This is a genomic window from Mesonia phycicola (assembly GCF_900141885.1).
GTDB lineage: Bacteria > Bacteroidota > Bacteroidia > Flavobacteriales > Flavobacteriaceae > Mesonia > Mesonia phycicola.
Genome location: NZ_FQYY01000006.1, coordinates 1 through 57,671 on the forward strand (window position 1 = coordinate 1; position 57,671 = coordinate 57,671).

General features: G+C 31.2%; 48 protein-coding genes (1 of these 48 running past the window's edge). 28 read left to right on the forward strand and 20 right to left on the reverse strand.

Annotated elements, in window-relative coordinates; translation table 11 throughout:
• Both BUC03_RS09650 and exaC read right to left on the reverse strand, forming a co-directional pair.
• Window positions 1-189, reverse strand: a 189-nt coding sequence (locus BUC03_RS09650; protein ID WP_143159175.1) for a DUF779 domain-containing protein, incomplete at its 3' end; no start/stop codon positions are given.
• A 1-nt stretch (window position 190) separates the two neighbouring features.
• Window positions 191-1,711, reverse strand: coding sequence for an acetaldehyde dehydrogenase ExaC (gene exaC / locus BUC03_RS09655; RefSeq protein ID WP_073151045.1), 1,521 nt, complete (start codon window positions 1,709-1,711; stop codon window positions 191-193).
• Window positions 1,712-1,913: 202 nt separating this feature from the next.
• Between exaC and BUC03_RS09660 the strand changes: the two genes are divergently transcribed.
• Window positions 1,914-2,828, forward strand: a complete 915-nt coding sequence (locus BUC03_RS09660) for an AraC family transcriptional regulator (protein WP_073151047.1) — start codon at window positions 1,914-1,916, stop codon at window positions 2,826-2,828.
• 5 nt (window positions 2,829-2,833) lie between these two features.
• Here BUC03_RS09660 and BUC03_RS09665 read toward each other — a convergent pair whose 3' ends face one another.
• Window positions 2,834-5,467 (reverse strand): valine--tRNA ligase, encoded by a 2,634-nt coding sequence (locus BUC03_RS09665; RefSeq protein WP_073151050.1) that lies wholly within the window; start codon window positions 5,465-5,467, stop codon window positions 2,834-2,836.
• A gap of 135 nt (window positions 5,468-5,602) precedes the next feature.
• Here BUC03_RS09665 and BUC03_RS09670 point away from each other — a divergent pair, with 135 nt between their 5' ends.
• From BUC03_RS09670 to murB, 3 genes are all read left to right on the forward strand, one after another.
• On the forward strand, window positions 5,603-5,995 hold the full coding sequence (locus BUC03_RS09670; RefSeq protein WP_073151053.1) for a DUF1573 domain-containing protein: 393 nt from the start codon (window positions 5,603-5,605) through the stop codon (window positions 5,993-5,995).
• A gap of 122 nt (window positions 5,996-6,117) precedes the next feature.
• Entirely contained in the window at window positions 6,118-7,308 is a 1,191-nt protein-coding gene (locus BUC03_RS09675; protein WP_073151055.1) for a pyridoxal phosphate-dependent aminotransferase, read from the forward strand.
• Window positions 7,305-8,321 (forward strand): UDP-N-acetylmuramate dehydrogenase, encoded by a 1,017-nt coding sequence (gene murB, locus BUC03_RS09680; protein WP_073151057.1) that lies wholly within the window; start codon window positions 7,305-7,307, stop codon window positions 8,319-8,321. Before BUC03_RS09675 ends, murB begins: the two co-directional genes overlap by 4 nt.
• Window positions 8,322-8,392: 71 nt before the next feature.
• Here murB and BUC03_RS09685 read toward each other — a convergent pair whose 3' ends face one another.
• A complete protein-coding gene (locus BUC03_RS09685) occupies window positions 8,393-9,013 on the reverse strand; it encodes a fasciclin domain-containing protein (protein ID WP_073151060.1) in 621 nt (206 codons plus the stop codon).
• A gap of 150 nt (window positions 9,014-9,163) precedes the next feature.
• On the opposite strand from BUC03_RS09685, the gene BUC03_RS09690 reads away from it, so the two are divergent.
• The 6 genes from BUC03_RS09690 (at window position 9,164) to BUC03_RS09715 (ending at window position 15,274) form a co-directional block, all read left to right on the forward strand.
• Entirely contained in the window at window positions 9,164-9,364 is a 201-nt protein-coding gene (locus BUC03_RS09690; protein WP_073151063.1) for a membrane or secreted protein, read from the forward strand.
• Window positions 9,365-9,372: 8 nt separating this feature from the next.
• Window positions 9,373-10,479, forward strand: coding sequence for a glycosyltransferase (locus BUC03_RS09695; RefSeq protein ID WP_073151066.1), 1,107 nt, complete (start codon window positions 9,373-9,375; stop codon window positions 10,477-10,479).
• Window positions 10,476-11,027, forward strand: a complete 552-nt coding sequence (locus BUC03_RS09700) for an RNA polymerase sigma factor (RefSeq protein ID WP_073151069.1) — start codon at window positions 10,476-10,478, stop codon at window positions 11,025-11,027. The genes BUC03_RS09695 and BUC03_RS09700 overlap by 4 nt, the downstream gene beginning before the upstream one ends.
• An 81-nt stretch (window positions 11,028-11,108) precedes the next feature.
• The gene (gene lipA, locus BUC03_RS09705; RefSeq protein WP_073151071.1) at window positions 11,109-11,981 is read left to right on the forward strand and encodes a lipoyl synthase; all 873 of its coding nucleotides are present in this window, start codon (window positions 11,109-11,111) and stop codon (window positions 11,979-11,981) included.
• A gap of 5 nt (window positions 11,982-11,986) precedes the next feature.
• Complete coding sequence (gene gap / locus BUC03_RS09710) at window positions 11,987-12,991, forward strand: type I glyceraldehyde-3-phosphate dehydrogenase (protein ID WP_073151074.1); 1,005 nt, start codon at window positions 11,987-11,989, stop codon at window positions 12,989-12,991.
• A gap of 57 nt (window positions 12,992-13,048) precedes the next feature.
• Entirely contained in the window at window positions 13,049-15,274 is a 2,226-nt protein-coding gene (locus BUC03_RS09715; RefSeq protein WP_084112887.1) for a hybrid sensor histidine kinase/response regulator, read from the forward strand.
• Here BUC03_RS09715 and lpxK read toward each other — a convergent pair.
• The gene (lpxK, locus tag BUC03_RS09720; protein WP_073151080.1) at window positions 15,249-16,256 is read right to left on the reverse strand and encodes a tetraacyldisaccharide 4'-kinase; all 1,008 of its coding nucleotides are present in this window, start codon (window positions 16,254-16,256) and stop codon (window positions 15,249-15,251) included. The two genes, BUC03_RS09715 and lpxK, sit on opposite strands and share 26 nt — an antisense overlap.
• 65 nt (window positions 16,257-16,321) lie before the next feature.
• On the opposite strand from lpxK, the gene BUC03_RS09725 reads away from it, so the two are divergent.
• From BUC03_RS09725 to msrA, 3 genes are all read left to right on the forward strand, one after another.
• The gene (locus tag BUC03_RS09725; protein ID WP_073151083.1) at window positions 16,322-17,416 is read left to right on the forward strand and encodes a Nif3-like dinuclear metal center hexameric protein; all 1,095 of its coding nucleotides are present in this window, start codon (window positions 16,322-16,324) and stop codon (window positions 17,414-17,416) included.
• A 2-nt stretch (window positions 17,417-17,418) separates the two neighbouring features.
• Entirely contained in the window at window positions 17,419-18,198 is a 780-nt protein-coding gene (locus BUC03_RS09730; protein ID WP_073151086.1) for a zinc ribbon domain-containing protein, read from the forward strand.
• Window positions 18,199-18,411: 213 nt separating this feature from the next.
• Window positions 18,412-19,077: a peptide-methionine (S)-S-oxide reductase MsrA gene (msrA, locus tag BUC03_RS09735; RefSeq protein ID WP_073151090.1), complete on the forward strand. Its 666-nt coding sequence runs from the start codon at window positions 18,412-18,414 to the stop codon at window positions 19,075-19,077.
• Window positions 19,078-19,079: 2 nt separating this feature from the next.
• On the opposite strand, the gene BUC03_RS09740 is transcribed toward msrA, so the two are convergent.
• On the reverse strand, window positions 19,080-19,433 hold the full coding sequence (locus BUC03_RS09740) for a DUF4870 domain-containing protein (RefSeq protein WP_073151092.1): 354 nt from the start codon (window positions 19,431-19,433) through the stop codon (window positions 19,080-19,082).
• A gap of 96 nt (window positions 19,434-19,529) precedes the next feature.
• Here BUC03_RS09740 and mnmE point away from each other — a divergent pair, with 96 nt between their 5' ends.
• Entirely contained in the window at window positions 19,530-20,927 is a 1,398-nt protein-coding gene (mnmE, locus tag BUC03_RS09745) for a tRNA uridine-5-carboxymethylaminomethyl(34) synthesis GTPase MnmE (protein WP_073151095.1), read from the forward strand.
• 116 nt (window positions 20,928-21,043) lie between these two features.
• Here mnmE and BUC03_RS09750 read toward each other — a convergent pair whose 3' ends face one another.
• Both BUC03_RS09750 and BUC03_RS09755 read right to left on the reverse strand, forming a co-directional pair.
• Window positions 21,044-22,807 carry a RagB/SusD family nutrient uptake outer membrane protein gene (locus BUC03_RS09750; protein WP_073151098.1) on the reverse strand — a complete coding sequence of 588 codons (1,764 nt, stop codon included), beginning with the start codon at window positions 22,805-22,807 and terminating at the stop codon, window positions 21,044-21,046.
• Between the two features lie 2 nt (window positions 22,808-22,809).
• On the reverse strand, window positions 22,810-25,791 hold the full coding sequence (locus BUC03_RS09755) for a SusC/RagA family TonB-linked outer membrane protein (protein ID WP_234971617.1): 2,982 nt from the start codon (window positions 25,789-25,791) through the stop codon (window positions 22,810-22,812).
• A gap of 467 nt (window positions 25,792-26,258) precedes the next feature.
• Here BUC03_RS09755 and BUC03_RS09760 point away from each other — a divergent pair, with 467 nt between their 5' ends.
• Window positions 26,259-27,356, forward strand: a complete 1,098-nt coding sequence (locus tag BUC03_RS09760) for a phosphatidylinositol-specific phospholipase C1-like protein (protein WP_073151103.1) — start codon at window positions 26,259-26,261, stop codon at window positions 27,354-27,356.
• Window positions 27,357-27,439: 83 nt separating this feature from the next.
• On the opposite strand, the gene BUC03_RS09765 is transcribed toward BUC03_RS09760, so the two are convergent.
• The gene (locus BUC03_RS09765; protein ID WP_073151106.1) at window positions 27,440-29,299 is read right to left on the reverse strand and encodes a metallophosphoesterase family protein; all 1,860 of its coding nucleotides are present in this window, start codon (window positions 29,297-29,299) and stop codon (window positions 27,440-27,442) included.
• A 302-nt stretch (window positions 29,300-29,601) separates the two neighbouring features.
• Here BUC03_RS09765 and BUC03_RS09770 point away from each other — a divergent pair, with 302 nt between their 5' ends.
• The 5 genes from BUC03_RS09770 to BUC03_RS09790 all read left to right on the forward strand — a co-directional run bounded on the left by BUC03_RS09770 (window position 29,602) and on the right by BUC03_RS09790 (window position 34,616).
• The gene (locus BUC03_RS09770) at window positions 29,602-29,850 is read left to right on the forward strand and encodes a hypothetical protein (RefSeq protein ID WP_073151109.1); all 249 of its coding nucleotides are present in this window, start codon (window positions 29,602-29,604) and stop codon (window positions 29,848-29,850) included.
• Window positions 29,851-30,077: 227 nt separating this feature from the next.
• A complete protein-coding gene (locus tag BUC03_RS09775) occupies window positions 30,078-32,447 on the forward strand; it encodes a TonB-dependent receptor (RefSeq protein ID WP_073151111.1) in 2,370 nt (789 codons plus the stop codon).
• A 39-nt stretch (window positions 32,448-32,486) separates the two neighbouring features.
• Window positions 32,487-33,269: a DUF4625 domain-containing protein gene (locus tag BUC03_RS09780; RefSeq protein ID WP_073151114.1), complete on the forward strand. Its 783-nt coding sequence runs from the start codon at window positions 32,487-32,489 to the stop codon at window positions 33,267-33,269.
• 54 nt (window positions 33,270-33,323) lie between these two features.
• Window positions 33,324-33,803: a DUF4625 domain-containing protein gene (locus BUC03_RS09785; RefSeq protein ID WP_073151117.1), complete on the forward strand. Its 480-nt coding sequence runs from the start codon at window positions 33,324-33,326 to the stop codon at window positions 33,801-33,803.
• Between the two features lie 318 nt (window positions 33,804-34,121).
• On the forward strand, window positions 34,122-34,616 hold the full coding sequence (locus BUC03_RS09790; RefSeq protein WP_073151120.1) for a hypothetical protein: 495 nt from the start codon (window positions 34,122-34,124) through the stop codon (window positions 34,614-34,616).
• A gap of 14 nt (window positions 34,617-34,630) precedes the next feature.
• Here BUC03_RS09790 and BUC03_RS15460 read toward each other — a convergent pair whose 3' ends face one another.
• Window positions 34,631-35,470 carry a YqiA/YcfP family alpha/beta fold hydrolase gene (locus BUC03_RS15460; RefSeq protein ID WP_084112889.1) on the reverse strand — a complete coding sequence of 280 codons (840 nt, stop codon included), beginning with the start codon at window positions 35,468-35,470 and terminating at the stop codon, window positions 34,631-34,633.
• A 91-nt stretch (window positions 35,471-35,561) separates the two neighbouring features.
• Here BUC03_RS15460 and BUC03_RS09805 point away from each other — a divergent pair, with 91 nt between their 5' ends.
• Both BUC03_RS09805 and BUC03_RS09810 read left to right on the forward strand, forming a co-directional pair.
• Complete coding sequence (locus tag BUC03_RS09805) at window positions 35,562-35,756, forward strand: hypothetical protein (RefSeq protein WP_073151123.1); 195 nt, start codon at window positions 35,562-35,564, stop codon at window positions 35,754-35,756.
• A gap of 2 nt (window positions 35,757-35,758) precedes the next feature.
• Window positions 35,759-36,064: a hypothetical protein gene (locus tag BUC03_RS09810; protein WP_143159177.1), complete on the forward strand. Its 306-nt coding sequence runs from the start codon at window positions 35,759-35,761 to the stop codon at window positions 36,062-36,064.
• Between the two features lie 28 nt (window positions 36,065-36,092).
• Here the strand turns inward: BUC03_RS09810 and BUC03_RS09815 are convergent, their stop codons facing one another.
• The 8 genes from BUC03_RS09815 to BUC03_RS09850 all read right to left on the reverse strand — a co-directional run bounded on the left by BUC03_RS09815 (window position 36,093) and on the right by BUC03_RS09850 (window position 47,194).
• Window positions 36,093-37,973, reverse strand: coding sequence for a cytochrome-c peroxidase (locus BUC03_RS09815; protein ID WP_073151129.1), 1,881 nt, complete (start codon window positions 37,971-37,973; stop codon window positions 36,093-36,095).
• A 113-nt stretch (window positions 37,974-38,086) separates the two neighbouring features.
• On the reverse strand, window positions 38,087-41,503 hold the full coding sequence (locus BUC03_RS09820; protein ID WP_073151131.1) for a choice-of-anchor D domain-containing protein: 3,417 nt from the start codon (window positions 41,501-41,503) through the stop codon (window positions 38,087-38,089).
• Window positions 41,504-41,511: 8 nt separating this feature from the next.
• The gene (locus tag BUC03_RS09825) at window positions 41,512-42,363 is read right to left on the reverse strand and encodes a tetratricopeptide repeat protein (protein WP_143159178.1); all 852 of its coding nucleotides are present in this window, start codon (window positions 42,361-42,363) and stop codon (window positions 41,512-41,514) included.
• Window positions 42,364-42,792: 429 nt separating this feature from the next.
• Entirely contained in the window at window positions 42,793-42,978 is a 186-nt protein-coding gene (locus BUC03_RS09830; RefSeq protein WP_073151135.1) for a hypothetical protein, read from the reverse strand.
• Window positions 42,979-42,989: 11 nt separating this feature from the next.
• Entirely contained in the window at window positions 42,990-44,234 is a 1,245-nt protein-coding gene (gene larC, locus BUC03_RS09835; RefSeq protein ID WP_073151138.1) for a nickel pincer cofactor biosynthesis protein LarC, read from the reverse strand.
• Window positions 44,231-44,893, reverse strand: a complete 663-nt coding sequence (gene larB, locus BUC03_RS09840; protein ID WP_073151140.1) for a nickel pincer cofactor biosynthesis protein LarB — start codon at window positions 44,891-44,893, stop codon at window positions 44,231-44,233. The genes larC and larB overlap by 4 nt, the downstream gene beginning before the upstream one ends.
• The gene (gene larE, locus BUC03_RS09845) at window positions 44,886-45,683 is read right to left on the reverse strand and encodes an ATP-dependent sacrificial sulfur transferase LarE (protein WP_073151143.1); all 798 of its coding nucleotides are present in this window, start codon (window positions 45,681-45,683) and stop codon (window positions 44,886-44,888) included. The genes larB and larE overlap by 8 nt, the downstream gene beginning before the upstream one ends.
• A 50-nt stretch (window positions 45,684-45,733) precedes the next feature.
• The gene (locus BUC03_RS09850) at window positions 45,734-47,194 is read right to left on the reverse strand and encodes an aldo/keto reductase (RefSeq protein WP_073151145.1); all 1,461 of its coding nucleotides are present in this window, start codon (window positions 47,192-47,194) and stop codon (window positions 45,734-45,736) included.
• A gap of 441 nt (window positions 47,195-47,635) precedes the next feature.
• On the opposite strand from BUC03_RS09850, the gene BUC03_RS09855 reads away from it, so the two are divergent.
• The 4 genes from BUC03_RS09855 to BUC03_RS09870 are packed head-to-tail and all read left to right on the forward strand — an operon-like array spanning window position 47,636 to window position 53,770.
• Window positions 47,636-48,232 carry a TetR/AcrR family transcriptional regulator gene (locus BUC03_RS09855; RefSeq protein WP_073151148.1) on the forward strand — a complete coding sequence of 199 codons (597 nt, stop codon included), beginning with the start codon at window positions 47,636-47,638 and terminating at the stop codon, window positions 48,230-48,232.
• A gap of 21 nt (window positions 48,233-48,253) precedes the next feature.
• Complete coding sequence (locus tag BUC03_RS09860) at window positions 48,254-49,315, forward strand: efflux RND transporter periplasmic adaptor subunit (RefSeq protein WP_073151151.1); 1,062 nt, start codon at window positions 48,254-48,256, stop codon at window positions 49,313-49,315.
• 3 nt (window positions 49,316-49,318) lie between these two features.
• On the forward strand, window positions 49,319-52,444 hold the full coding sequence (locus tag BUC03_RS09865) for an efflux RND transporter permease subunit (protein WP_073151153.1): 3,126 nt from the start codon (window positions 49,319-49,321) through the stop codon (window positions 52,442-52,444).
• Window positions 52,445-52,447: 3 nt separating this feature from the next.
• Entirely contained in the window at window positions 52,448-53,770 is a 1,323-nt protein-coding gene (locus BUC03_RS09870; RefSeq protein WP_084112893.1) for a TolC family protein, read from the forward strand.
• A 57-nt stretch (window positions 53,771-53,827) separates the two neighbouring features.
• On the opposite strand, the gene BUC03_RS09875 is transcribed toward BUC03_RS09870, so the two are convergent.
• Entirely contained in the window at window positions 53,828-54,712 is an 885-nt protein-coding gene (locus BUC03_RS09875) for an AraC family transcriptional regulator (RefSeq protein ID WP_073151156.1), read from the reverse strand.
• A gap of 226 nt (window positions 54,713-54,938) precedes the next feature.
• Between BUC03_RS09875 and BUC03_RS09880 the strand changes: the two genes are divergently transcribed.
• Window positions 54,939-55,517: a T9SS type A sorting domain-containing protein gene (locus tag BUC03_RS09880; RefSeq protein ID WP_073151158.1), complete on the forward strand. Its 579-nt coding sequence runs from the start codon at window positions 54,939-54,941 to the stop codon at window positions 55,515-55,517.
• A gap of 53 nt (window positions 55,518-55,570) precedes the next feature.
• On the opposite strand, the gene BUC03_RS09885 is transcribed toward BUC03_RS09880, so the two are convergent.
• Window positions 55,571-56,161: a DUF6134 family protein gene (locus BUC03_RS09885; RefSeq protein WP_143159179.1), complete on the reverse strand. Its 591-nt coding sequence runs from the start codon at window positions 56,159-56,161 to the stop codon at window positions 55,571-55,573.
• A gap of 125 nt (window positions 56,162-56,286) precedes the next feature.
• Here BUC03_RS09885 and BUC03_RS09890 point away from each other — a divergent pair, with 125 nt between their 5' ends.
• On the forward strand, window positions 56,287-57,671 hold the 5' portion of the coding sequence (locus BUC03_RS09890) for a heavy metal translocating P-type ATPase (protein ID WP_073151164.1). It continues 1,024 nt past the right edge of the window; only the first 1,385 of its 2,409 coding nucleotides appear in the window; the start codon lies at window positions 56,287-56,289; its stop codon lies beyond the right edge, outside the window.

The following is a 57,671-nucleotide window of genomic DNA, read 5'->3' on the forward strand; positions in this document are numbered from 1 at the left end:
GCATCCTGCAATATTACCCAGAAGTATATCAGAATTATCTAAAATTAGTTCACCTTTAGGGAAACACATAGGGGAAGATCCATCGCAACACCCACCACTTTGATGAAATATTAGCTCTCCGTGTTTATCTTTAAGTTGCTCTATAATATCTTTAGCAGCAACACTAACACTTACTCTTTTTATAGACATCTTAAAAGAAACCTTGTTTTTTCTTATCGTAAGAAATTAACATGTTCTTGGTCTGACGGTAATGGTCTAACATCATTTTATGATTTTCTCTTCCTATACCAGATTTTTTATATCCTCCAAATGGAGCGTGTGCAGGGTAATTATGGTAACAATTTACCCATACTCTTCCTGCTTTTATTGCTCTTGATATTTGGTAAGCTTGGTGTGTATCTCTTGTCCATACCCCAGCACCTAAACCGTATAAAGTATCGTTTGCAATTTCAAGAGCTTCTTTTTCATCTTTAAAAGTAGTTACACATACTACAGGACCAAAAATTTCTTCTTGAAATACTCTCATTTTATTATTTCCTTTTAAAATTGTAGGTTTTATATAGTAACCTCCATCTAAACCTTCGTTATACGCTGCTTCTCCACCAGCTAATACTTCACATCCTTCTTCTTTACCTATATTGATATAATTTAATATTTTTTCGTATTGATCATTAGATGCTTGTGCTCCCATCATAGTATTTGGATCTAATGGATGACCTAATTTTATAGCATTAGTTCTTTCGATAATTCGATCTATAAATTTTTCGTATATACTTTCTTGTATTAAAATTCTACTTGGACAAGTACAAACTTCACCTTGGTTTAAAGCAAACATTACGGCTCCTTCAATACATTTATCAAAGAAATCATCATCAGCATCCATAATACTTTCAAAAAATACATTTGGAGACTTTCCTCCTAATTCTAGAGTAACAGGAATTATATTTTTAGAGGCATATTGCATTATTAATTGACCTGTAGTAGTTTCTCCAGTAAATGCTATTTTATCGATTCTTGAGTTAGATGCTAATGGTTTTCCTGCTTCAACTCCAAAACCATTGACTACATTTAAAACCCCTGCAGGTAATATATTTTCAATCATTTCTACTAATACTAAAATTCCTACAGGTGTTTGTTCTGCTGGTTTTAAAACAACACAGTTTCCTGCAGCAAGTGCAGGTGCTAATTTCCAAGATGCCATTAAAATTGGAAAATTCCAAGGTATAATTTGGCCAACAACGCCTAAAGGTTCTGGTACATTTAGAGAAACTGTGTTCATGTCTAACTCAGCTACAGATCCTTCTTCAGCTCTAATAACACCAGCAAAATATCTAAAGTGATCAATTGCTAATGGTATATCTGCTGCCATAGTTTCTCTTACAGCTTTTCCGTTATCCCAAGTTTCAGCTCTAGCTAAAGCTTCTAAATTATTTTCCATAACATCAGCAATTTTAAGTAAAAGATTGCTTCTGTAAGTTGCAGATGAATTATTCCATTCTGGAGCGGCTGCCCAAGCTGCATCTAGAGCTTTCTCTATATCTTCTTCTGTAGATCGTGGAATTTTAGTAAACGTTTTTCCGTCTACTGGAGAGATGTTTTCAAAATATTCACCATTTGTTGGTGATACCCATTTACCTCCTATAAAATTTTCGTATTGATTTTTGAAACTAGGTTTTTGAATTTCTTTTTTACTTGCGGTTGATGTACTCATATTTATAAATTTTAATTAGACATTAGTTTTTAAGTATGTTGTCTATCAAATTTATATTTAGTTGGTATTAATATTTTGAACAATTGTATTAATTTATTGTACAATACTCTTAAAAAATGATAATTTAATAAAATAATGTATATTTATGTATGTAATAGATATTTATTAGGGATTTGTATTGTTAAATTATTAATTGGTTGTCATGCAGTTATCACAAAATTTTTTGAATAATAGACGTTTAGAAAGTATGGTTGAAAATCAAACTACTTATACTTTGAACAATGCGGCGATGCATGTTTTTGAAACTCACCAAAAGGCTGAACAGGTTTATTTGAAATTTGATCAACCAGTATTAGCAAGTATGTTAGAGGGGAAAAAAGTAATGCATTTAAATGATGAACAAAAGTTTGATTTTTTTCCTGGTGAGTCTTTGGTGTTACCTGCTTCTGAATTAATGAGAATTGATTTTCCTGAAGCTAGAGAAAATAATCCTACTCGATGTCTTGCAATGGCAATTTCTGAAGAAAAAATAAAACAAACTTTGGCTTTTATGAATGAAAATTTACCAAAATGCGATCATAGAAATTGGAATATGATTGATTATAATTTTCATTTTACTAATGATAAAGAGATTTTTCAAATTTTACAACGATTATTATTCTTGTTTACAGAAAATCACGCTTCAAAAGATTTTTTTGTAGATAATATGCTGCAAGAACTTATTATTAGGGTTTTACAAAATAATTCTAAAAAAGCTTATTTAAATTTAGATTATAGAAAACCTATTAATAATAGACTTAGCTGTGTGGTAGATTATATTAAAAATAATATTCATACAAATTTGTCTATAGAAGTATTGAGTAGAAAAGCATATATGAGTAAATCTAATTTTTATAAAGTTTTTAAAAATGAATTAGGAGTTTCTCCTGTAGACTTTATAAATAAAGAGCGTATAAAATTAGCTACAACTCTACTTCAAGATAAAAATAGAAAGATTAAAGATGTGTTTATGGAATGTGGTTTTGAGAGTAGATCTTATTTTAATCGTGTTTTTAAAAAAGAACAAAAAATTTCGCCTGGTAAATACCAGGCGAAACAAAGTTATTTTAAAATATAAATATATTACTGCAAACTAGCTAAGCTTTGCTCTATTGCTTCAATTTTAGCCTCAGCATCTGCTTGTTTTTGTTTTTCAATTTGCACTACTTTTTCTGGAGCATTATTAACAAAACGCTCATTAGATAATTTTTTCTGTACAGATTTTAAAAATCCTTTATTATATTCTAATTCTTCTTTTAGTTTTTCAATTTCACTTTCTACATCAATAGCTCCGGCAACTGGTATAAAATATTCATTAGATTTAACTCTATAAGAGAGTGCGTTTTCTTGTTGCTCATTAACATAAGTGATGTTAGAAACATTCCCCATTTTTTTGATTACAGCGTCATAATCTTCTTTTAAATTTTCATTATTAATAACGCTTAGTTCAATGCTATCTTTAAAGGCAATGTTTTTATCTTTTCTAATAGTTCTTATTCCAGAGACGATATCTTTTACAATTTCAAAGTCTGATATAAGTTCTTTGTCATAACTAGTTTGTTCTGGCCACTTAGAAATAATTAAAGCCTCACTAGAAGTTCTTTCTGTAATATTTTGCCAAATTTCTTCAGATAAGAAAGGCATAAATGGGTGAAGTAATTTTAAGTTATCTTCTAATAACTCTATAACCTCATTAAGTGTTTTTTGGTCTACTGGTTCTCCATATGCTGGTTTAGTCATTTCTAATAACCAAGAACAGTAATCATCCCAAATAAGTTTATAGATGGTCATTAAAGCATCAGAAATTCTGTACTTATCAAAATGGTCTTCTATTTCTAATAATGTTTTTTGAATAGTGTTTTTATACCATTTAATAGCGATAGCTGCAGATTCTGGCTGTTTAGCATTTGCATCTACCTCCCAACCTTTTACTAGACGAAAAGCATTCCATATTTTATTTCCAAAACCTTTACCTTGTTGGCACAGAGACTCATCAAACATTAAATCGTTACCGGCAGCACTACTTAACAGTAAACCCACACGTACCCCATCTGCACTATAATCTTCTATCAGTTTTAAAGCATCTGGAGAGTTACCTAGTGATTTTGACATTTTTCTACGTTTTTCATCACGTACCAAACCAGTTAGATAAACGTTATTAAATGGTTTTTTACCGGTGTACTCGTAACCCGCAATTATCATTCTTGCTACCCAAAAGAATAAAATATCTGGTCCGGTAACCAAATCATTAGTAGGATAGTAGTAGTTAAACTCTTCGTTATCTGGATTGTTTATGCCATCAAATACGCTCATTGGCCAAAGCCAAGAAGAGAACCAAGTATCTAAAACATCTTCTTCTTGACGTAGATCTTCTATTTTTAATTCTTGATTGCCAGATTTTTCTTTAGCAAGTAATAAAGCTTCTTCTATAGTTTCTGCAACTACAAAATCATTTTTAGCATTACCAAAATAAAATGCAGGTATACGTTGTCCCCACCATAATTGGCGAGAAATATTCCAATCACGAATGTTATTCATCCAGTGACTGTATGTATTTTTAAATTTATCTGGAAAAAGTTTAATATCTCCGGTTTCTAAAACGGCCTCAATAGCAGGTTTGGCTAAATCTTCCATTTTTAAAAACCATTGGTCAGACATTTTAGGTTCTATCACAGCTTTGGTACGCTCAGAAGTACCTACTTTATGCATGTGAGATTCTGTTTTTATTAAAAAGCCTTTTTCTTCTAATTCTTTAGAAAACTCTTTTCTTACAACAAAACGATCTTTCCCTTTGTAATGAAGTCCGTAATCATTTAAGGTGGCATCATCATTAAAAATATCTATTACTTCTAGCTGATGATTTTCTCCTAAAATTTTATCATTTTCGTCATGTGCAGGGGTCACTTTTAAGCAACCTGTCCCAAACTCAAGGTCTACGTATTCGTCTTCAATAATAGGAATTACTCTATTTACTATAGGTACAATTGCTTTTTTTCCTTTTAAATGAGTAAAGCGCTCATCGTTTGGGTTTATACAAATAGCAGAGTCTCCAAAAATAGTTTCTGGTCTTGTAGTAGCAACCGTTAAAGTATCGTTGCTTCCTTCTATTTGATAATTAATGTAATATAAATTTCCTTGTTTTTCTTCATAAATAACTTCTTCGTCAGACAAAGTAGTTTTGGCTTCTGGATCCCAATTTACCATGCGGTAACCCCTATAAATTAATCCTTTGTTGTATAAGTCTACAAAAGATTTAATTACAGAAGAATATAATTGATCATCTAGGGTAAATTTAGTTCTTTTCCAGTCACAAGAAGCACCTAGTTTTTGTAATTGATCTAGAATAACACCACCATAATTTTCTGTCCAATCCCAAGCGTGTTTTAAAAACTCTTCTCTAGAGATGGTGTTTTTATCAATCCCTTCTGCTTTTAATTTAGCCACAACTTTAGCTTCTGTAGCAATAGAGGCGTGATCTGTACCAGGTACCCAGCATGCATTGTAGCCTTTTAGTCTAGCTCTTCTTATCAATACATCTTGAATAGTATTATTTAGCATGTGCCCCATGTGTAAAACACCTGTTACGTTTGGAGGAGGAATTACAATTGTATAAGGCTCTTTTTCATTAACTTCAGAATGAAAATAATCATTTTTCATCCAGTAGTCATACCACTTTTTTTCTATCTCTTTTGCACTATATTTTGCAGCAATTGCCATGGTTTGGTCTGATTTTTGAAATTGAATAACAAAAGTAGTTATATAAAGGGTATTTTAAAAAATTATAATTTATTAATATCTGTATTTGTATAATGTATTTTTAACTATTACATTAGTACCTAAAATCAAGAAATAATGAAAAACATAATTGCATTTGCAATATTCCTTTTTGTAGGAATAGCTGCTCAAGCTCAAGCTAAGATTGAATTTGAAGAAGAAACCATAGATTATGGCCAGGTTGAATATAACAGTGATGGGGTTAGAACTTTTATTTTTACTAATACAGGTACAGAGCCATTAGTTATAGATAAAGTTAAATCTACTTGCGGTTGTACTGTACCAGAGAAACCTAAAGACCCAATTGCACCTGGAGAAAAGGGAGAAATAAAAGTAAAATATGCTACTAATAGACAAGGGCCAATCAGAAAAACAATTACTGTATACTCTAATGCAGATAGATCTCCATTACCTTTAAAAATTAAAGGTTTTGTGAAAAAAGAAGATACTAAAAGCGTATTAGAAAAGTAATATTTACAGAAGTTATATAAAAAGCCACTATTTATTTAGTGGCTTTTTTTGTGCGATATAACTTTTATAAAAAAGGCTTATTTTTCTATAATAATTTTGCAAATTTGCGTAAAAATTAAATTATGCCTGCAATATCATCAAAAGGGCTTTCTATGCCTGAATCACCAATTAGAAAATTGGTTCCTTATGCTGAAGCTGCAACAGAAAAAGGAAAAGATATATTTTACTTAAATATAGGTCAACCAGATATTAAAACCCCAGACTGTGCCTTAGACGCAGTAAAAAATAATGACTTAGAAATCATTTCTTATAGTCACTCTGCCGGTTTTGCATCTTACCGTGAAAAATTAGCTGGATATTACCAAAAAGGAGGAATACCAGTTAATACAGAAGATATTATAATTACCACAGGAGGATCTGAAGCTTTACTTTTTACCATGGGAAGTATTGCAGATATGGGAGACGAAGTAATTATACCAGAACCTTTTTATGCAAATTACAATGGTTTTGCTACTTCTTCTGGAGTAAATGTAGTACCTGTAACAGCTTCTTTTGAAGATGGATTTGCATTGCCACCAATAAGTGAGTTTGAAAAAAAGATTACAGATAAAACTAAAGCTATTATAATATGTAATCCAGGAAACCCAACAGGTTACCTTTACACTAAAGAAGAAATAGAGCAATTAGCTGCCTTGGTAAAAAAGCACGATTTGTTTTTAGTAGCAGATGAAGTTTATAGAGAGTTTGCTTATGAAGGTAAAAAACATCATTCTGTTTTAAATGAAGTAGGTATTGAAGAGAATGCTATCATGATAGATTCTGTATCTAAACGCTACAGTATGTGTGGAGCAAGAATTGGTTGTGTAGTATCTAAAAATAAAGAATTTATAGCTACCGCAATGAAGTTTGCACAAGCAAGATTAAGCCCTCCAACATTTGCCCAAATAGCAAGTGAAGCAGCTTTAGATACACCACAATCTTACTTTGACGATGTAATTGAAGAATATGTAGATAGAAGAGATACATTAATTAATGCATTACATAAAATAGAAGGTGTTAAAGTAGCTACTCCGCACGGAGCTTTTTATTGTATAGCAGAGTTACCAGTAGAAGATGCAGAAGATTTTGCTAAATGGCTTTTAGAAGATTTTGATTATGAAGGTGAAACTGTAATGATTGCTCCAGCATCAGGATTTTACTCTACACCAAACTCTGGTTTAAATCAAGTTAGAATTGCTTATGTGCTTAAAAAAGAAAATCTTTTAAAAGCAGTAAAAGTAATAGAAGAAGCATTGAAAGTCTATAAAAAATGAGACAAGAAAACAATTTTTCATTAAAAGAATACAACACTTTTGGCATAGATGTAAAAGCTAAAAATTTTGTAGAAATTACTAATGAAGAAGAATTAAAAGAAGTTCTGAAGCAAACCTATGCTTCAGAACTTTTTGTTTTAGGGGGAGGAAGCAACTGCTTGCTAACAAAAAATCTAGACGCTACAGTAGTTCATGTAAACATAAAGGGAATTTCTATAGTTAATGAAACTAATGACGAAGTTTTTATAAAAGCACAAGCAGGTGAAAACTGGCATGAGTTTGTGTTGTACTGTATAAGTCAAAATTTTGGAGGTATAGAAAACCTTTCTCTAATACCTGGTAATGTAGGTACTTCACCAATTCAAAATATTGGAGCCTATGGGGTAGAGCTTAAAGATACTTTTGTAGAATGTGAAGCAATTAACATACAAACTTTAGAGAAAAAAGTATTTACCAAAAAAGACTGTAAATTTGGATATAGAAATTCTATTTTTAAAAATGAAGTAAAAGGGCAGTACATAATTACTTCTGTAATTTTTAAGCTTAGCAAAAAAAATCATGAATTACATACTGGGTACGGAGCAATTTTAAACAAATTAGAGAGTAACCAAATAGTAGAGCCTACAATTAAAAACATCTCTGATGCTATCATTTCTATCAGGAAACAAAAATTGCCAGATCCTAGAGAAATAGGAAATAGTGGCAGCTTTTTTAAAAACCCTATTATAACAGTTACTAAATTTAATAATTTACAAGAAGAATACCCAGAAATACCTTCGTATAAAATTTCAGAAGAAGAAGTAAAGGTACCAGCTGGTTGGTTAATAGATCAAGCAGGGTTTAAAGGGTACAGAAGCGGAGATGCAGGAGTGCATAAAAATCAAGCACTTGTTTTAGTGAATTATGGAGAAGCTACTGGACAAGAAATTCTAGATTTAGCTACTCATATTCAGCAACAAATAGAAGAAAAATTCTCTATTCGTTTAGAGATGGAGGTAAACATTATTTCATAAAAAAAGCAGCCCGAAGGCTGCTTTTTCACTAACTTAACTTAATCTAACTAAATAATTTTTATTTCTAAAAATTACTTTCTCATTAAAACAGTATTGATAGAATGTATCACACCATTTTTTCCTTTTTTATCAACTTCTACAACAGTAGCTTGAGAACCTTTGCTGTCTGTTAATACTACTTTTTTATCACTATTAATAGAAGCTTCAATTTTACCGTCGTTAGCAGTAATTAATTCATATTTTTTATTTTCACTATTATTAATAAGGTCTTTTAGTTTTTTAGCATCTACATTACCAGGAATTATGTGGTAACTTAAAGCAGCTTCTAATTTTTCTGCGTTTACAGGCTTTTTTAAATTTTCTAGTGTTTCTTTAGGTAGTTTGCTAAACGCTTCATTAGTTGGAGCAAAAATAGTAAACGGACCTTCTCCTTTAATTTTTACCACCATACCTGCTTTTTCAATAGCATCTACAAAAGAAGACAAGTTTTCTGTATTCATTGCAACTTCAGCTAAATCTAGAGTTACTTCTTTTTCTGTCTTATCGTTTTCTTCTGTAGTAGAATTTTGTATCGCGGTAGAAGTAGAATCAACTTCTGTCTTTGTTTCGTTTGCGTTATCTGTAGTTTTATTGTCTTTACAAGCAACTAACAAAATACAAAGAACACCTATAGCAATAATTGATTTTTTCATAATTCAAATAATTTGGTTTGCTGTACGAATGTAGTTTTAATCATTTCTATAGCAGTAAATTAGTGCCTAAAGTTTAGTTAAATAGTGTAAAAAGAATATTAAAACAGATTTTAATTTTATTGTGAAGCAAGAAAGTTTTATTTTTGCAGTATGAAATTACTACTGATAACAATAGCATTATTAGCAATAGCTTTTGCAGGAATTGCAATTAAAATTTGGGCTAAGAAAGACGGTAAATTTGCAGGTACTTGTGCAAGTCAAAACCCTTACTTAAACAAAGAGGGGGAAGCTTGTAGTTTTTGTGGTAAGATGCCAGATGAAATTGGTGATTGTAATACCAAAAACGAGTAAGTAACCTAATGCTACTATTTTTATTTAACTGCTTTGTAATAGTAGCAGCTATTAATATACTGTATTACCTTTCTTTTTCTAATTTTCTGTACACAAAAGATAGATCACACCTTTTTACTAAGGTGAATTTACCAGTGTCTATTATTATATGTGCAAAAAATGAATCTGAAAATTTAAAAAAGAACCTCCCTAAGTTATTACAACAAGATTATTCTGAATTTGAAATTATTTTGATTAATGATTCTTCTAGTGATGATAGCTTAGAGGTGATGGAAGATTTTGAATTGAAAGATTCTAGAATTACTGTAGTTAACGTGCAAAGTAATGAGCGTTTTTGGGGAAATAAAAAATATGCATTAACCTTAGGAATAAAAAAAGCAAAATTTGAGCAGTTATTATTCACAGATGCAGATTGCTACCCAAACTCTTCTCGTTGGATTGCAGAAATGATGCAAGGTTTTCAAGCTGACAAATCTTTAGTTTTGGGATATGGAGGTTACGAGTTTCGTAGAAAATCTTTTTTAAATAAAATAATCAGGTTTGAGACGTTATTAACTGCTATTCAATATTTTTCTGCGGCTAAAAGAGGCAGAGCCTATATGGGAGTTGGTAGAAATTTAGCTTACACTGCAGCAGAGTTTTATAACAATAATGGCTTTGTATCTCATATGAATATTTTATCTGGAGATGACGATTTGTTTGTAAATAAAATAGCTACAAAAAAGAATACTTCTATTGTTATCAATAAAGATAGCTTTACATATAGTACTCCAAAACAGAAATGGAAAGAGTGGCTTAAGCAAAAAAGAAGGCATGTGTCTACAGCAAGTTATTATAAAAAAACACAAAAAATAAAACTAGGTTTGTTTTATTTAAGTCAATTATTATTTTGGTTGCTAAGCTTAACACTTATCTTTTTTTATGATTGGAGATGGGTACTATCAATTTTTTTAGTTAGAACACTTGTTATGTATTTTACCTATAGCAAAGCAACAAAAGTTTTTAATGAAAAAGACTTATTATGGATGCTTCCATTTCAAGATTTAGTCATTGTTTTATTGCAAATTTTTATCTTTATAAATAATTTATTTTCAAAACCTATTCACTGGAAATGATTTCTGAACAACTAGCTCAACAAATAGACAAAGCAAGAAAAGGAAATCAAATTGCCTATAAATACTTATTAGATTATTACTGGAACCAGGTTTATAGTTTTCAGCTAAATAAAACAAAAGATGAGTATGAAGCAGAAGAAATTACTATACAAACATTCTCTAAAGCTTTTGATAAATTAAATACCTACAACGAGAATTACAATTTTAAAACTTGGTTAATTACTATTTCTAAGAATATTCATATAGACTTAATTAGAAAAAAGCATATTGAAACTACCCAAGTAGATAAAAAAACAGAAAAGATTTTTGTAGATGAAACCCCCACAGCAGAAGATCAATTAATTATAGATCAGAACTTGTCTATTTTGCTAAATCTAATTAAAAAGCTAAAACCACATTACCAAGAAGTAATACAATTACGTTATTTTCAAGAGTTTAGCTATAAAGAAATTTCAGAAAAAATTAATGAGCCCATTAATAATGTAAAAGTAAGGTTGTTAAGAGCTAAAAAGCTTTTAGCAGAAATTATAAAAGATAAAGAAAACTAGATTTACAATACCTATAATCTATTATTTATCGTTTAATAAGCTATACAATATTTTGTATCTTTGAACATTATAAAAATTGTTATGGCAGTAGAAACACTTTCACCTGAAACCACTAAGAAAAAACCTAAATGGTTACGCGTAAAATTACCTACGGGTAAGAAGTATACCAATTTAAGAAAGTTAGTAGATAAGTATGATTTACATACTATCTGTACCTCTGGTAGTTGTCCTAATATGGGAGAATGCTGGAGTGAGGGTACGGCTACTTTTATGATTTTAGGTAATGTTTGTACTAGATCTTGCGGATTTTGTGGGGTAAAAACAGGAAGACCAGAAACGGTAGATTGGGATGAGCCAGAAAAAGTAGCTCGTTCTATAAAATTAATGGATATTAAGCATGCAGTTGTTACAAGTGTAGATCGTGATGACTTAAAAGATATGGGATCTATTATCTGGGCAGAAACGGTAAAAGCCATTAGAAGAATGAACCCTAACACTACTTTAGAAACTCTTATTCCAGATTTTCAAGGAATAGAAAAACATCTAGATAGAATAGTAGAAGTTTCTCCAGAAGTAGTTTCTCACAATATGGAAACTGTAAAACGTTTAACTAGAGAGGTGAGAATACAAGCTAAGTATGACCGTAGTTTAGCAGTTTTAGCTTATCTAAAAAAGCAAGGAATTAAAAGAACAAAGTCTGGTATTATGCTAGGTTTAGGAGAGACAGAAGAAGAAGTTATTCAAACTTTAAAAGATTTGAGAGCTGCTGATGTAGATGTAGTAACTATTGGTCAATATTTACAACCAAGTAAAAAACATTTACCAGTACAACAATTTATTACTCCAGATCAATTTAAAAAATACGAGGAGATAGGTTTAGACTTAGGTTTTAGACACGTAGAGAGTAGTGCGTTAGTTCGTTCTTCATATAAAGCTCAAAAACACATTCACTAAAATAGATGCCAAATAAAATAAGAGTAGCGATTAATGGTTTTGGGAGAATAGGAAGAAGTTTATTTAGAATTTTACTTCATCACCCTAAAATAGAAGTTGTTGCTATCAATGATTTAGCAGATGCAAGAACACTTGCACATTTGTTAAAGTATGACAGTATTCACGGAGTACTACAAGAAGATATTAAGGCAGATGGAGAGGCAATTTCTGTTAACAATAAACTTTACCCATTAAGTAAGCAACCTCTTATAGAGTCTATTAATTGGAGTAAATTTGATGTAGATGTAGTTGTAGAAAGCACAGGTAAGTTTAAGACTAAATCAGATTTAGCGTATCATTTAAAAGGTGGAGCTTCCAAAGTAATTTTATCTGTACCGCCAGTAGATGATGATATTAAAATGGTTGTTTTAGGGGTAAATCACGAGATCTTAAAAAGTGACGATCAAATTATCTCTAATGCATCTTGTACTACCAATAATGCAGCACCTATGCTACAAGTAGTTCATGAAGCTTTAAATGTACAACAAGCTTATATTACTACTGTACACTCTTACACCTCAGATCAGAGTTTGCATGATCAACCTCATCGAGACTTACGTAGAGCAAGAGCAGCATCACAATCTATAGTACCAACAACCACTGGTGCAGCAAAAGCACTTACAAGAATTTTTCCAGATTTATCTAATGTTATTGGTGGTTGTGGTATTAGAGTGCCTGTACCTAATGGTTCTCTAACAGACATGACATTAAATGTAGAGAAAGAAACCTCTATAGAAGAAGTAAATCAATTATTTAAAAATGCTTCTTTAAATAGATACAAGAATATTATTAGCTATAATGAAGATCCAATTGTCTCTGTAGATATATTAGGAAACCCTTTTTCTTGTATTTTTGATAGTGAAATGACTTCTGTGATAGACGGGCATTTAGTTAAATTAATTGGTTGGTATGATAATGAAAGAGGTTATAGCAATAGATTGCTAGATTTAATACTATTGCTTCATTTATAAATTATGTATGAACTAAAAGAATAATTTATCATCAAGAGCTATCTACTTTATCTAGTCTTGTTTATCTGTTTTCATAGCACTCTGAAAGCACAAAATGGTATTCAAGAAATTTCAGGTGTAGAAGTAAGTAGTTATGAAAGAATGATAGATAGTATTCATTATTCTTACGATTATTACAATTATCCTCAATTAGTAAGAAAACTTGTTTTCATTTCTAAAATAGCAGAAAATGAACACAGTAACTTACTTATAGTTCTCTCTAAATACTATCGAGCAGATATTTTTTACAAAGCTCATAGGTATAGAGAAGCAAAAAAAGTGCTAGAAGAAACTTTTAAATTAAATATACCAATTGATGCAAGAGAGTCTCTTTACCCGTATGATTATTATCTCTACCTAAATATTTTAATAGGTTTAAAAGAATATGATTTAGCAAAAAATATAATTAAAGAAAAAGCTTTGTTTGAAGAAGAGCCTAGAACTCTTGAACGAAACTTACGAGACTTAATTAAAGCTAAATTATTATTTGCAGATGGAGATTTCGAAAATTCTTTGTTACTACTAGATTCCATAGAAGAAAGAGTAGAGAATTACCCTTGCATGTACTTGTTGTCTGAGGTTTATTATCTAAAATCTTTAATTTTTAAGCAACAATCAGATTTTGAGAACGCTATACTCTACGCTACAAAAAATTTAGATCACACCATAGATAGTGGTTTTGTATTTTTAGAGCTTCAAACACTAGATTTACTGGCAAACATATATAAAGAAACCAGAAATAAAGATAAACAAATAGAGTTTCTATCTAAAGCAAATAGTTTAAAAGCCTCCATACTTAATTTTCAGCAAGAAGAATTTACAGAAGAAAAAAACTTAAAATCTACTAGTATTAACTCTGCCGTAAAGACAATTTTAGAGCTTTCTTCAACAAATTTACAGCAGCAAAAATCTCTTAAATACAATCAGTTAGCAATTATATTAAGTATACTTTTTATAGTAATACTATCATTGTTTACCGTTTCTCTTTACAAAAACAATAATTTACGAAAAAGAGCCAATCAATTGCTTTATAAAAAAAATAAAGATTTAGTAGAATCTAGAGAAAAAACTCTGGCAGCAACAAAATATAGAGAGCAATTTTTATCTACTATTACCCATGAGTTACGTACGCCTATTTATGCGGTAACAGGTTTAACATATTTACTTTTAAAAGAAGACCCTACAGAAAAACAAACCGAGTATTTAAAATCTTTAAAATACTCAGGAGAGCACTTGTTATCACTAATTAATAATGTATTAGATATTAATAAATTAGAATTAAATAAAGTAGAAAGTGTAAAATTTGATTTTTATATAAAACCACAGTTAAATAATACGCTTAGTACTTTAGAGAGAGCTGCACGAGAAAATAATGTAGAGCTACATTTAGAGATAGACCCTCAAATACCTAAGTTGCTTAACGGAGATATGATAAAAATATCTCAAGTGATTATTAACTTGGTCTCTAATGCAATAAAATTTTCTAAAAATGGAGATGTTTGGGTAAGACTCAAGCTAGTAAAAGAAAGTAGTAAGCAAGTGAAAATAAAATTTGAGGTAGAAGATAACGGTAGAGGTATACCAAAAGATATGCATCAAGCTATTTTTGAGAAATTTAATCAAGGAGCAGACAGAATAAACGCCAATTACGGTGGTACAGGTTTAGGTTTACCTATAGTTAAAAATCTACTAGAGTTTTTAAAGAGTGAAATTCACTTAGAAAGTGAATTAGGCTCTGGTTCTAAGTTTTACTTTACAGTGAACTTAAATAAAGTACTAAAAAAAGACGTGATAACTAGCGGTATAAGAATGAAAGAAGAAGACTTTGACGATCAAAACTTTCAGAAGGTATTTGATAACAAAAAAGTTTTGGTGGTAGAAGATAATAAGCTTAACCAAAAAATCACTTGTAAAATTTTAGAAAAGAAAAACCTCTTTTGTGATATAGCAAACAATGGAGAAGAAGCAGTTTCTCTGGCTCAAAAAAACAAGTACGATATCATATTAATGGATATACATATGCCAGTAATGGACGGGATAGAAGCCATAAAAATTATAAGAGAAAATAAAGATGAAACTCCAATTATAGCCTTAACAGCTGTAAATGTTTCTGAAGAAATAAATGATTTTCTATTATATGGCTTCAACGATGTAATACCTAAACCTTACAAAACAGAAATGTTTTACGAGAAAATTTACAAAGCAATTGTAAGTAACCCTAATAATTTTGAAGCCAACTCTTAATGGTGTTTTCAAAATCTAAATTGTCTTTTAAAATCTCTATCTCTATTGGTAAATAATATAATTGAGAGGCATCTATTTCATTTTTTAACCTCATAAAATCTTTTTCGGTAGTAATAACTAAGTTAGATTGTTTAATTTTTTGAAGATCTTTTTCTTTAAAATTATAATGATCAGGGAAGTTGAGGTGATTAAATTTTAAATTTAATTTTTCTAAATGCTGAAGTAGTGGAGTAGGGTTAGCAATACCAGTAACCAAAGAGAAATCTTTACTATTATCAATGTTTAATCTCTCATTTTTATGGTTAATTACTTCGTTTGCATATTTAATAGAAGAAAAGAAAACTTTTTGTTGTTTTAAAGGCTTAAGCTTCTTCTTTATTTTATTCATTTCTAGGTCAGATAAATCTTTTGGGCATTTGGTAACTACAATTATATTAGCTCTTTTAGCACCAGATTTAGGCTCTCTTAAATTTCCTGCAGGTAAAATATAATCATTACAATATAAGTTGTTGTAAGATGTTAATAGAATAGAGTGACTAGGCGTTACTTTTCTATGCTGAAAAGCATCATCTAGCAAAACTACATCAGGAGTGTTTTTTAAAGCTAATAAATTTTCAATACCTCTTTTTCTTTGCTCATCTACAGCAACCGTAATAGAAGAAAATTTAGATTTAAACTGTAATGGCTCATCACCAACATAAGCTGCGGTTTCATTACCACTTAAAATATAAAAACCTTTACTTTCTCTTTTGTACCCCCTACTAAGCGTAGCTAAATTGTGTTTGTCTTTTAAAAGTTTAATTAAATGCTCAATCATAGGAGATTTACCTGTGCCACCTACGCTTAGGTTACCAACACAAATTACAGGTATTGTAAATTTAGCAGACTTTTTTATTTCCCAGTCATATAATTTATTACGTAGCCAAACAATGAATCCGTAAATAAGGGAAAAGGGTAAGAGTAATTTTCTAAGCATTTTCATCTAAACGAAGGTATAATTTTTATATTTATATTTTATAATAAATTTTCTTTTTACCAAGATATATAATGATAGTAAATGATGTAATTTCTGCTTTAGAAGAACTAGCTCCTTTAGCTTATGCAGAGCAATTTGATAATGTAGGACTCTTAGTAGGTAATAAAAATCAAGAAGTAACAGGGGTTTTAGTAACTCTAGATACCTTAGAAGAAACTGTTGAAGAAGCAATAGAAAAAAAATGTAACTTAATTGTAAGCTTTCATCCCATTATATTTAAAGGATTAAAAAAAATTACTGGTAAAAACTATGTAGAACGTGTAGTGTTAAAAGCTATTAAACACGATATATCTATATTTGCAATTCATACCGCGTTAGATAATTCTTATAAAGGAGTAAATTATCAAATTTGTAAAGAGTTAGGGCTAATAAACCAACAAGTATTAATTCCGCAGTCTGGTACTATTAAAAAAATAGTAGCTCACGTACCAAAAAAAGATCTTGAAAAAGTAAGAAACGCAATGTTTAATGCAGGTGCAGGCAGTATTGGTAATTACGATGAATGTAGTTTTAATATAAAAGGTTACGGTACTTTTAAACCTAATGAAGATGCAAACCCTACAGTTGGAGAAAGAGGAATTTTACAAAAAGAAAAAGAAACTCAACTTCACCTTACCTTTTCTAAACACTTGCAAGCAGAAGTTTTACAAGCACTTTTTAATAGTCACCCTTATGAAGAAGTAGCTTATGAAATTACTACACTAGAAAACACAAACCAAAATATAGGTATAGGTATGGTGGGAGAGTTGGCAGAAGAAGTAGATACAAATGTATTTTTAGAGCAAGTAAAAAATAAATTTAAGTTAGAGGTAATTAGGCACTCTAGGTTACTTAAAAACAAAATAAAAAGAATAGCAGTTTTAGGTGGGAGTGGAGCATTTGCAATTCCTAACGCTATATCAGCAAAAGCAGACATTTATATTACAGCAGATTTAAAGTATCATGATTTTTATCAGGCTGAAAATAAGATAGTTTTAGCAGATATTGGACATTATGAAAGTGAACAGTACACAAAAAATCTATTACATTCTTATCTTACAAAAAAATTCCGTAATTTTGCAATCGTTTTATCACAAAAAAGTACCAATCCAATTCAATATAGTTGATTATGGCAAAGAAAAAAGAGGTTACCGTTGAAGAAAAGCTAAGAGCGTTATTTGATTTACAATTAATCGATGCTCGTATAGATGAGATTAGAAATGTAAGAGGTGAATTACCTCTAGAAGTAGAAGACTTAGAAGATGAGGTAGCCGGTCTTAATAAACGTTTAGAGAAACTAAATGTAGATCTTGAAAAACTAGATCATAATATTAAAGACAAAAAAAATCAAATTGAAGAATCTAAAGCTTTAATTAAAAAGTATACAGAGCAGCAAAAAAATGTTCGTAATAACAGAGAGTTTAATGCTATCTCTAAAGAAATTGAATTTCAAGAGTTAGAGATTGAATTGTCAGAAAAGCACATTAAAGAGTTTTTTGCACAAATAGAGCAGAAAAAACAAGTTATAGAGCAAAGTACTGAACGTATAGAGCAAAGAACTGCTCATTTAAACCACAAGAAAAGTGAATTAAATGAGATTTTAAGCGAAACTGAAAAAGAAGAGCAAAATCTTAAAGCTAAATCTGAAGCTTACAAAAAAGATATAGAAGAGAGATTGGTAAAAGCTTACACACGTATTAGAGAAAATGTGAAAAACGGATTAGCAGTAGTGCCAATTGAAAGAGGTGCATCTGGAGGTTCTTTCTTTACTATTCCGCCGCAAGTTCAAATGGAGATTGCAAGCAGAAAGAAAATTATTACTGATGAGCACAGTGGTAGAATTTTAGTAGATCAAGAATTAGCTGAAGAGCAAAGAATAAAAATGAATAAGCTTTTTGCTAAAATGTAAAAATGCTTTTAGCAATAACATTTATTGAATTCATAAAAAACCCTTCTTTAACGAGAAGGGTTTTTTTATAATTATTTTTTTGAAGTTTATAAAATCTTACCAAATAAATATTACGTAATTAAAAGAAGAGTATTATTTTAATAAAAATTGTAAATACTAACTCATCTTTTCGTCTTAAAGAAGAAGAAAATTTTTAATAAAGAAAAAGAAAAAATGAAATTTAAAATCTTGTACTTATTCATGTTAGCAACTTTTGTAGGTTGTGGACATACTAAAAAAGAAAATAACACTACCACTAACTTGTCTAGTTTAGATCCTGTAGAGGTGAAAGCGACGCAAGAAGGTTATAAAAAAGCATATTTTGCAAGCGGTTGCTTTTGGTGTGTAGAGGCAATTTATGAGAGTGTAAAAGGAGTGAAAGAATCTATCTCTGGTTATGCTGGTGGTACAGGAGAAAACCCTACTTATCAAAATTACGGAAAAACAGATCACGCTGAGGTGGTAGAAATTATTTACGACCCTAAAGTAGTAAGTTATGAAACTCTTTTAGATGTTTATTTTGCTTCTCAAAATGTGACTCAAAAAAATGGCCAAGGACCAGATTTAGGTAGAGAGTATCGTTCTGTTATTTTTTACCAAAACGAGACAGAAAAACAATGGATAGAAAGTAAGATTGCAGAAGTAAGTAAACAATATAGCCAGCCTGTAGCTGCAGAGGTTATGCCTTTTCAAAAATTTTGGATAGCAGAAGACTATCACCAAGATTACAAAAAGCATAACCCACACAATAGTTACATTAGAGGAGTATCTATACCACGATTTAATAAGTTTAAAGAAAAATTCCCTAATAATTTACTGAAAGAAAAATATCAAAAGTAAATTTATTTAATAAATTGAATGGTGAGTGGGTATTTTACTGGCTCGCCATTATTTGCTTTTATTCCATTTAAAATAGGCAAAATTAACCCTATGAGTATTAAAATTGGTAAAATAATAAAGCCAATTAATAATAGACATAAAATACCAGCAATTATATAATATATATAAAAGCTAATCTGAAAATTTATCACCTCCTTTGCTTGTTCATCCATTTGTTTAATTTCATCTTTTTTCAATTGCCAAAGTAAAATAGGAATAATAATACCACCTAAGCCAGTAATAAAATTTAATAATTGACTTAAATGCAATACCATAAGCATTTGTTTATCTTCTTTTTTTTCAGAAATAATCTCCATAATTTTTTAGTTTATCTATAAGACGTGAAGTGGTAAATTTTGTTACAATTAGCATTTAGGTATTTAAAGCAATAAATACTTTCTTACCTTTGTATTATGATATTAAATGATACTATTGTTGCGCTTGCTACAGCACCTGGGAGTGGAGCTATTGCTGTAATTAGAGTTTCTGGTCCAGAAGCTATCCAAATCACTAGTCCTGTATTTAAGGCTAAAAATAAGGTGAGTCTAGAAAATCAGAAATCTCATACCCTGCAGTTAGGCAATATAGTAGATGGAGAGAGAATTATAGATGAAAGTTTGGTATCGGTCTTTAAAGGAACTCGCTCTTACACGGGAGAAAATACCGTAGAAATTTCTTGCCACGGTAGCCCATTTATTCAGCAAGAAATTATCAATTTACTATTGTGTCAAGGTTGCAGATCTGCACAACCTGGTGAGTTTACTTTGCGTGCTTTTTTAAATGGGAAAATGGATTTAAGTCAGGCAGAGGCAGTTGCAGATTTAATAGCTAGTGATAATGCAGCAAGTCACCAATTGGCCATGCAACAAATGCGTGGTGGTTTTGCTTCAGAAATACAAAAACTGAGAGAAGAATTATTAAATTTTGCTTCTTTAATAGAATTAGAATTAGATTTTTCTGAAGAAGATGTAGAGTTTGCAGACCGTAAACAGTTTCAAGATTTAATTTTTAAAATTCAGAAAGTATTAAATAAACTTATAGATTCTTTTGCAGTAGGTAATGTGTTGAAAAACGGAATACCTGTAGCTATAGTTGGAGAGCCAAACGTGGGTAAATCTACTTTGTTGAATGCACTTTTAAATGAAGAAAGAGCTATAGTAAGTGATATAGCAGGAACTACTAGAGATACCATTGAAGATGAAATTTCTATAGGTGGCGTAGGGTTTAGGTTTATAGATACCGCTGGTATTAGAGAAACTACAGATACCATTGAAGGTTTAGGAATTAAAAAAACTTTTCAGAAGATAGAGCAGGCCCAAGTAGTAATGTATTTGTTTGACTCTTCTAAAATTAAAAATGAAAAACTTAGTTTAACGCAAGTAAAAACCGAAGTAGAAAAAATTAAAAATCGTTTTCCAGGTAAACCCTTGTTAATAGTTGCAAATAAAAGAGATATTCTTACTGAAGAAGAGCAAGATAGTTTTAAGCAGCAAATACCTGAACTTAATTTAATATCAGCAAAAGAAAATGATAAAGTAGAAGAGCTACAAGAAAAGCTTCTAGGTTTTGTTAATACAGGAGCTTTAAAAAGCAATGATGCTATTGTAACTAATTCTCGTCATTACGATGCTTTACTAAAAGCACAAGAAGAAATAAACAAGGTACAAGAAGGTTTAAATATAGGCTTAACAGGAGATTTACTGGCTATAGATATTCGTCAAGCGTTATATTATTTTGGAGAAATAACTGGGCAAATTACCACAGATGATTTATTAGGAAATATTTTTGCTAATTTCTGTATCGGAAAGTAGATAGAAGAACCGCTAAAGAAATATAAAATTTAAACTTATTAAAGTTACAGAAAACAAAAAGGGAAGATATTATATCTTCCCTTTTTTCTTACAAAATTAAAAATACTGTTTTAATTTTAGTACCCTATGTTTTGGGTTATACCTTCTGTAACATCTATAGTCTCTTGCGGAATTGCGTAAACTCTTAAATATGGTTGTGTAACAGGTTTGGCAGTGTAAGCTCTGTCAAAAGTTCCAAATCTAATCATTTGCTTTCTACGGTACATCTCCCAATACATTTCAAAACCTATTTCGTTATATAAAATTTCTTCATCTAAATAAGAGATAGCTGTACCTGGAGCATTGTTAAATAAAGCTTCACGAGTTCTACTAGTTCTTAAGATATTAATATCTGCTAAGGCTGCTGCATTATTTCCATTTCTAAAGTAAGCTTCTGCTCTCATACAATAGATACCACCTAAGCGATATAAAGGCACATCTACAGCGCTGGTTCCGTTACCATAATTTGGATCAAATTCCCATTTAAAGTTACGTACTCCACGGTTAATTTGATCTTGACTAAAAACAGCTTCTAGCTCATTATCAAAATCTAATTCAGGAGTAAAATCCATAGGAATAGTAGTTTGCTTCTCCATATATAATTGGCTGATAGCAATTCTACCATCCGATGTCATATCAAATCCGCCTTCACCATCTAAAGTAGGACCATATTGTTGCCCAACTTGTAAACCTCTATTAAAGTGAAACCATAAAGACCCTGTATCTTGTCTTACATCTTCTGCAGGAACACTACCGGTAGTACCATCATTCATAAACCAAGTACCATCAGAATACTGATAATATCTATGGAAACGAGGATCATCATGGTTACCCTCCCAAGTATAATAAAACTCAGGTTCAACATTAGAAGCGTTGGTACCTCTATTATCTGGTGTTGGTTTTTGAGATCTTCCTGTAGACATATATGCAAAATCATTATCGCTATTTCTGATGTTGTCATTTTCTTGAGCTACTGCAAATATCATTTCAGATCCTGCAGTATTATTCATAGAAAAATTATCAAAATAGTTGCTTTCTAAGCTGAAGCTACCGTTAATTAATAAAGAAGTATAGTAAATAACTTTATCCATATCATTTCCGTCATTATCTACAGCTGCTTCATTAAAATTAAAATTTGAAGAAGTATTATAACGATCTTTAAATACAGCTCTATTAAGGTACATATCTGCAAGTAAAGCGTATGCTGCTTGTTTAGTAAATCTTCCATTATAGGTTCTTTCTTCTCCTAAATTTGCTAAAGATGGAATAATAGACTCTACCTCAGTAATTAAATTGTCAATTTCTGTATCTGCTTGTAAAAAAGTTAGTACAGCATCATCAGAAAACGGATCTCTGTACGGAGCTTGGTTAAACAAATCTAAAGTGGTGTAAATATAGAAAGCTAACAATCCGCGAGATTCTGCCATGAATAAGTCATAGTTTTCATAATCTGGATTGTTCTCTAGAGATTCAATAGCAGTTAATGTTTTGGTAATTCCACTATTTAAAGAATTCCAAGTAGTAGAAACAGCGTCATTATTAGTACCCCAAGTAAATTCTGTTAAAGCTCTCCATTTTCCTCCGTCTCCCCAGTCACTACCACGTGTTGGAAGCATGCATTCGTCTGTAGGGTATTCTTGTAACCCAAATACATTACCGTGATCTGTAAACGTTCTTTCTGCTAATTGCCCATAAGCTGCAGCCATAGCGCTTTCTGGGTTAGAACTTTCTCCTCCAATAACTTCATCTATTACTTCTTCTTCTAAATCTGTACAACTAAAAATTGCAAAACTTAAAGAAATAAGTATAAGGGTTTGGTATGTTTTTATATAAAATTTCATAATTATAGTTTTAAAGTTGCTCCAATTAAATAAGATCTTGAACTTGGGTAGGTAGTATAATCTATACCAATAGATTGATTACCGCCTGAAGAACGAGGACTGTTAATCAATGGGTCGTATCCAGAATAATTAGTAATGGTGAACACATTTTGTGCACTTACATAAAGGTTTAGTCCATTTATCCAGTTAATGTTTTGTACATCAAAATTATAGCCTAACTGAATATTGTTTAGACGTATAAAATCTGACTTCTCCATATATAATGTAGAAAGCTGTGGTGTGTTTTGCGGATTTGCGCCAGACTCATAAAACTCAGATAAAACGTTTCTGTCTGATGCTAAGTTATTAATGTTTAAAGCAAGATTGGTGTTATTTACAAGGTAACCACCAGTTTGCCCTATAAAAGCAAGATTTAAATTCCATCTTTTGTAATCTAAATTGGTATTAATACCAAAAGTGAAATTAGGTAAAGCACCTTCAAAAATTTGACGGTCATCGCTATTAATTATACCATCATCGTTAGTGTCTTCAAAAATATCATTTCCATCTCCATCAAAACCTAAATGTTTTAGCATATAGAAAGAACCTGCTTCATAACCATTTTTGTAAATATTAGCAGAAACACCAGATAAACCAGGACCTGCAATGCTTCCAGAATATAATTCTGATACAGGTAAGTTTTTAATTTCATTATCTAGAGTAGCACCGTTAATATTCATATCCCAAGAGAAGTTGTCTGTCTTTACTAACTGTGAGCCTAGAGAAAACTCAAAACCTTTGTTTACAATTTCTCCTTCAATATTTTTCCAAACTGTAGAAGTTGGACTTAAAGGTTCTGAAGGAATATTTAATATAGCATCCGTAGTAGTTTTGTTGTAATAATCTAAAGATCCATACAGTTTATTGTCCCAAAGGCTAAAATCTAACCCTAAGTCAAACTGTGTTACTACTTCCCATTTTAAATCTGGATTAGCTGTTCTGTTAACTACAATACCGTTAACTAACCCGTAGTCATCATACAGGTAATATCCTCCAGAAGCTGCTTGTGAATAACTTGCTTGGGTAATTTTGTTCTGTACTTCTTGATTTCCAGTTTGTCCCCAGCTAGTTCTTAATTTTAACTGGTTAATGTATTCTTTATTTTGTAAGAAGTTTTCTTTATCTAAAGACCAACCCATTGCAAATGAAGGGAAGTAACCATATTTATTGTTATCTCCGAAACGAGTAGACCCATCAGCTCTTACAGAAGCAGTTAGTAAATACTTGTCAGAAAAATTATAATTTAATCTTCCAAAATAAGACTGTAATTCGTTTTTCTGAGCATATCCGCTAACTCCAGATTGTTCTCCAGAGTAGCCTGGATTATATTCTGGTGCAACTCCTGTGCCCATCTCATCAATATTAGAGATAGAGAAACTTGTTCCAGAAAAATCAAATTCTTGGTAAGAAAAACCACCTAAAACATCAAACTTGTGGTTATTATGTTGAAAATTGTAGGTTAAGTAATGTTCAATTAATGAGCTTTGTGATTCTAGATTATTTTGTACGTATGCACCAGTAGGAGTTCTATCGGTAACATTTGGATAAATAGTAGAGTTTCTTTCTGAATTAGAACGGTCTATAGCTAAATTGAATTTGTAGTTTAACCCGTCAATAATTCTAAAACTTGCTTCAAAATTCCCTAAAACTCTTAAAGTTTCTGTTTTGTCATCATAAATATGAAGCAAATACATAGGGTTGTAATGCGCATTCATATTAAAGTTGGTATAATCACCATCTTCATCAAATACAGTACGTGTAGGGTTTGCCATTAAAGCATGCATTACTAATTGACCATCAGACCCAGCATCGGCACCATTAGGTACACCTGTTTCGTTAATTTGACTAGCAGTTAAATTTAATTTTACTTTTAAGCGTTTATTGTCAAAAAAAGATTCTTCTGTATTTAATCTTGCTGTTGTTCTTTCAAGACCGCTGGTTTCTATAATACCTTCTTGGTCCATATATGAAAGGGAAGCATAATAGTTACCGCTATCTGTTTTTTTAGCATAAGAAAAATTATGGTTTTGCGTGATAGCATTACGGAATAATTCGTCTTGCCAATCTGTACTTCCTCCGTGGTCATACACAGGATCTGAAATAGCGTTACGATATTCATCAGCAGAAAGCACATCAATTTTACTTATTACTTGAGATACACTAGCGTAAGAGTCTAATGTAATGGTAGCATCACCAGTTTTACCTTTTTTAGTAGTAATTAAAACTACTCCATTAGATCCTCTAGATCCATAGATAGCTGCTGCCGATGCATCTTTTAAAACAGTAATAGATGCAATATCTGCTGTGTTTAAAAAGTTTAAAGGGTTTTTTGCAGAAGAATTCCCCAGACCAAAATCTGGACCTGCAGCACTAACATTTTCATTACTTAGCGGTACACCATCTACTACAAATAGAGGAGTACTACCACTACGAATAGAGCCTATTCCACGAATAGAAACATCTAGACCTGCACCAGGCTCACCGCTAGATTGTACTACACGTACACCAGCTACTTTCCCTTGTAGCAAATTATCTGGAGAGGTGTTAATCCCTTTTTTAAAATCTTCTGGAGAAAGTTGACTTACTGACCCGGTAAGATCTTTTTTGTTTTGAGTTCCGTATCCTATTAAAACTATTTCATCTAGAGAAGCACTGTCTGTTTCTAATTGAATAGATACATTGGTTTCTGTACCAATAGTAAATTCATTTTTTTTAAATCCTACGTAAGTAATTACTAAGATATCTCCTTGATTTGCTTCTATAGAAAATTCACCATTAAAATTGGTAGTAGTACCTTTATTAGTACCGGCAATGATAACAGATGCATCGGGTAGTGGCATACCTTTATCGTCTGTTACTGTTCCGCTAATAGTTTGCTGTAACGAAACATATTTAAGATTTTCAAATTTTTCTTCTTCGATACTATTATTAGTAGCGTGCCCCATTGGAGCAAAAAATAAAAACGAGAGACCGAAAATTATTTTTTTCGATTTTAAATGTTTAATTTTATAATACATGTTATTGTAAGTGGTTGGTTAGACAATGCTTATTAATAAAGCCGCAGTTGTTGGTAGCAGCTGCGGTATTTTTTTGGTTTAATTTTTACATATAGTTAAATATTTTTATAGTTAAGTATAGCTGTTTCATCTTGAAGCAAAGCAGTCTGTTTTGCGAGTGCTAAATAAATAAATCTTGAATATTTTATCTTTTTTGGTTGATTATCATTGAGTAAATAATTTAATCACAACTAACGGTATTATTTAACTTTTTTTAAAAGTTTTATTAATGTCTATATAATCTTTGTTTTTTATAAGGGTTTAATTATTAATGTTTTACTCGTAATTACTTGTTGTTAATTTTACATTTTGGTAATGTGCTTCAACTACTTTTGCCCATTTTAAAACCAATAACAATGAAAAAAATACTTAACACAGTAATTATAATTTTAGTAGGAACTGTACTACTGGCTTCTTGTAAACAAAAAATGAATAAAGAAGAAAGTCTACCAATAGAAACTTCTGAAAAGAGAATAAATGAATTACAAGTAATAGGTTCTCATAACAGCTATAAAGAAGCAATAGATTCTACTCTTTTTCAGTATTTATTAGCAAAAGATACCACTAAAAGTATGCTTGGTTTACAGTATGCGCATGTGCCAATTCTAGACCAATTAACCATGGGTTTACGTAATCTAGAAATAGATGTGTATGTAGATAAAGATGGTGGGCGTTACGCCAACCCTGCAGGCATTGATTTAGGGAGTAGTGAATTAGAATATGATCTAGAAGAAAAAATGAAACAGCCTGGTTTTAAAATGCTGCATATACCAGATATTGATTTTAGAACGCAGTACTATCTTTTAGAAGATTGTTTAAAAGATTTAAAGCGTTGGTCTGAAGCTAACCCAAATCACGAAGTGGTTTTTATTACTTTAGAGCCTAAAGATGGTGATACTAATAAATTTGGAACAACCCCAGAGCCTTTTACTCCAGAGGCGTTTAATGAATTAGATCAAGAAATTTTAAAACACTTGGGCAAAGAAAATATTATTAGTCCGAGCGATGTAAAAGGAAATTATGCAACACTAGAAGAAGCAGTACTTCATAACAATTGGCCAACTTTAGAAGAGGGGGCAGGGAAGTTTCTTTTTATTTTAGATACCCAAGATGAAAAACGAGAAAAATATGCTAATAGAGATTTTTCTTATTCAAGTAAAATGATATTTATAAATGCGGAACAAGGAAATCCTGAAGCTGCAACTATGATTATTAATGATCCTGAAGATAAGCGTATTTCTGAGTTTGTAAAAAAGGGATATATAATTAGAACCCGTGCAGATGCAAATACACAAGAAGCTAGAAACAACGATTACTCTAGATTTAATACTGCTAAAGCTTCAGGAGCACAAATTATTACTACAGATTATTATATGCCAAGCAAACTTTTTAATTCTACTTACGAAGTGAAATTTGAAGATGGAAGCTATGTAAGAGAAAACCCTGTGCGATAATTTTTTTGAATTCTCAAGAATTTGATATCATTTTTATAGAGTAAATGAGTTCTATGTATTTTGACTCGCAGCTTATAAAAATTCTAAAAACCTTCAGGAGAAGAAGCTTTTTCTAAATTAGTTACTTCTCCTGATTTTAAATTTATTTGGAAATGATTGGCTGGTACTCCATGAATAAAGCTTTTAAAAATATTCATAAACAATTGTAGCTGATGCGCGTATGCATGTTTTGTGTTTTTGAAAAACGTATTTTTTTGAAAAGCATTTAGTATTGCTTTATATTCTTCCAACCGTTGTTGAGGTATATCACGAAAGGCTAGTTGATCTGCATTTCTTATTTTATAAAAATCTAGAATCATATCTATCCCAGTCCAATTTTCATATTGGTTTAGATTTTTTAAATCGCTTTCTGCTAAACCTTCTTTTGTAGCAAAGAAATTAATGATATCTTCTTCTTGTTGATTCTCAGAAAGCATCAATAGTTCTTTCCCTGTAAGGTTGGAGAGAAACTCAAAAAAATCAGGATTCCAGTCACTATAAAATCTATTTTTAACTAAATTTTCTAAATGAAATTCAGTGAATTCGTGATAAGATTTACTTTGTAAAATAGTAGAATCCCATAGGGGCTGATTTGTTTTTTTAAGGTAGTTATATTCCATTTCATATAAAGAAAACAACTCTTTAAATCGCGGTACCTCATCTATCACAATAGTTTCTACTTCTACCTCATTATCTGTTATAGATAGGGTCTTATATCCAGGAATATAAGCAGCAAGAGAGGGAGTTTGAATATTTACTAAAAAATTTCCATTACCATAATCTCTTTTACCAGTATCATTTATATGCATATGTCCAGCCACATGAATTTTTATTCCCGCTTCTGCTATTTTTTCTGCTATTTTCTCTTCTGGTACTCTTTTTAGTTGCCATTTTTTTCCTCCAAAAAACTCTTCTATTCTTGGAGATGCATCTTCATTAAAATCTATAGCTGGGTAATGACTAAAAGCAATGAGTGTTTTATTTAATTTTTTAGCCATTTTAGCCACTTTAGAAAACCATGAAAATAAATGCTGTTTGTATTTTATAGAGTTATTGTATCCAAGTCCTGCACCACTAAAATTACCATTACTTTCTGGAATATAAGAGTTTCCGTCTATAGCCAAGAGCCATAAACCATCTACAGGTTCTACCAAATAAGAGGCATCTGGAATTTTAAGGTTGTTTTTTAGGGGGTAAGTTCTATTCTCTATGTTAGAGGCTTTTAAGGCTTTTTTATATTGGTAAGTCTGGGGGGTGTAATTAGAAAAAGGCGTTTCCCAATACAAGAAACTTTTTTGCGGATAAAAACCAAAATCTTTTAAAGTTTCCATGATTTCTACATAGCCCATTTTTGCGATATCTTTAGTAACCACTACAGGATGTTCTATTGCTGGTTTACTCACGTACATTGACTCTTCACTATACAAAGGCTGTTTTTTACCTTGTTCGCCTAAAAAATCTTTTTTTCCTGAATCTTTCAAAAAAGGTCCTGCTGGATCATGATTGCCAGTGGTAATAAAAAATTGAATATCGTGTTCTTTAGCATAATACTCTAAAATCTTACGCAAACCTCGCACATGTAAAGGTTGGCCATCATCTGAATAATCTCCCGGAAGAGCAACCACTTTAATGTTTCTTTCTACAATATCATTGAGCGTGGCTAGAAAGGCAAAATAATTTTCATTAAAAATTCTTGTAGATTGTAATTGAGAAGCCATAGTTCTCAAAAGAGTGGTTCTATTATTAGTAGAATTTAAAACTCCTTTATACTCAGAATCTTCTAGATTACCATATAAATCTTGAAAATGAATATCTGCCAAAAAAGCAATTTTACCCTTGTTTACCTCTTGAGATGTTACTTGATGCAATATAAAAAAGGCAATCAAAAAGAATTTAATTTTCATAAACAGATTAAAATTAAAAGAATTAGAAGGAGTGATATTTTAAAAGGAATTATAAGAAAACTCAAATTATTGCAAAATAGGAAACTGTCGTTAGGTGTACTTTAGCTGAATGTAAAGTTTAAGGTAAGTTTTATAGTTGCGGAATGGCTTATTTGAATATTATATTTTGAATAGAAAACAATTTCAAAATTTTCTTATTGCAACTCGGTTGTTTTAAATAATTCTAATATATTTGCGCTTCCATGAAAGTTAGTAGTCTTAAACATAGCGTAACTTATTTTTTTCTTTTCCTTTTTCTATCTATGAAATTGGGAGGGCTTCACGCTATTTCTCATATAAAAGATAAAGACCACGCTAAACATTGTACTATTTGTCATCACTCTATCGTGAATGATTTAACTCCTGCACTTCAGCCAGAAATACAAGATTTCTCTTTAGAGAAGGTAGAGGTTTTTGTGAAAACAGAAATTAGCAAAGACAACCATTTTCTTGTTGTAAGTGCGGTAGAGTCTAATGAGCTTTTACCTAGACCTCCTCCAAATTTAATATAAGTTATCTCCTTTACATCTATTATTTTAATCTATCACGTATAGTTTAAGTATTAATTCGCTTTGGTTTTGTATAAAAAACGCTGTCAACTTATACTTAGTTAGTTTATATGCAGCTAATGGAAAAGTTGTCTATAGATACGTTTTTATAAACAATTAATTAGGTGTTTAGGTTTTGTCGAGCTTCATTTTTATTAGTGAATCAATCATTGAACTTATAGTATTTTCATATGTTACATAAAGTACTGGGAGTATTGCTATTTTTTAGTTTTACCACTCTTGCATTCTCACAAAACTCTTTTACAGTAAAGGGTGTTGTGTATAATGCAGCAACCTTACAACCCATAGAGAATGCCCTTATTACTATGGGTAATAGCTCTACAAATACATCTATTTCTGGTACATTTAGTATCAAAGAGGTAGAAAGTATGAGGTATACTTTAAGTATATCTCATCAGAAATATACATCTAAAACCGTTACGTTAAAGGTGAGTTTTAAAATGAATCTTATAGAGGTTTATTTAGAAGAAAAAACTACTGCTTTAGAAGAAGTAAAAGTAACCGGAAAATCTAAGCAAAGAGAACTGCAAGAATCTGCAGTGGTTGTGCAAGATATCTCGCAAGAGTTTCTTGAAAATAACAGAGAAAATACCTTAATGCAGACGCTTAGTAAAATACCTGGTGTCAGCACAATTAACATAGGTTCTGGCCAATCTAAACCAGTAATTAGAGGTTTAGGTTTTAATAGGGTTGCCGTAGTACAAAACGGAATTAAACACGAAGCACAACAATGGGGTAATGATCACGGATTGGAAATAGACCAATATAATATAGAGCATATACAAATTATAAAAGGACCTGCTTCTTTGGTTTACGGATCTGATGCTATTGCAGGAGTGGTAGATATACAACCAAATAAAATACCTGCGCCTCACTCTTTTGGTGGAGAGGTAAATTTACTAGCAGAAACTAATAACGATTTGTTGGGAGTATCTGCGGGAGTAAAAGCAAGAAAAGAAAATTGGTTTTACCGTTCTAGGTTAACTTATAGAGATTATGCCGACTATAAAGTGCCTACAGACAAAATAAATTATGAAAATTATATTTTCCATCTACACGATAATAATTTAAGAAACACAGCAGGTCGAGAAGCAGATGCAAGTTTTAGCGTTGGTTACCTTGGTGATGGAATAAAATCTGAAACTACATTTAGTAATGTAAATGCCAAGAACGGTTTTTTTGCCAATGCACACGGGTTAGAGGTAAGAACTTCAGATATAGATTATGATAGTTCTAATAGAGATATAGATCTTCCTTTTCATAAGGTGAATCATTTTAAAATCACAAACAATACTTCTTTTTCTATTAAAGATCATGACTTTTATGTAGATGCGGGTTACCAATACAATGTGAGAGAAGAGCACTCAGAGCCTGTGCCACATGGGTATATGCCAACGCCTAGCGATAGTCAAGAAAGAGTGTTTAATAAAAATACCTACACTTTAAATGTAAAAGATTCTTTTAAGTCTATTTCTCAGCATACTATGGTAATGGGACTTAACTTAGAATACCAAAACAATAATATTGGTGGTTGGGGATTTTTAATTCCAGAATACAACAGATTTACCGTAGGTGCTTTTGCTTTTGATGAAATAGAAATCAATTCTAATTTACACTTTTTGGCAGGATTGCGTTACGATTATGGTTTTGTAGATACCAAAGCTTATTTTGATTGGTATCCGTCTACAATTAATAATGAAGATGGTTCTACCTCTTACGTGCATTTACAAAGAGCTCAAGATAAGGAATTAAACTTCGGAAATATTAGTGCTTCCGCTGGGGTGAGTTACATACATAATAACAGCACGTTTAAACTAAATATTGGTAAGAGTTTTAGAATGCCTTTGGCTAATGAGTTAGCTTCAGATGGGGTAAACTATCATATGTATCGTTATGAACGCGGAAATTTAAATTTAGATCCAGAAGAGTCTTACCAAATAGATCTAGATATAGCTCATACCACCAAATCATTCAGTGTTGGGCTTAGTCCGTTTGTCAATTTTTTTGAAAACTTTATTTACTTAAATCCAACCTCCAATTATTACGAAACCTTACAAATTTATGAGTATACGCAAAGTGAGGTGTTTAGAGTAGGAGGAGAGTTAAGAGCGCAAACTACGGTGTTAGAAAACCTTCAATTAAATGCTTCTGCAGAGTATGTGTATTCTAGACAAAATAGCGGACCTAAAAAAGGCTTTACTATTCCGTTTTCTCCTCCGTTATCAGGCTTGTTTTCGGCTAATTATCAATTTAAAAATATTCTCTTTTTTAAACAACCTAAGCTTATAGCAGAATATAAAATTGCGGCAGCACAAGAAGAAATTGTTCCGCCAGAAGAAGTTACAGAGGGATATCAGTTATTAAACATGTCGCTAGTAACAGAACTAGCATTATTCAAAAATAATTTACCAGTAAAAATGAGAATAAAGCTTAATAACGTAGCCAACACAAAGTATTATGATCATACCAGTTTTTATCGCTTAATAGATGTGCCAGAAGCAGGTAGAAACTTATCGGTATCTCTCACATTACCTTTTTAACTATAAACAATTAACTATTAATAATTAAAATCAATAACAATGAAAACAAATTTTAAATTTTTAGCACTTTTCCTTTCACTAGGTTTATTCTTACAATCTTGTAGCAGCGATGACGACAACGGTTCTGTTGTAGGTTTAGACGCTCCAGAAATTACAGATTTTGAATATGGTGAAGGTGATGATCATTCTACAGAGGCATACGCTTACAAAGGTTCAGACATTCACTTAGAAGCAGAAATTTATGCAGAAGCTGTTGTAAGTACTATTACACTTAGTATTCATGCAGAAGATGCCACTGCAGCAGATGATGAGGTAGATTGGGATTTTGAACAAATTTATACCGATGAAGATTACTTGGTAATTAACCCTACTTTTCATGAGCACGTAGATGTGCCTTCTAATATTCCTGCAGGAGAATACCATATAGAATTATTGGTTACAGATACCGAAGGAAACAGTACAGAAGTAGAGGGTCACATTGAAATTTTAGAGGTAATTACACTTAGTGATTTTTCTATAGATGCAACAGCAGTAAGAGGATCAGATTTTCACGCTGAGTTTATGATTAACGCAGTACACGGTATACACAATATTAGTGTAGATGTACACGCACACGATCTAGAAGTAGGTGCAGGAGAAGAAGAATGGGATTATGAAGTAGAATTAGAAGACGGTTACCACGGTGAAACAGAAGTAGAATTTCACGAACATTTTGATATTCCTGCTACAGCACCAGCAGGAGAATATCATATCACGTTTACTGTAGAAGATGAAGAAGGTAATACAGAAGAGTATGAAACTCATATCGATATTACAGAATAATTAGCCACTAAACCGCATAGTAGTCAGATATTATGCGGTTTTAAATTTTAGCTTATGAAATTGAAAATAAAATACTTTGTTTTACTGTTATGCGCTATTAGCATTTTATCTTGTTCTAGCGATGATGGTATAGAGAAAGATGAAGAAAAACCAACTATTACTATTAATTACGAAGATGGCTTTCCGCAAGCTTGTACAGAACTTGTTAAAGGAGAAACTTACACCTTTAAAGCTTTAGTTACAGATAACCAAGCGCTAGCTTCTTATAGTTTAGACGTACACCATAATTTTGATCACCATACGCATGACGATCAAGGAGAAGAGTGTGAGCTAGAAGAGAAAAAAGAAGCTGTTAATCCATTAATTTATATGGAAAATGTTTCTTTAGAGGAAGCATATACTACGTATGAAATAACCTTTACAGTAGAAATACCAACAGATATAGATGCAGGAGATTACCACTGCTCTTACTCAGTAACCGATGAAACAGGCTGGCAAGCAAGAACCTCTATAGATATTAAGATTATCGAATAAATAAAGCTTTCTTCAATAAATAGTATAAACAAAAAAATAACAGTAACTGTTTTCAGTAGTTTTCTAGCAACAGAAAAAACAACATTACTTCATTAACTTTTCATTTTGTGGTGCCGTCACAAAATTAGCAGGCTATATCTTTAACTGTAAAATGCTGAGGTTTACCCCGTAAGCATAGATTAGCCATTTAGTGGCGGCATTTTTGTTTAAAACTTCATTTTTCTACTTCCAAAATCATTTTAAGCTTCCTAAAACAATTATCGCTTAATTTGCACTCTATAATTTAAATAGCAAATCACAAGTTTTACATAGGTGCACATGAAAAAATCTGAAAAGCATATAAAAACTAAAATAGACTATAATGTCCCTATGCAGATTGTTATTTTAGCAATTCTATTTTTAGCGGTAGGCATAGCTGTAGAGCTTTTTAAGAAAGAGGAAGTTGTTGTTTGGTGGTATTTGGCAAGTGGTGTTACTCTGTTTTTAGGCTTGTGGAGTTGCAAAACCTATGAAATTAAAGAAGGTTACTTTAAAGTAAATCACTTTTTAGGTTGGGTAACTACCAAACGTTTATTACATAATTTAGAGAGTTTTCAAGTAAAATCTGTAGACCTTTCTTCTTCTACAAGAAACTTTTTTCTTTTAGCCTTATACGCAGATCGAAGAAAATATACAATTTTTAGAAAAGTAGAATTACAATTTAACGATGGTAAAAAAATGAAGATTAGAGAAAATATAATAAAAGGCAAAACTCTAAATTCACTTTTAGCAAAAATTAAAATCTACCAAAAGAGAAATAAATTAAAATCTTAAGCTATTATAAAAACTTACTTTTTATTCAAAAACTTTATATAATTATTTAATAAGCCTTTTATCTGTTCTGCAGCAACAGGATTAGCAGAGTGTACGGCAAATTGTAAATTGCTGAGGTCTAAGCCAGACTCATAGATGAGCCATTTAGTAGCGGCATATCCATCTAAAGCAACTTCTCCGTTTGTATCTAAGCCAAGATCATTATCAAAACTAATAAAATCGGGAAGTCCAAAAGTGGTAATGTATTTTACAAATTCTTCATAACTTCTAACCACATCAAAAGAATTAGAAAATATAGGTTCATACACCATATCTGCAGATCTAATATCATCTAAAAATAAATGTTTTTTCGGTATATTATTAGTCAATAGCGTGGTAAAAAATTGATCTACCGAAGTTTTAAAAGTTTGCAACGGAATGCGATGTGCCAATTCTGGTAAAGTCTGTATTTGGTAATTTTGCGTACTAGGAAAATGTTCCGCAATAAATTGTAAGGTGCTTTTTGGGTTAACCACATCATCTTTAGCTCCCAAAATGATATGCATAGGTTCTCGATGAATATTAGTAATTTCAGGTATATTTTGTGTTACACTTCTATTCGCTAAAGCGGGATTAAAAAGCAAAGCAGGAACTTGTAATAACCTACTTAAATAATACCCAGAAAAGCCTCCTAAACTACTCCCTATAACTACCTCTATATTTTTGTCTTTGTAGTTATGGTATAGCCAAGAGATACATTCTTTATTTGTTTGGTAAGGAATGCTTGGCGCATACGCTTTTCCGTATTTTTCTACAATTTGTCTTTTTTCGGGGTTTAAAGAACCCATTAATCCGTGTAAGTATAAAATATTCATAAGTGGTTTTAATCGTTTTGATATTTCAAATGAATTTTATTAGAAAAAACATTCATAAACAGAATGTAAAATTAAAATCGTTAATTTAGAGTTGTGTTCTTCAAAATTAGTAATTAGGAAGGGAATTTTCGAAATTAAAAACCTTTTACAAAGAGATTATATTATAGATGATAGAGATAAAAGGGCAGTAGATAAATTTAAAGGAAGACATCTTCATTTTGCTGAAAAAGGAAAAGGATTTGAAGGTTGGAAAGAAGTATTAACTTATATGAAAAAAGTAGCTTAATTATGAAACCAGGTAACAAAATACTCTTCCCAGATTTAAAAGAAGATTGGGAAGAGGTAGACAAAATGATGCTTTATTCATGTTTTACCTTATTAGAAAATTATGTAGAACAAGAAGCTAGCTTAAATGATTGGAATTCTTCTGAAAAACAAAAATCTATTAAAACAGAAATAGATGAATTAATGAGTTGGTGGAACACCAGAAAACAAATAAATCTAGGTACTGTAGATGAAGAAGAAAATCAAGATGCAACAGACTCAATAATGCTAATGAGACTTATTCTTATAAGGACAGAGCTGTGGTCTTAGTAAATTAAATACCTTAAAAAAGATAATTTTACTTTGTAGCAAAACCAGAAACATCTGTAAGTGTTTCCATAAAAGCAATTAAATCCTGTACTTCTTGTTTGGTTAAATTTAAAGGAGCATCTGGCAAAGTCTGATTTTCTATATCTAATCCCATACCAGCACCACCGCCAAGATTATAAAACTCAATTACTTCTTCTAAAGTCTCAAAAGAACCATTATGCATATAAGGAGCTGTTAAAGTTATATTTCTCACAGAAACTGTTTTAAAAGAATTTTTAAAATAAGGTTTTTTATCAATATTTAAACCGTTTACAAATCTACCTAAATCATCATCTAATTGTGGATTTATAGTATCAAAACCTTTGGTGACACCTAAAACTTCAGATTCAGATTCTAAATAAAGTGGCGGAATAGTACCATTAAAAATAGGAGCAAAGTGGCAAGTACCACAGGCTGCTTTTCCCATAAATAAATTAAAACCACGTTTAGCGTTTTCAGGATATTCATCCGTCTCATTTCTCACGTACTTATCAAACGGACTGTTTAAAGATTTTAAGGTATTAACATACGCAGCAATTGCATTACCTATAGAGCGTCTGTTTATATCTTGTTTGTCAATGCCTCCGTAGGCTTCTTTAAACAATTTTAAGTATGTAGTGTCTTTATTAAGTTTATTAGTAATAGATTTAAAATCTGTATTAAATTCTAAATTATCATCGATTACATGAGTTACTTGTTTTTCAAGATCAAACTCTCGCATATCCCAAAAATAACGAGTAGAATATCCAGAATTTATAATGGTAGGAGAGTTTCTATGAGTGTAAATTCCCTCTTTATTAGATTTACTTTTTACTAATCCGTCTGTAAATCCTTTGTTTGGATTGTGGCAGCTCAAACAAGACATTTTATTATTATTTGAAAGCTGAGGATCTTCAAATAACAACTTTCCTAATTTTATAGTCTTAGGATTATCTAGTGGTAAATAAACCAATTCTGAATAAAAATTAGCCTCTAGAAAATCTACATCAAATATATTTTTAGATTGATAGTTTTGTGCGTGTTTTTTAAAAGGTTCTAGTTTTATTTGATTAAGATTTTGAAACTCTAATAATTCAGCATAAAGCGGATTTATTATTTCTTTTAAAAACACCATTCTATCAAAATCATTAAAGTCTGAATTTTTCTTTAAAAACTTTTTTCCTTGTTTAAAGAGTTGTTTTATAGATTTAAATTTAGGTTTAGCTTCTGGGTAGATTCCTTTTTCAAAATACATAAATGTAGTCTCCATACTTTTAAAACTTTCGTAGCTTTCTGCAATTCCATTAGCAGAGCCAGGAGTGTCGTAACCGGTAACTCCAAGGGTAAAAACCCTCACCAAACCAGAACGAATACATTCTATAATTTGACTAGTTTTTATTTGAATAGGTAAATGAACTTTGGTGATAAAATCTACCCGTTCTTTAAGTTTATTTGCTAATAATTTAACGTGTATAAGGTTTTCTTTAGAAGGCTCATCAAATATAGCTTCGTCTAATGCTTGCAAACCACAAGGTTCTATAACATTTCCTGCTTCAAAATATTCATTAGATTTAGGTAACGGGGCACCATTAATGTAAGTACCATTAAAAGAGGTAAGGTAATAATCAAAAATAAATTCTACGTCTTTGTAGACTAATCTAGTTTTTTCAATTTGCTTTTTTAATTGCTGAAAATGATTTGAAGAAGAACTATTATTTGCAAGAATTGCCAGTGTATGTACTTCTTCTTGAAATTTGTGAAAATTACTAGTGTATAATGCTGTTACTTCTTTTGGAATTGTATTTTTTTGATATTCACTTTCTGTCTTTTTTCCAGATAATAGAACAAAGCAAGCGAATATAGATACAGTTAAAAGGATGATTTTTTTCATTGATAACTAGGTTTTTAACTCTGGGTAAGTTTTTTAGAAATTATAAAAACCTCAACTACAATTTATCACAGATAGAATTGCGTTGAGGTTTAAATAAAATTTATAGAGAGTAATTATTCAATAATAATAGACTTGTAATAGGTGTTTTGGTCTGTAGTAATTTCTACTACATAAACACCTGTTTTCATATTACTAACATTAATAGTTTTGTTAGTACTTTCTTTTACTAATTGGCCTGTATTGCTATAAAAAATAACTTTTTGAAGTTGCTCGCTTGCATCTACTTCAACATTAAGCAAATCGTTAGCAGGAACTGGGAAAAGTTTAATGGTTTTTTCTACTAAATCATTATCATCTACAGAAAGTGTTATTCCAGTTTTATTGATAGTAAAATAGTCGTTAATTGCTCCAGTATCTGTAATAAATTTAATGTTTAAGTTTTGACCACCAGTACCATCACTTTCAACTTCCATAACACTAGAACCTAGTTCATTTAAAGATAAGTACATAGCTTGGTGATTTAAATCTCCTCCAGATATTTTACCAGCAGAACCAGTAGTAATATACACTGCACCTTCTGTTTGATTAGCATCTTTTTGATAAACACCATTACCGTCTGCTCTACCATCTCCGCTTCCTGTAGTACCTACAGTATGACCTCCGTTAGAGATTTCATTTATATCAAAAGTATTAGCATAACCATTGTGACCATTTAAAAAGTAAGAACGCTCGTAAGAGTGACTATGGCCACTTAAAACAAGATCTACACCGTTAGACTCTAACATAGGCATAAAGTTTTCTCTCATATTAATAAGTCTATCTTCACTATCAGAATCGTGAGAACCTTTTGTATAAGCAGGGTGATGAAAAATAGCAACAATCCAATCTTGAGTTGTGTTTTGGATGTCTGTTTGTGCCCAGTTGTACATAGTGCTTCCTACATCACGACTAGAATCGTAAGAATCTAATACAATAAAGTGAATGTTAGCATAATCAAAAGAATAGTATGCTTCTGTTCCAGATGCAGTACCGCCAGATTCACCAGCAGTTGGGAAAGTGAAAATATCATAATATGGTCCAGATTGAGTTGCAGAAAAAGCAGTATATCCGTCGTGGTTACCTAAACAAGACCAAGCTACAGATTTTTTCAACATTTCATCATAAATATCAAACATAGAGTATTGGTATTCTGTATCTGTACCACTGTTGTATGCGTTATCTCCTAAAAATAACATCATATCTGTTTTACCAGTATTAATAGTGCTATTATCAACATAGTTGTAATACGCATCTCTAACATTTCTTTGATTTGTACTAGCAGTACCAGGATCACCTAAAATCCAAGCACGTACAAATTGATCTGTACCTGCTGTTGGCGCTGTAATTACATACATGTCTCCTGTAGTACTTTCAGATAATACTTCCGTTTGATTACCAATATTGAAATAATATTTAGTGTTTGGTGTTAAGCTAGTTAGTGTAACTTCATGTTCTGTAGTTAAATTAGCATCTGTTTCACTAAGCGTTAATGAGCTTAAAGATGTACCATAATTTACTACAGATTCTGTAGCTGTATCTGTTCTCCATTTAACAACAACACTTGTTGGTGTACCGCTTTGTAAATAAGGTCCTCTTTCTATGTAAGCAGAAGGAGCTATAGCAGTACTTGGCGTTAATTTGAAATTGAAACTAATGTCAGAACTTGTATTGCTGTTTTGGTGAATTTCTACAGTAATCACATTAATACCATTAACTAATGAAGAAGAACTAAGGTTTTTTGTATTCCAAGCACTTTCGTCAGTATCAGCTATTGCAACAAGAGCAACGTCATTATATTCAATAGTTTCTCCTATAGGTAGATTATCTCTCCAAACTTCTACGTTATTAATGTATACAATAATACCATCATCCCTAACAGCTTCTAAATCTATACTGTTGTATGCAGTGATATCTGCGATGTTAATATATTTTCTAAAATAAGTAGTGATAGGCTTAGGATTGACTGGTTGCCCAAGATCTGTAGTTTCATCACCATCACCATAACCTATTTCTGTAGTAGCTGATGTCCAGTTATTATCTTGATCAAAATTAAGGTTTCTCCAAGCAGTACCTTGATCACTACCATTGTCTAAGTAATACCAATCATCCCCAGCACTAATAGAAGAAGGTAAAGTAGGGTTTGTAGATTCTCCTTCTACAGTAAATGTAAATGGATTTTCATCTGTATCATCACTTACGATAGTAATAGTAGAAGAGATAGTAGCTACGCTAGAAGGAGTGAAAGCAATATCAAAAGTTGTTGTTTCTCCAATATTAAGAGTAGAAGAAGGAGGGATTACAATAGCAAAATCTGGATTGCTACTAGCCACAGATGTGATATTTAATAAGCTATTTCCTGTATTTTCTATAGTAAATGTTCTTGTTCTTTCTACAACAGAATAAATCGTCCCAAAATCTGTGTTGTCTAATACGTCTGGAGTACTATCATTATTTGTTATAGAAGTAGAGTTTCCTAAAACATCTAAATCAATAACAGAAGTTTCTCCACTACCTTCTATAGCGAAAGTAAATGGGTTTTCATCTGCATCATTATTTGCTATAGAAATAGTAGCATTGTATACAGTTGCTGTAGCTGTTGGTGTAAATTGAACAACAAAATCTGTAGTCTCACCAGCACTTAGAGTAGATAAGTTGGGTTGAGTAAGTATGCTAAATTGAGAATCTCCAGTAATAGAAACTAATGTAGAGCCAGATAATACTAAGTCTTCTCCACCAACATTTTTAATCGTGAATGTTTTAGTGAACGTTTGTCCAACTCCTACACCTCCAAATTGAGTATCGTTTAAGACATCTGCAATAGTGCTTCCGTTTGTTATAGAAGTATTATTTCCTGTAATTTCAATTTCTGTAGGAGAGTTTACGTATTCTATGTGTAAAATAGGTCCGCCAGCGCCACCACCACTTTCTGCTTCTCTCCAAGCAGGTAGGTTAGCTCTAGAAACACCTGTAATCATAAAAGCTATATTGTTTCCGTTAACCCATCCGCTTCTTGAAGTAATTTCACTTACAATAGAACTAATATCTGATGTTCTTTGGTTTACGGTAGCCATATCTTTTTCTCCTATCCAGCTTGCAATAATCCAATCTTCATTTGCGGTAGTAGCAGTTCTTGAAGAAATATCATAATATACATTATGTTGTATACTAGGTGCATTGTCAATATCTTGACCAACAATATTTACAGTTACATCTCCGCCACCTTCTTGATCTGCTTGAAATTGAATATAGGCATTTGTAATTGTAGAACCTTGTGGTACGTTTACAGTCTCAAACTGAACTCCTACCATTTGTTCTGTACTACCATCGTGGTAAAATTCTAAATCAGAACTAGAAGTACTAACTTCTCCACTAGATATATCTTCCTCTCCAGAGCCTGTAGTAGAACTAGCTATAGGGATATCTAATGTGTAAGATTGTGAAAATGAGTAAGCTGAAATCAGCATCATTAACATAAGGGTAATTTTTTTCATAATAGTTTTTAGTTGTTAAGTGAGGTTTCTAAGGTTTTTATTTGTTGTTTTAATTTAATAATAGACTTCATGTTTTTAAACTTAACATCTAACTGCTCAATGGTAACTGTTGCTAGTTTTAAACATATATTAGCTTCTTGAGTTTTATTCAATGTTGCTAAATACTTTGCTTTCTTGTAATACCAGAATTCTTTTCTCTTGTATTCAAGAATGAAATAATTATACTGCTCTAAAGCTTTTTCAGTTTGATTTGAAGCTTTTAAATAGTCTAATTTTTTTAGTTGAAGGGATAAAGTGTTTACACCAATTTGTTCTAAACCAGATTCTATAATATTTAGAGCTGTGTTGTAATTACTACTATTTTCAGCCAATATAATATCACAGTATTCTAATACATCTTCTGGTTTAAGATCAATTACATTGGTTATAAATTCTTGGTAAGCATCTAGGGATTGTTTGTAATCTTTTAGATTAAATAATATTCTAGCTTGGAGTTTTTTTGCTTTAACATCGGGAGTTTTTAGCTCGATGCAAGGTGAGATACTTTCTAAAGCATTTGTGAAATCTTCAGTCAAATAATAAACTTCAGAAATTCTATAATATAAAGCTTGACTAGAGTTGCCTAATTTTTTAGAAATATTGTAATCATCTAAAGCTTTATAATATTCTATATGCTGTTGGTATAATAAACCTCTTTCAAAATAAAGTTCAAAGTTTTCTGGAGCTAGAGATATTTCTTTTGTTTTCTGTTCAATTCTGGCAGTTAAATCACCGTGAGAGAACATAGTGAGTGATAAGAATAAGAAAACGATAGTGAGTAGTTTTTTTATGATTAAATTATTTTGTGAAATTTCAATCATTTAACAAGATGTTTATTTGATTGTAAATCTACAGGCAGTGATGTAAACTTAAATTTAAGCTATCGTTAGGTAAGTATTCTGAATGTTAATAAGGTTAATTTATTGTAAAAATAGTCAGTTAATGTGTTTTAACTACTTGTTATTTAGTTGTTTACTTCTATTTGTTATGTTTTATTTACCTGATTATTAAGGGAGTGTTAATCTATAGTATAAGCAAAAATCACAAATGCATTTACTTATTTGTAATTGAGTTGCTTAGGGAGTCTTCAAATTGAAAAAAAAATCAAATAAAAGTGAGCGTTTTAATTGATTTTATAATTTAAATGCATCAAATTTAAAGCATAAAAAAAGGATATTCTGTGTTTAAGAACATCCCTTTTGTGCAAATTGATAATATTAAACAAATATTGGGTTAATTATAACCACGTATTATTTTTCAATTTTTTTCATTTTTTTGTTACCAAATTTCCAAATTAATCCAGCAATAGCAATAGCAGGAATAATTAACCAAGCCCATTCACCAATAAAAGATTCGTGGTGGTGTTCAGATCCTGGATGAGCAAATATCACTTGTGAAGTGATAGCGAAAATAAAGATAGAAAGTGCTTTTTTCATAGTTTATAGTTTTAAGATTTGTTATTGATTTTGTTTATTACCTGAAAAGGAGATTGAAATGTTTTTTTGGCTATTTTTTGTACATCGTCAAATTCAGGTTTCATTTTTTTAATACCAGAAGGTGTAGTGACTTCTTTTACTACTACTTCACCTAGCGCAGTTTGATTTTTCTTTTGAATTCTAGGGAGTTCAATTCTATCTATTTGGTAATACCTCACCCCAATAGTACTGGTATTATCAAACAAATAATTAGATACGTTTTTTAATTTATCTTCTGGGAGAATAACGCTTAACAAAAATGCCAGTCTTCCCTTTTTCATTAATTGTTGTGTAATACTAAAATCTACTGCACCAGATATTAATAAATCTTCTTGAAAATCTGCTCCTAAATATTCTGGAGACATATCATCTATAGAAGCTTCTAATTGTAAATATTTAGATTTTTTATTGTCACAAGAATCATCTTTAAGTAATGATATACGTACCACATTGGCATTGATAAAATCTTTTTTACCTGGGCCGTAAGCTGTTTTAGTAGGAGTATAAGTTGTATTTGTAAAATCTGGATTTAGATATTTTAAAATAGCCGCACCAGTTGGAGTTATTTTTTCTCCTTCTTCGTTACCAGAGTAAATAGGCATACCTTGTAGTAACTCGCCAGTAGCAGGAGCGGGAACAGGTAACATACCGTGTTGTGTACTCACCATACCAAAACCTGTACAAATTGGCGTGCTGTATACTTTAGAAATATTTAATTTATCTATAAGTACAGCGTTTCCTACAATATCTATAATAGAATCTACACCACTAATTTCATGAAAATGAATGGTTTCAAGTGGCATATCATGAATTTTAGATTCTGCTTTACCAATCATTAAAAAAATCTCATGAGCTATTTTTTTTGCTCCTTCACTAATGTGCGCGTGATCTATAATTTTTTGTATATCACTTAAATGTCTATGATTACCGTGGTGATGGTCATGGGAGTGAGTATGGCCATCATGAGTATGTGTGTGTGAATGAGTATGACTGTGTGCTGCAGAATTTTCTTTGTCTAGATTTAAATCTATAACTTCTACGTATTTACAGTTAATACCATTTTTGTCTACTTCTTTAATTTCTATTTTACCATCTGGTAAATGTAATTTTTTAGGTAAATCAATTAATTGCTCATAATCTTCTAGTAATTCAGAAAAAGCACTCAAAAGCATATTACCAGATAGACCCGAAAAAGCTTCTATGTATATTGTATTCATTTTTTTTCTAATAATTTTATCATTCTAAAAGCGCTTAAAGCCGCACCGTAACCATTATCTATATTTACTACAGAAATACCATTTGCACAACTAGTAAGCATAGCTCGTAAAGCAGTTTCACCTCCTTTACCTGTACCATAACCTACAGAGGTAGGCACAGCAATTATTGGTTGAGGTAATAAACCACCCATGACTGTAGGTAATGCCCCTTCAAAACCAGCAATTACAATAAGTATGTCAAAGCTTTTTATTTCTTCTAGTCTATTTAGTAATCTATGAAGACCAGCAACGCCAATATCGTGTATAATTTTTGATTTTACTCCCATATATGCTAACGTGTAATAAGCTTCATGAGCTACTCCAATATCAGAGCTACCAGCAGAAATAATTCCTATTCTAGCAGCTTTCTCTTCGTTATTGTCGATTGCAGAAAGCATAAAAATGCCAGATTCTTCATCGTAGAATGCTGTTTTATACTTCTCTAATAATATTTTTGCTTTATTTTCTTGTAGTTTGGTAACTAATACGTTTGTTTTTTTATCTGAATAATCTTTTAATATATCTGTTAGTAATGCTACACTTTTAGACGCTCCGTAAATTACTTCTTCAAAACCTAAACGGTGTTTTCTATCCTCGTCAATAACAAATGTTTTATCCATTTAATACACGGTTTAATTTTCCAGATACAAATCCTTCTTTATCCATAGTTACTTTGTTAAATCCTAATTTTTTAATCTCTTTAGAAATCTTGTTAAATTTATTTTTTAAATCTTCTATTTCATTTACAGGTACTTCTATAGAAGCTACTTCTTTTAAATGCCTTACACGTACATTTAAAAATCCATACTGATTTAAAATATATTCTGCTTTTTCTATTTGCTGAAGTCTTTCTTTGTTTACGGTAGTACCATAAGGTATTCTAGAACTTAAACAAGGACTTGGTGGTTTAGCTGCAGTTTCTAAACCAAGCTCGTTAGCCATTTCTATAACTTCTTTTTTGGTTATTTTAAGTTCTGCTAAGGGAGATTTGATATGATGATTTTTAGCTGCTTCTAACCCGGGTCTGTAATCCCCTAAATCGTCTAAGTTTGTTCCGTTTAAAATGGTGTGGTTAGGGTATTCTTCTTGTATAATATCTATCATAGCTTCATAAAGATGAGTCTTGCAAAAAAAACATCTGTTAGCAGGATTAGACGTGTAATTAGGGTCACTAAGTTCTTCTGTCTTAATAACTTTTAATTGAATATTGTGTTTTTTGCAAAAATTAGTAGCAATCTCATAATCTTTAGATTTTAAACTTTCAGAATTAGAAATTAAACCAATTGCTTGATCACCTAAAACTAAGTTAGAAACATAAAGAACTAATGATGAGTCTACACCGCCAGAAAAAGCGGTAACTGTACCTTTATGGTTTTTAAACCAATTTTTAAGCAGCGTTAGTTTTGACATTCAGTTAATTTTATAAATAGGTAGTATTTTATTTACCCCAATGATTATAATTAGGCTCTATGTCCTGCTTTATCTACCGTGTAAACTTTGAATTTTCCTGTAGCTTCAGTTTCAAAAACAAAAGGGGAATCTTTAAGTACTTGAGGTTTATGGTCTACTTTACCTATCACTTTATCGTCTAACATAACTTCGTAATGTGAAATAGGGTCTGCCGCCGCATAAGCCGTTTGCCAAGTGATTTTTGTAACTCCGTTTACAGTTTCTTGTTTAAGATCTCTAGGCCCTGTCATATCTATTTTATCAAGCTGAAAGAAATTTGTTCGCTCTCCTGCAGCTTTTGCGGTTTTAGCTTCTATTTCAAGTCTTCTCTTTTCAGACATTGCATCTGGTTTTACTTGAGAGGCATAAAAATTTTGAGTTAATTGGCATTTAAGCGGATCTTCATCTATTTGCCCAATACCTATAATAAGTGTATCTACGCCAGGTGTGGTTAATACGTATTCTATAAGTTCATGACTAGGTAATTCTGCAGAACCTACTTTACGATAGATTTGATCTGGCCTTCTAGAGAATCCAGGCACTTCTTTATACATAGTTCCCGCTCCAAATACTTTCATCCCTATAACACCTAAACCTTTAGCTTTAGCTACCGGAATAACATTGTGTTTCATATTAAAATACAAATGATCGTTAGAATTTATAGACACTAGTAAAGCATCTAATAATCCATATTTATCACGTTGCATAAAATCAATCATAGCTTCAGGATTTTTATGTCCTGAAAAACCAATATGTTTTATTAATTTTTCATTTTTAGGATTTGTTCCTGTAAAATTGGTGCCATCTCTAAAATCTTTTAAAACTACTAAGGCACCAAAGTTTTCATCAGGTTTAATTGGTGTTTCAATACCCTTGTACAAAATATCGTTCTCTTCAATAGCTTCTAAAGCGTGAACCAAAACAATATCTACGTAAGAGCCCTCTGGGTAATATCCATTTCCATCCCCAAAAAGCTGCGTCATAGTTCTTCTTATATCATCTGCCGCAGTTTGAACATTTTCACCATTAGATTTGTTTCGAACATTTTTTAATTCTGGCCATCCTGGTTTTCCCCATCTCATAAGAGTTTTACTAGTTATGGTAATAAACTCTCTAAGTTTTTTATCATAATTTGGTTCTCCCGGAATTAAGTTTTTTTTCTTAAAAGCTTCGTGGTAATGTAATTGACTTAAGTCATAAACATTAGATGTGTCAAAATAATTTATACCTAAATCAAAAGCTTTGGTTATAATAGAAACAGGATCTACATCATCTGGTGTCCATTGTAAAGAGGCTTGACCTCCAAGACCAAGTGTAGTAACTTTATTTTTCATTCTACCAAAATCTCTCATCATTGGTGCAGGAACTTTATCTGAAAACCAACTTGTGGGTGGCAAAAATGTAATACCTGCTGCTGCTGTACTTGATAATGTAATAAAATTACGTCTGGATATTGGATACTTACCTTTCATATTATATCGTTTTTTTTCGAAAACTACCTTTTGTGAGCAACTAATTTAATCATACTCCATCTTTTAGATTTGAAATTTAACGTTATATGTATCTTTTTAACATTAATTTAAGTAATGATATTGATTGTCTTGCATATATAACGGAACTAAAAGAGTTAATATAATGCATAATTTTTAAAATTTTGGGTTCATTTTATGAATATTGCAGTTTAAGTGATTGTTTTTTGCTGAATTTAAAATAGATATGTTAGTCATTTATATTTAAATTATTAAGTAAATAATTGTTTTTCAGTAAATTAACCTTATTTCAAGTAACTTGTTTTACTGTAATTAGATAAGTAAAAGAAAAAACTGTAATAAATAATAAGACAAATATTTTTTTTTGTCTAACAAACTAACAAATTATATATATTTGTCGAAAATTAAACAAAAATAAGTTTAGTGTCGAAAATATCAAAAGACGAATTTGTCAAAAATCAAATATTAGAAGGAGCAAAAGAAGTTTTTAGAAAGTATGGCTATAAAAATGCCAAGATGGAACAGATAGCCAAAGAATCTGGTAAAGGAAGGAGTACACTTTATTATTATTATGAAAGTAAAGAAGCTGTTTTTAAAGCTTTTGTAACAGATTTTAATCAACCGCTTTTTAACAGCTTAAAAACAAAACTTACTCCTACAAATACTTTAGAAAAAAATTGCTTAACCTACATTCAGGCCCATTTTGAAAATACAGCAAATGGTATAGAAACTTATGGAGCTATTTTAAATGATCTTAAGCAAGACATAGGTTTTGTGGCTGCTATTTTATTGCAAATACGTCAACAAGACTTAGATGTTATTAAAAGTTTTTTAGTTTGGGCAATAGAAAAAGAAGAAATTAAACCCATAGAAGAAAGTAATTTAAATTTTTTAGCTACCGTAATTCTTAACACCAAAGAGAGTGTTAAAAAAGAATATTTTATATACGAAACCATTCAAGGTGACCCAATAAAAAGATTAAAGTGGATCACTAAATTATTAATCAATTCCTTAAAATAAAGTTTTAAAAATTTTAAATAGATGAAACGTAAACCATTTTTATTATCTCTACTTGTAGTTTTCTTTTTTGCTTCTTGTGCTAAAAAAGAAACTACTAAAACCATAGACCCTATTGCGGTACAAACTTTAACTATTGGTAACAATAAAAATTCTTCAGCTAAATCAGCTACTCGCTTTTCTGGTACTATCAAAGCAGCAAAAACTACTCAATTAAGTTTTCAGGTTTCTGGTAATATTAGTGACTTTAAAGTAAGTCTTGGAGATTACGTTAACAAGGGAGATGTAATAGCTAGTATAGATGCTACTAGTTATAGAGAACAATATAACGCTCAAAAAGCACAAGCAGAACTAGCAGAAGAAAATTACAAACGTATTAATGAAGTTTATCTTAAAGGTAGTATTGCAGAAATAAGAATGGTAGAGGCACGCTCTAAATACAAGCAAGCCCAAGCTGCAGCAAATGCAGCTTATGAGAGTGTGAAAAAAACACAACTTCAAGCACCATTTTCTGGTTATATAGGTGCTAAAATGATGGAAGTAGGAGATGTTGCTAGCCCAGGCGCACCTGTAGTAGAATTATTAGATACAGATAATATGCAAGCAGTAATTTCTCTTTCAGATCAAGAAGTGAATAACTTTAAAGAGGGAGATACAGCAATAGTTCATGTAGATGCTTTAAATAAAGATTTTAAAGGGACTCTTACAGAAATTTCTGTGCAATCTGGTAAACAAACCCCTATCTATCAGGCAAAAATTACTTTGCCAAATACCAAAAATGCTTTAAAAGCAGGTATGTCTTGTCAGGCAAAATTTACAAATCAACCAGCACAAACAGCATCTTCAACAAAAACAAACACAATTATACTTCCGGTAGAAATAGTATCTATTACAGATACAGGAGCTCATTTTGTGTATGTAGTAGATGAGGCTACAAACACAGCTCAACAAAAAATAATTGAAGTAGGAAGTTTATATGATGAAGGGATTGTAGTAGAGAGCGGTTTAAATACTGGAGATAAAGTAATTTCTTCAGGTTACCATAAACTTACCAATAACACTCCTATAACTTTGATAAGCAAGTAACCTATGAAAAAGAAAGGAAATCTTATAGCGTGGGGAATGGAGAATAAAGCCTTCCCTATTGCTTTAGCATTAACATTTTTGGTAATCGGGCTTATTGGGCTATTTAATATGTCTCGTAATGAGTTTCCAGATTTTACCATAAGAACAGGACTGGTTGTAGGGGTTTATCCTGGTGCAACAGTAGAAGAAGTAGAAACACAACTTACTTCAAAATTAGAAGAATATCTTTTTACATTTAATCAAGTAGATAAAACTAAAACTTATTCTTACTCAAAAGACGGGATGAGTTATGTATATCTAGAAGTTGCCAATAGGGTAAGTAAAGACGAAACTCAACAATTCTGGAATCGGTTAAAGAGCGATTTATTTGTATTTCAGCAACGCTCCGTTCCAGATGGAGTACAAGGTATTATTGTAAATAGTGACTTTGGAAATACGGCAGCGATGATACTATCGGTGCAGTCAGATTCTAGACCGTATAAAGACCTTCAGTTACATGTAGAAGAAATTATAGACGATTTACGCCAAATAGAAGATGTTGCAAAAATTACTCACTCTGGTGGTTTAACAGAACAGATTTCTGTAGAGGTAGATCAGAACAAATTAGCTCAGTACGGTATTAGTCCAGGTATGTTGATGCAAAGTTTGCAAAAACGTGGTACTATTTTACCAGGAGGAACTTTAGAAGGTAAGCAGTTTGATCGTCCTATTCATTTAGATGCATTTTTAAACAATATCACCGATGTATCACAGCATATTGTAAAAACAGATGAAAACGGAAACGTTATCAAAGTTAGTGACATAGCTCATGTAAAACGAGAGTATGAAGATCCAGATTCTTATATACAAACGGGAGGAGAAAAAGCAATGATTATTACTTTAGAAATGGCTAAAGGAAATAATATTGTTCAGTTTGGAGAAGAGGTAAAAGAACACCTTGCAAAATTAGAAACAGAACTGCCATCTGATATAAAAATTAGCACCATAGCAGATCAACCAGTAGCAGTAGACCACTCTATTAGTCATTTTATGAAAGAGTTTGGCTATGCGCTTATGGGAGTAATTATTGTGTGTATGTTCTTGCTACCTTTTCGGGTAGCTTCATTAGCAGCAGCAACCATCCCTATCACCATTTCAGCAACATTAGCAGTGATGTATATGTTAGGTATGGAGTTAAATACAGTAACCTTAGCTGCATTAATTGTAGTACTGGGTATTGTGGTAGATGATCCAATTGTGGTTATAGATAATTATATAGAAAAATTAGATGAAGGTGAGTCCCGTTGGGATGCTGCATATCATAGTGCTAAAGAATTATTTCCATCTGTCTTTACGGCAACTTTAGCTATATCGGCAACCTTTTTTCCGCTAATGTTTTTTATGTCTGGTACGGCAAAAGATTTCTTAAGTACTTTTCCGTTTACCATCTCCATTGCTTTGTTTTTATCTTTAGCCATCTCTATATTACTGGTGCCTTTTCTTAATACAGTATTTATTAAAAAAGGATTACATTCAGATAAAAAGGAAGAGGAAGAAGGCAAAAAGAAAAAATCAATGCTAGATCGTCTTCAAGGCTTTTTTAACAAAAGTGTAGAAAAAGCAATGGAGCATTATAAAATTACTGTATTTGCAGGTGTTTTGGCAGTAATTTTAGGTGGTTATTTATTTTCAAATGTAAGTAAAGAGCTATTTCCTATTGTAGAGCGAGATCAATTTGCAATAGAAGTTACTTTAAACAAAGGGAGTAACCTAGAAGAAACTGCCGCAGTGGTAAATGCTTTTGAAAAAATACTTGATAAAGAAGAAAAAGTAGAGAATTATACCAGTTTTATTGGGGAGAGTTCACCTCGTTTTCATATGGTATATGCCCCAAAATTGCCATCTAAAAATTATGCGCAAATATTGGTAACTACTTCATCTAATGATGCTACCGAAGAAATTTTAGAAGAATACGACACCAAGTATGCTAATATGTTTCCAAATGCGTACTTACGTATGAAGCAACTAAATATGGTAAATAAACCTGCGCCTATTGAGATTAGGTTGTATGGAGATGATATTACCAAATTGCAAAAATATGGAGATTTAGTAATTGATGTTGCACGTAAAACACCACAAACTATTTGGAGTAGAAGCAATTTTGGAGAACAATATGCAACCATAACGGTAGCTATAAAAGAAGACCAAGCATCTCAAGTAGGCCTTACCAAAGAAAATATAGGTAATACCATAGCTATGAATATGGAAGGCTTAAAAGCTACACAACTTTATGAGGGAGATTACGGTATTAATGTAAAAATAAAATCACAAAATAGTGCTACGCAGAGTATATCAGATCTAAATCAACTATCTATTATTTCTCCAAGTACAGGTAAAATAGTTCCTTTAAAACAAGTAGCAGAAGTAAAACCAGCTTGGGAGCAGGAGCAAATTGTAAGACGTAATGGTATGCGTTGTTTAACCATTCGTGTAGATTTAGAAAAAGGTGCGGTAGCAAATGTGGTACTAGATAAAATTAGACCAAAATTAGCAGAGCTAAATATTCCAGAACATATTACTATTGGTTACGGTGGTGAGTTTGAAATGTCTCAAGAAAACTTGGTGCCAATGCAAATTTCATTGCTTATTAGTATTATTCTAATTATTCTTATTCTTATCTGGCATTTTAAATCGTTTAAACACGCTATGCTAAGTTTTATCACGATGCCATTAAGTATACTTGGTGCTGCAATTGGGTTACTATTAATGCAATACCCATACGGGTTTACTTCTTTCTTAGGTATTTTAGCATTATGTGGTATTGTAGTACGAAACGGAATTATTTTAATAGATTTTGCAGATGAACTGCGCGAACATCACGGTAAAAATGTGTTAGAGGCAGCTATACTTTCTGCACAAAGAAGAATGCGTCCTATTTTCTTAACCTCATCTGCAGCAGCAGTAGGAGTAACACCAATGATTATAAGTAGATCCAGTTTATGGGGCCCATTGGGTACCGTAATTGCATTTGGGCTTTTAGTATCTATGGTTTTAACGCTCTATGTATTGCCTGTACTTTACTGGATCTTTTTTAGAAATGATGAGAACAAAGAAAATCTGGAAACAGAGTCAAAAAAAATAAACCAATAAAAGATGAAGGCTTTAAACCATTTATATATAAAAATTAGTGTGTGTGCTGCGTTTTTCTTCGGATTAACCAGCACTATTCAAGCGCAAGAATTAACTTTAGAAGAGGTTACTACTTCTGCATTAGAGTATAGCAGAAGTATTAAAAACGGAAATCTACGAGCAGAACAGGCGGCATTAATAAAACGAGAGGCCGTAGCAAAATACTTTCCAGAGGTAGAAGCAATGGCCTTTGGAGTGTACGGATTTGAAAACCTAATTCCGCCAATTACTGGCATTTTGCCTAATGGTATTGATAATTTCTACGGAATTTCAGCAACTGCTTCTCAAGTTGTTTATGCTGGCGGAAAAGTAAATCTAGCAAATGATTTGGCGCAACTACAAGCAGATAGTAGATTAATAGGTGCAGAAGAATCTAGAGATTCTGTTTTATTAAACGTAGAGTCTAAGTTTTGGCAGTTAATCAAAATTCAAGAACAACAAGAGGTGATTGCTAGTAGTAAAATTTATTTGAATGAATTGTTAAAACAACAAACAGATTTATTAGAAGCAGGCCTTATAGCTAAAAGTCAGTTATTACGTGTTAAAGTAGAAAAAAGCGGGTTATTATTAAAACAAAACGATTTAAATAATAAACGTAAGATCGCTTTGTTAGATTTGGCTTTATATGCAGGTATAAATTATGATACTACTTTAGTAGCAATAAAAGGAATTCATGAAAAAATTACTCCGCCACAATTAAAGTATAAAAATCCAGAACTTGATTTACAAAACAATAATAAATACCGTTTGTTGCAACACCAACTAGATGCAGCAGAGCTTCAAGTAAAGAATGAAAAAGCAGACTTACTACCTAAATTTGCAGTAGGTTTTAGTGCTGCAAAGTTTGATTCTTTTAATACAGATTTAGGTATAGACGTACAACCAATAGCGTTTGGTACATTAAGTATCCCAATTTCTGCTTGGTGGTCTGGTGAAAAACGTCAAGTAGAAGAACGCCAAATTGCAGTCACTATAGCAGAAAATAAACTTAAAGATGGTGAAGATCAACTAACGTTGGGTATTATGAAAAGCTGGTATGATTTACAAAATGCTTACAAGCAAATTCAATATGCAGAAGATAGAGTGTTGTATGCGCAAGAAAATTTAAAATCACAAAAAGATAATTATGATAGCGGACTTAATAATTTAACAGATTTATTAGACGCTAGAAGTACTCAAGAAGAAGCAAAAGCAGCTTTAGTAAGTGCTTATGCAGATTATGAGGTAAAAGAAGCTATGTACTTGTATAGTACAAATCAATTACAAGATACGTTTACAGAAAATTAAAGCCATACAATGTGTTCACTTAAAAAGTCTCTTCCTTAAAAGAAGAGGCTTTTTTGTTTAACTAATATTGAAGTTTAGCTCATTTCTATAAGTAGATGGAGATTTACCTGTAAGACTTTTAAATTTTTTATTGAAATAACTAAAATTGTTAAAACCACTTTCAAAACAAACATCCGTAATACTTATTTGTTTTTCATGAAGAAGTTTTGCAGCGTGTGTTAATCGATATTCATTTACAAACTGTACAAATGTTTTTCCAGTTATTTTTTTAAAATATCTACAAAAAGCAGGTACCGTCATATTAATAAGATTAGCTACTTCTTCTAGAGGTATTGGGCGTTTAAATTCTTCTTTCACAAAATTAAAAACCGTGTTAATTCGGTTATTGTCTTCTAGTTTAGCCTCTAGCATAAAACCTTCTGCATTTAATAATGTATAGTTTTTAGCTTCTTCTAATAACTTTAAAACTTCTAAAAGGCCAAGTAATTTATGATAACTATCGTCGTAACGTAATGCTTGAATTTTAGCTCCAATAGTTCTTTTATATTGTCCGTGAAAAACAATGCCTTTTGCAGCTCTACTAAACAAATTACGAATAGGAGCCATTTCTGGAATATCAAAAAAATATTGCCCTAAAAAATCTGGTAAAAATTGAATAATGGTTTCGTGTTGCCCTTCTTTCATTTGATCTGTAAAACCACAATGGGGTAAATTAGCACCAATCAACAATAAATCGCCATTTCTATAATGAGAAACATGGCTACCTATTTGGCGTTTACCAGAGCCTTTGTTTACATAAACCAGTTCTAATTCAGGATGATAGTGCCAAAACTTTTCACTTTTGTTAGGGTTATCTTCACCAAAATATTTATAAGAAAAAGAGCTACCAAATAATGGTTCTACTTTTTCTAAAATAGGTTTGAAATTTTTTTTTGCAGGCATATTGCGATTATGAAAATAAAATTGACAATTAATTATCAATATACTAAAAATAAATGATTTTATTATTATGTGTGTAATTGATTGTTACTTTAATGTTACGAGTTTATTAAGGGTTAATATAGAACATATTTTAGCGATTTGCGTGCTAAAATTAGCTCTACATCCGCTTTATATTTGTAATGTAATAATCAAGTAAAAATTTTATTAACCATTAAAGCTAAAGATTATGCAAAGAAGAATGAAAACATTGGTATTTACATTATTACTTATTGTAGGATATAATGTACAAGCAGCGAAAAATTTTGATGTAGCCGTAGCTGAAAATCAAATTTTAATGGTAGAGTTAGATGATGCTCAAGAAGGAGATATGTTGACTTTATTAGATGTAGACGGAAAAGTACTTTTTAAAGAAGCTCACTTAAATAATAAATTTCAAAAAAGCTTAAGTTTAGAATTAGTACCTGATGGTACTTATTTTCTTCACTTAGAAGATGAAAGTTCTATCTATGCTAAACAAATTGAGAAAAAAAATAATACGGTAACTATTAAAAGTGATTCTCAAATATTTTTTAAGCCAAACTTTAAGCAAGTAGATAAGCAAGTTAAAGTATCTTTTACTAACCCAGATCAAAAAAATATTCAGGTATATATTTTTGATGCTAATGGAGAAGTAGTAACTACTTTAGTAAATAATGATTTAGTTCTTAAAAAAACATTTGATTTTTCTGCTGTACCAGCTGGAGATTATATGTTAGCTGTATTTTCTGGAGACAGAAGTTACTATAGAACGGTGAGTACAAAATAAGACCTTTTTTTACCCCAAATATACCTACTTACGCCACATTTTATGTGGCGTTTTTAGTTAGCAATAATTTTAAAATTGATAAGACCTGCATCAATTTCTGCTTGCGTTAAAAAACCATCTTTATACGTGTAAGTACTAGATTTACCTTTGTTGTTTATTTTTTCATAACAGTGAGGTCCAATTTTTTTTATTTGATGAAAGTTACCGTGTTCTTCTGCATAAACCCGGTTAATATTTACAGGCTCTTCAAACATTAAATTAACAGTGCTGTATTTAATTTTTTCAGAAATTTTTTGCTGTAACTCATCGTCTTCATAAAAATTATACCCTTCTTTGTTTTGATCGGTGTAGGTGTTTGTTTTCTCTTTTCCGTTAAAAAAAATTAGTACATAAGCGTGTGCTAACGCCTCATTTTTATACACCACCTTATAGTTATAATCTACTTCTATTTTGGTTATAATTCTTGTGTCAATTTCTGTTCTGTTACTGTAAATAACCTTGTCACCTAGTTGCTCTTTTTTTGCATATAAGTTTCCTATATTATTTCCCTTATGTATAATTTTAAACACCCTTTTCTCTTCTTGAGCATAAGAATGGATAGATTGAAAAACCAATAAAGCAAGAAAAAAGAATGATAATCTCATATATATAAAATTTGATAGCTGAAAAGATACCACAAAAAAATAAATAATAAATAGATTCATATCTGACATTTATCATATTATAAATTGTTCTTCTTTTTCAAATTTGCAAGACTAGAATTTTAAAGATGCAACAAACTTGTTTTCATTGTGGAAGTGATTGTGGTAAATCGCCTATTGTATTTGATGATAAAAATTTTTGCTGTCATGGCTGCCAAACTGTATATGAAATTTTTTCAACTAATAATTTATCCTGTTATTACGATCTTCAGTCGGCTCCAGGAGCAATTCCGCAAGAAATTGAAGGCAAATACGATTATCTCGATAATCTTGATATTATTGAAAAATTAGTTGAATTTAATGATGGAAGTATTCAAGTAGTAAATCTTTACATTCCGCATATGCATTGTAGTTCTTGTATATGGATTTTAGAGAATTTACACCAATTGCAACCAGAAATTAAAAGTTCACAAGTAAACTTTCCAAAGAAAACCGTTCGTATTACCTTTAAAACTGAAAACTTCAACTTAAAAGAAGTCGTTAAATTATTAAGTACCATTGGTTACGCACCTTACATTAGTTTAAATGATTACACAGAAGGAAAAAAACAAGTAGACCGTAGTTTAATTTACAAATTAGGAGTTGCTGGTTTTGCTTTTGGTAATGTAATGTTTTTATCTTTTCCTGAGTATTTTGAAGTTTCAGAATATTGGTTAGATCAATATAAATATCTTTTTAGAGGTTTAATGTTTGCTTTTTCTTTACCGGTAGTTTTTTATGCTGCACAAGAATATTTTGTCTCTGCCTATAAAGGTTTACGTTCTAACATACTAAATATAGATGTACCTATTGCCTTGGGTATTTTAGTACTTTTTATAAGAAGTACTGCAGAAGTGTTTACAGATAGCGGCACTGGTTTTTTTGATAGTCTTACAGGTTTAGTTTTCTTTTTATTGTTAGGTAAATTTTTTCAGCAAAAAACCTATTCATTTTTATCTTTTGAGAGAGATTATAAATCTTATTTTCCTATAGCAGTTACTAAAATTACAAAGAAAAATGAGTCTGTAATAGAAGAAAATATCCAGATTTATGAGGTAAAAAAAGGAGATAGACTCTTAATTAGAAATAATGAATTATTACCTGTAGATAGCATTTTAATTTCAGGAAAAGGACAAATAGATTATAGTTTTGTAACCGGAGAAAGTGAACCTGTAGATAAAGTTTCTGGAGATAAGTTATTTGCAGGAGGAAAGCAACTTTTTGGAGCCATAGAAGTAGAAGCTATAAAGTCAGTAGAACAAAGTTACCTTACGCAACTTTGGAGTAATGATGTTTTTGCAAAAGACAAAGAGCACGGTTTTATAGGTATTATCAACTCTATAAGTAAATATTTTACGTGGGCGGTATTAAGTATTGCTGTAATAGCAACAAGTTATTGGTTGGTAGTAGATAGTAGTTTGGCTATTAACGTGCTAACCTCGGTGCTTATTATTGCTTGCCCATGCGCATTAGC

Excerpts from the sequence above, each read along its gene's own strand:
- exaC (WP_073151045.1), bottom strand. The coding sequence starts at position 1,711 with ATGAGTACATCAACCGCAAGTAAAAAAGAAATTCAAAAACCTAGTTTC.
- BUC03_RS09660 (WP_073151047.1), top strand. The coding sequence starts at position 1,914 with ATGCAGTTATCACAAAATTTTTTGAATAATAGACGTTTAGAAAGTATG.
- BUC03_RS09665 (WP_073151050.1), bottom strand. The coding sequence starts at position 5,467 with ATGGCAATTGCTGCAAAATATAGTGCAAAAGAGATAGAAAAAAAGTGG.
- BUC03_RS09670 (WP_073151053.1), top strand. The coding sequence starts at position 5,603 with ATGAAAAACATAATTGCATTTGCAATATTCCTTTTTGTAGGAATAGCT.
- BUC03_RS09675 (WP_073151055.1), top strand. The coding sequence starts at position 6,118 with ATGCCTGCAATATCATCAAAAGGGCTTTCTATGCCTGAATCACCAATT.
- murB (WP_073151057.1), top strand. The coding sequence starts at position 7,305 with ATGAGACAAGAAAACAATTTTTCATTAAAAGAATACAACACTTTTGGC.
- BUC03_RS09685 (WP_073151060.1), bottom strand. The coding sequence starts at position 9,013 with ATGAAAAAATCAATTATTGCTATAGGTGTTCTTTGTATTTTGTTAGTT.
- BUC03_RS09690 (WP_073151063.1), top strand. The coding sequence starts at position 9,164 with ATGAAATTACTACTGATAACAATAGCATTATTAGCAATAGCTTTTGCA.
- BUC03_RS09695 (WP_073151066.1), top strand. The coding sequence starts at position 9,373 with ATGCTACTATTTTTATTTAACTGCTTTGTAATAGTAGCAGCTATTAAT.
- BUC03_RS09700 (WP_073151069.1), top strand. The coding sequence starts at position 10,476 with ATGATTTCTGAACAACTAGCTCAACAAATAGACAAAGCAAGAAAAGGA.
- lipA (WP_073151071.1), top strand. The coding sequence starts at position 11,109 with ATGGCAGTAGAAACACTTTCACCTGAAACCACTAAGAAAAAACCTAAA.
- gap (WP_073151074.1), top strand. The coding sequence starts at position 11,987 with ATGCCAAATAAAATAAGAGTAGCGATTAATGGTTTTGGGAGAATAGGA.
- lpxK (WP_073151080.1), bottom strand. The coding sequence starts at position 16,256 with ATGAAAATGCTTAGAAAATTACTCTTACCCTTTTCCCTTATTTACGGA.
- BUC03_RS09725 (WP_073151083.1), top strand. The coding sequence starts at position 16,322 with ATGATAGTAAATGATGTAATTTCTGCTTTAGAAGAACTAGCTCCTTTA.
- BUC03_RS09730 (WP_073151086.1), top strand. The coding sequence starts at position 17,419 with ATGGCAAAGAAAAAAGAGGTTACCGTTGAAGAAAAGCTAAGAGCGTTA.
- msrA (WP_073151090.1), top strand. The coding sequence starts at position 18,412 with ATGAAATTTAAAATCTTGTACTTATTCATGTTAGCAACTTTTGTAGGT.
- BUC03_RS09740 (WP_073151092.1), bottom strand. The coding sequence starts at position 19,433 with ATGGAGATTATTTCTGAAAAAAAAGAAGATAAACAAATGCTTATGGTA.
- mnmE (WP_073151095.1), top strand. The coding sequence starts at position 19,530 with ATGATATTAAATGATACTATTGTTGCGCTTGCTACAGCACCTGGGAGT.
- BUC03_RS09750 (WP_073151098.1), bottom strand. The coding sequence starts at position 22,807 with ATGAAATTTTATATAAAAACATACCAAACCCTTATACTTATTTCTTTA.
- BUC03_RS09755 (WP_234971617.1), bottom strand. The coding sequence starts at position 25,791 with ATGGGGCACGCTACTAATAATAGTATCGAAGAAGAAAAATTTGAAAAT.
- BUC03_RS09760 (WP_073151103.1), top strand. The coding sequence starts at position 26,259 with ATGAAAAAAATACTTAACACAGTAATTATAATTTTAGTAGGAACTGTA.
- BUC03_RS09765 (WP_073151106.1), bottom strand. The coding sequence starts at position 29,299 with ATGAAAATTAAATTCTTTTTGATTGCCTTTTTTATATTGCATCAAGTA.
- BUC03_RS09770 (WP_073151109.1), top strand. The coding sequence starts at position 29,602 with ATGAAATTGGGAGGGCTTCACGCTATTTCTCATATAAAAGATAAAGAC.
- BUC03_RS09775 (WP_073151111.1), top strand. The coding sequence starts at position 30,078 with ATGTTACATAAAGTACTGGGAGTATTGCTATTTTTTAGTTTTACCACT.
- BUC03_RS09780 (WP_073151114.1), top strand. The coding sequence starts at position 32,487 with ATGAAAACAAATTTTAAATTTTTAGCACTTTTCCTTTCACTAGGTTTA.
- BUC03_RS09785 (WP_073151117.1), top strand. The coding sequence starts at position 33,324 with ATGAAATTGAAAATAAAATACTTTGTTTTACTGTTATGCGCTATTAGC.
- BUC03_RS09790 (WP_073151120.1), top strand. The coding sequence starts at position 34,122 with ATGAAAAAATCTGAAAAGCATATAAAAACTAAAATAGACTATAATGTC.
- BUC03_RS15460 (WP_084112889.1), bottom strand. The coding sequence starts at position 35,470 with ATGAATATTTTATACTTACACGGATTAATGGGTTCTTTAAACCCCGAA.
- BUC03_RS09810 (WP_143159177.1), top strand. The coding sequence starts at position 35,759 with ATGAAACCAGGTAACAAAATACTCTTCCCAGATTTAAAAGAAGATTGG.
- BUC03_RS09815 (WP_073151129.1), bottom strand. The coding sequence starts at position 37,973 with ATGAAAAAAATCATCCTTTTAACTGTATCTATATTCGCTTGCTTTGTT.
- BUC03_RS09820 (WP_073151131.1), bottom strand. The coding sequence starts at position 41,503 with ATGAAAAAAATTACCCTTATGTTAATGATGCTGATTTCAGCTTACTCA.
- BUC03_RS09825 (WP_143159178.1), bottom strand. The coding sequence starts at position 42,363 with ATGATTGAAATTTCACAAAATAATTTAATCATAAAAAAACTACTCACT.
- BUC03_RS09830 (WP_073151135.1), bottom strand. The coding sequence starts at position 42,978 with ATGAAAAAAGCACTTTCTATCTTTATTTTCGCTATCACTTCACAAGTG.
- larC (WP_073151138.1), bottom strand. The coding sequence starts at position 44,234 with ATGAATACAATATACATAGAAGCTTTTTCGGGTCTATCTGGTAATATG.
- larB (WP_073151140.1), bottom strand. The coding sequence starts at position 44,893 with ATGGATAAAACATTTGTTATTGACGAGGATAGAAAACACCGTTTAGGT.
- larE (WP_073151143.1), bottom strand. The coding sequence starts at position 45,683 with ATGTCAAAACTAACGCTGCTTAAAAATTGGTTTAAAAACCATAAAGGT.
- BUC03_RS09850 (WP_073151145.1), bottom strand. The coding sequence starts at position 47,194 with ATGAAAGGTAAGTATCCAATATCCAGACGTAATTTTATTACATTATCA.
- BUC03_RS09860 (WP_073151151.1), top strand. The coding sequence starts at position 48,254 with ATGAAACGTAAACCATTTTTATTATCTCTACTTGTAGTTTTCTTTTTT.
- BUC03_RS09865 (WP_073151153.1), top strand. The coding sequence starts at position 49,319 with ATGAAAAAGAAAGGAAATCTTATAGCGTGGGGAATGGAGAATAAAGCC.
- BUC03_RS09870 (WP_084112893.1), top strand. The coding sequence starts at position 52,448 with ATGAAGGCTTTAAACCATTTATATATAAAAATTAGTGTGTGTGCTGCG.
- BUC03_RS09875 (WP_073151156.1), bottom strand. The coding sequence starts at position 54,712 with ATGCCTGCAAAAAAAAATTTCAAACCTATTTTAGAAAAAGTAGAACCA.
- BUC03_RS09880 (WP_073151158.1), top strand. The coding sequence starts at position 54,939 with ATGCAAAGAAGAATGAAAACATTGGTATTTACATTATTACTTATTGTA.
- BUC03_RS09885 (WP_143159179.1), bottom strand. The coding sequence starts at position 56,161 with ATGAGATTATCATTCTTTTTTCTTGCTTTATTGGTTTTTCAATCTATC.